This window comes from Lachnoanaerobaculum orale (assembly GCF_003862485.1).
Taxonomy (GTDB): domain Bacteria; phylum Bacillota; class Clostridia; order Lachnospirales; family Lachnospiraceae; genus Lachnoanaerobaculum; species Lachnoanaerobaculum orale.
Genome location: NZ_RRCM01000004.1, coordinates 1 through 41,908 on the forward strand (window position 1 = coordinate 1; position 41,908 = coordinate 41,908).

A 41,908-nucleotide genomic window follows, 5' to 3' on the forward strand; every position below is an offset into this window, starting at 1 on the left:
GCGTTCATCCTGAGCCAGGATCAAACTCTCATATAAAAGTTTAATCTAGCCTGTCGCTAGCTTGCATCTGTTTTCACAGATCTACTGTTTTTTAAAGGTTTTAAATTCTGTTCGAATCTAAACGTTGTTTTTTCTGAAACTTCATCATATTTTTAAAGGTAGCACCATCGTCTCGCCTTGCTCGACGAGGTGTACTATTTTTCTAAACTCGAGCTTCGCTTACGCTTGCTCTCGTTAACAAAAATATGCAAATTTTTCAGGGTTGTGTGTACTGTTTAATCTTAAATTATCATGGTTCATTGTTGCAAAGAATAAACTCATTTCACTTAAGTGCTGTCCTTGACATCAACTCAAGCCGTTCAAGTTTTTGCTTTTCATAAGCAACTTTTATATGTTACCAAACTCTTAAAACTTTGTCAATAACTTTTTAATTATATATTTCAAAAGTTTTGTTTTTGTTTTAAAAATTTGTCTGCCTCAGAGGCAGTGGGTATAATATACACTTAATTCCACTCTATGTCAACAACTTTTTTATATTTTTTTTGACAGATTCCAAACTATATTTTTTCCTGAAATACTCCCTATTTATACTGGAGGCTTTCATCCTTTCATGTTATAATCTTGCACATGAAAGTATTAAATAATGATTTGAAAACTTCCACATTCAAAGGCATTTATGTACTATCAGGTGATGATGAATTTTTAAAGAACAGCTACAAAAAAAGACTTAAAGCAGCTATCGTAGGTGAAGACCAAATGAACTTTGCTTATTTTGAAGGAAAAGGAACAGATGCAGATGCCGTTATCGAATTTGCAAATACACTTCCATTTTTTTCACAATACAGATGTATTCTTATAGAAGGAAGTCAGTGGTTCAAATCCGGCAACGATAAGTTTTTAAACTACATATCAGATAAGCCCGATAGCACGAAAATCATTTTTGTGGAGAATGACTTAGATAAACGTTCTAAGCTGTACAAAAAAATAAAAGAGCTTGGATACATTGCAGAACTGAATCATCCTACCAATGATGAACTGATAAACTGGGCCGGAAATATCATAAATAAATCCGGCAAGAAAATCACCGTTTCAAATATGAACCTGTTCATTGCCAGAGTGGGAAATGATATGGAAAGACTGAAAAGCGAGTTGGGCAAGCTTATCTCCTTTACTCTTGACAAAGATATTATAGAAGAGGAAGATATAAAAGCTATAACAAGCATAAGTCTGACAAACAAAATCTTTGAATTGGTAAAATCCATTACCAATAATAAGATACAGGATGCATTGGATATATATGAAGATTTGGTAGCTTTAAAGGAACCTCCGCTGAAAATAATGATTCTCATCACAAGACAGTTTAACCAACTGTTGCAAATCAAGGAATTGATAGCATCTGGTTTTAACGAAAAGGATATAATCTCAAATATGAAATTAAATCCATATGTGGTCAAAAATCTGATGCGTCAAGCAAGAGGTTTCGATATGGCTATGCTTTTGTCCTATGTAAAAAATGCAATCGAGTTGGAAGAAGCTATAAAACAAGGTAATATTAATGATAAGCTGGCACTTGAGATGCTGATGCTTACACGATAAACACTTATGTGTTTTCAAAAGGAGAGGATTTTTCATGAAACTGTTAGAAGAGCGTATCAAAAAAGATGGTGTTATCAAGGAAGGTAATGTTGTAAAAGTGGATTCTTTTTTAAACCATCAGATGGATGTACAACTCTTTTTAGAGATGGCAAAGGAATTCAAGTCAAAGTTTGCGTCACACAATATAAACAAGATTTTGACAATAGAGTCCTCAGGTATAGGCATCGCAGCCATAGTCGCGCTTGAATTCGGCGTACCGGTAGTATTTGCCAAAAAGTCAAAGTCCATAAATATTGACGGAGATATGTATACGGCAGAGGTAGAAAGCTTCACACATAAGTGCAAGAATCAGGTTATCGTTTCAAAGAAGTTTTTAGGTCCGGAAGACAGGGTACTTATCATTGACGATTTCCTTGCAAACGGCTGTGCACTGCAGGGACTTATTTCAATTGTCAATGAATCAGGTGCAAGTGTGGAAGGCATCGGTATTGCCATTGAAAAAGGTTTCCAAAGCGGCGGTCGTGCCATCAGAAACTTAGGTTTCCATTTGGAATCACTTGCAATAATAGATTCAATGGATGCCGCTACACAAAGTATAGAGTTCAGAGCACAGGAATCCTAATATGAAATATTTTTTTGCATCAGATATTCACGGCTCATCATTCTACACAAAGAAAATTATTGAGAAATATAAAGAAAGCAACGCCTCAAAACTGGTACTGCTTGGAGACTTATTGTACCACGGCCCGAGAAATGACTTGCCTAAAGATTACTGTCCTAAGGAAGTCTTTGCAATGCTGAATGAATATAAAGATAATATCATCGCAGTCAGAGGAAACTGTGATTCGGAAGTTGACCAGATGGTCTTGGATTTTCCAATGCAATCCGACTACTGTATAGGTGTATTTAATGATATCTATTTCTTCATAACACACGGACATATATACGGTGAGGATCATCTGCCACAGCTTGCCAAAGGAAGCGCATTCATATACGGACATGTACATCTTCCGATAGCAAAAAAATCCGGAGATATTTATATATTAAATCCCGGATCCGCATCACTGCCTAAGGAACAAAATCCCAACTCCTATGCAATACTTGATGATGATATTTTTACCATATATGACTTTGACGGCAATGTATTAAAGGAGATAAAGCTTGAGAAAAATATTTGAGTTGTACGCGCCCTGCCACTTCGGACTTGAAGCCGTACTGAAAAAAGAAATCATAGATATAGGCTATGACATAACAAAGGTCGAGGACGGAAGGGTGTACTTTGAAGGAGATGACGAAGCTGTTTCAAGAGCCAATATGTGGCTTAGAACTACCGAAAGAGTAATGATAAATGTTGCACAGTTCAAAGCAACCTCTTTTAGCGAGCTGTTCGACTCTGTCGCAGATATCCCTTGGGAAGAATATATTCCTGTCGACGGGAAGTTCTGGGTCAGCAAAGCCACCTCAGTCAAAAGCAAACTCTTCTCACCTTCAGATATCCAGTCCATCGTAAAGAAAGCTATAGTCGAAAGGCTGAAGCGTATCTACAAAAAAGATTGGTTTGAAGAGACAGGAGCCGAATATCCGCTTCGCGTTTCTATAAACAAAGATATTGTTACTGTCGGACTTGATACCACAGGAGTGTCACTTCACAAAAGAGGCTACAGAACGATGACTGCAAAAGCACCTATCACAGAGACTCTTGCAGCCGCACTCATTCTGCTGACACCGTGGAAAAAAGACAGAATACTAATAGACCCGTTCTGCGGAAGCGGTACATTTGTTATAGAGGCCGCCATGATGGCTGCAAATATCGCACCGGGGCTGAAAAGAGGATTTTTAAGTTGTAAGTGGTCAAACCTTATTTCAAAGGAAGTTTGGGATAATACTTATGAGGAAGCACGTGAAATGGTTGATATCGACACCGATGTTGATATTCAAGGCTATGACATTGATAAAAACATTGTAGAGGCTGCAAGAAGCAATGCCACAAGAGCCGGAGTCATAGATATGCTCCACCTTCAGTGCAGAGACGTTGCAAGTCTCTCCCACCCGAAAAAATACGGTTTTATCATTACAAATCCGCCTTACGGTGAAAGACTTGAAGAAAAGGAAAATCTGCCTGCTATATACAAGGCACTTGGAGAGAGGTATGCAAACCTTGACTCCTGGTCACTTTACCTTATAACCTCATATGACGATGCTTGTAAGTATATAGGCAGAGAGCCTGATAAAAATCGCAAGATTTACAACGGCATGTTGCAAACCAGATTTTATCAATATATGGGACCAAGACCGCCTAAGAAGACAAAATAAAGGTTTTAATGCATATGAAAAAGATTATTTTTGCAACCGGAAATCAGCATAAACTTGAAGAAATCAGAGCTATTTTACCCGGCTTTGATATAATCTCCGCCAAAGAAGCCGGAGTATCACTCGATATTGAAGAGACCGGAACGACATTTAAGGAAAACGCTTATATAAAGGCAAAAGCCATTTGGGACATTACAGGCGGTATAGTAATGTCCGACGACTCCGGACTTGAAGTGGATTATATCGGCGGTGAACCCGGAGTATACTCGTCCAGATATATGGGTGAGGACACCTCATACACTATAAAAAATCAAAATATAATAGACAGATTAAAAAATGCCTCGGGAAATGAAAGAAGTGCAAGGTTTAAAGCCTGTATTTGTGCTATACTTGAAGACGGTACCACATTATTTTGCGAAGGCAGTATGGAAGGTCTGATTGCCACACAAACTTCCGGATCTAACGGCTTCGGCTATGACCCTATACTTTACCTACCTGAATATCAAAAAACAAGTGCCGAGATAAGCCCTGAGGAAAAGAACAAGATAAGCCACAGAGGTAAGGCACTTACAGCAATGAAACAAAAGCTGGGGGAAATTTATGAAAATATTGATTGTTAGTGACACACACAGAGTTGACGACATTTTAAAAAAAGTAATATCAATAGAAAAACCTTTCGACATGTTCATCCATCTTGGTGACGGCGAAGGCAGCGAGACCAAGATAAGCCTTATGCTTGACCCTACATGCGCATGCCTTATGGTACAGGGAAACAATGATTTCTTTTCACAGCTTCCTGTCGAAAAAGAAATCAATATAAAAAATCACAAGGCACTCCTTGTACACGGACACCAGTACGGTGTAAGCATGGACATCTCAATACTCAAAGACGAGGCCATCGCCAGAGGTTGTGACTTTGCAATGTACGGACACACACACAGACCTTACCTAAAGACTATAGACGGAGTGACCGTACTAAACCCGGGTTCACTCGGCTATCCGAGACAGGCAGGCCACATACCTACATATATGGTGATGAATGTAGACGATGACGGCAACTTTGAAATAGAGACCAAAGAAATAATGGGAGCATAATAAAAAAGGGCTACACGCTTTGTGTAAGCCCCCTTTTTATTTTAAGATTTCAAAAATGATTCACTTTATAATTTTCTCTATTCAAGTGTAACAGTTGTAACCACCTTGTTGTTTACTCTGATCTTGTAGTCCTCGCCGTCTCTCTTTGTTCCGCTCTTTAGAACGACTCCGGCATTACTTAACAACTTCACCTGATAGTTTGAATTCGGTGTTGTGATATGCCATGTAGTCTTCTTCTCAGTCTCTTCTACAGAAGATACATATCCGGGCATATTAAGCAGCTCTCCTACAGTTCCCTTAAATACAAGCTGATTGTCATTACTCTTGTCAACTACAACTACTTCATACTTGTCATACTGATCGGCCTTTATATTAAGACCTCCGATATAGAGTTTATCATCTCTTATTCCGTTAAATCCGGCACCTCTGTTGGATCCGGCATCTCTGAAATAGAATGTTCTGTTCTCATCGTCAAGCTTAATACTCTGTTTGCCGTACTTTTGAGAACCGTCCTTACCGTCTCCGAAGTACATCATACGATACTTGCCTGACAAGAATTCACTGTAATGGATCTTACCGATAGACTCTTCTATATTCTCCTGAGTCTCATACGGAATCTTTTTACTGCTCTTTCCGAGGTTATCTACAAACTCTGTAGTAGAATACTTACCGCTTGGCAGCTGCTTCATCTCAAGTAATACAAGACCGGACATCATTCCGCCCTTATCATCAAAAGCATACTTCTTTCCGTTGATTGTCTTTATCTCATTTGCAACCAAATGACCTTTGCCGTCTGCATAGTACCATGCACTGCCGTCCTCTTCCCATTTACCCTTGTTAAGGAAATATCCCGGAATAACCTTGAACCATCCCCTGGTAGACTTTGCACCGTCTTCAGGTGTAGAGAAGTACATAAAACTCTCACTGTACTCCGCTCTCTGTGATTTCGGAACTGCTGTAGAAGGAGTAGCCTCCGTATACCAGCTTGCAATCATTCTACCGTCTTCGTCAAATCCATACTTCTTTCCGTTGATTGTTTTTCCGAGACTCTTTACCTCTTTCTTACCTGAAGCATTGAAATAGAACCATCTTACCTGATCGGTATCCCAGTAATCAATATTCGGTTGTTCTTCCATGGTTCTTGCATTGTCATCATGAACCATAATCTCTCTCCAACCTGTGGTCATTGCACCGTCATTTGCATCACCGAAGTAATACTTTGCATTCCTCCATGCATCCTGGTCTGTAAGTCTCTCGCCCTGTGATACCCATCCGAAAAGCATCTTTCCGTCAACATCAAAAGCATACTTCTTTCCGTTGATGGTCTTTAGAGAAACATCACTTGAAGATGATTCATTTCTCTTATATGCTTTTCCGTTGTCACCGAAATAGTACCACCACTGATCAGGCTCATCCTTGTCGTAATCGTTTGTATTCGGCACCGCAACCCACTGATTTCTTACCATCACGCCGTTTGCATCCACATAGTATGTAGCGTTCCCGTCATCGATAAGAGAATCTTTTGCCATATCTCCCAAGTCATCCAAATAATACCAATAGTCCCCTGATTTTTGCCACTTCTGTGATACTTTCTCCTCGTTTTTGTCATAGTATACCCAAGTACCGTTCTCCTGTTGCCAACCTGTTGCGGCAAAAGATGTCATCGCACCTGCAACACTCATAACACCTACGAGTAATGCCAGCTTTGTCTGCTTCTTCATTATATTCTCCCTGCTAATCTATTTGATATAAGACAGTATGCTAATATACACAACCGCTTTATCTGTACATATTTTATCAGAATAAATCCAAAATATAAAGTATTTATTTGTGTTTTTTATATATATTCATAATCTTTATAAATTTTATACAAGCAAAATTACATAAAATATTTGTATTAAATCTTATCAGAGTCTAATTTTATAGTTTATTTAAAAATTCAATTATAAAACATATGCAATATATCATGGTTAAATTGTGCAAAATAGATTTTAGTTAGCAAATGCTAACTCTCTAATTATACAAACGACTTTCTATAGCTTTTCTTTGTGAATATTAATGCTTATAAACTCTTTTATACACATTAAGAAGAGAGCACCGACCTTTCACATCAATGCTCTCTTCAACATATTCCTGGCTCCAACGGATTAATCCTCTCTTTCTAAATAAACCGGGATTTCTATATCTGATGCCTTTTAAAAATTATAGACATCCTGTATAGTTATTGCTATTCAGTTTTTAATTTATCCTCCTATAAGCTTCCTTTCACTTCTAATACATGGTTGTTATCAATCTATCTACACGGTCTATCTCTCGTACGAATCCCACTTTCTCGTCATAAGACTTATACGAATACTATCCTAACCGATTCTTCAGATAGTAACTTTTAAAGTTTTCAATAATATATTATCTAATTAATCTTCTTATAGGTTCCGGATTAGATCAAAGTCTAATCATTACTTATGTTTTCTTTGGACCGTACCTCCTTTTATATTTTAATTTCCACTTAGCAAATCTGCTGTTTGCTTTCTCCTCGTGGATGCGTTCATCAAACTTTTTAAGAATATATTCTCTTTTGTTTATGTCTACAGTATATCAGATTTTTTCTTCTTGTCAATAGTATTTTTAAAATTTTTATATTAAAATAGTATTTTATTTTATCTATTTTCTCAATTTTATATTTATATCTGTCTCAATTGTATATATTATTTTAATTATCTGAATATTATATGCAATTCAAAAAATACTTTATATAAATCTTCTAACCTGTATATTCAAAAGTGGAATTAAAAAAGGGCCGTTGCATACAACAGCCCAAATCTTGTTTCCCTAAAAATCCTCTTTAATTATCTTCCACACCGCATCTATGCTGTGTCTGTTCTTTACATACTCTGTCGCTTCCATGTGCATATTCTTTAAAGCTTCCTTATCGGTATAGAGTGTGACACATTTTGTTATAAACTCATCAGGCTCATCCGCTATAAGCATCTGATTATATGAATTGTCTATGCCCTCCGCGCCTACACTTGTTGTGACCACCGGGTCGCCGTAGTAGAGAGCCTCTATTACCTTACCCTTGACTCCCGCTCCATACCTTAGAGGTACCACCACAAGTCTTACCTTGGTGTACAGCTCCTTTAACTCCTCTTCACTGACAAAGCCTTTGAAGATGATGCCCTTTGCCTCATTGTGCATTGCTTTGATCTCATCTGTAGCATTGGATCCGACTATATAAAACGGCGCTTTTATCTGTGCGTATATTTCATCCCACATACTCTCAAGGAAGTACTTCAAGGCATCGGCATTCGGCGGATGTGAAAATCCTCCGACAAACAGTACACCCTCTCTGACATCCGGATTGTAATCTATATCCATAAACTTATCAAAGACGTAAGCTGTGATTGCCTTGGCGTTTATCTTCTTGTCAAAGGTATGTATGTAGTCCACCTCAACATTTGACGGATAGTAGCTTATGCTTGCCTTTCTCATAAGGTCAAGTTCCATACTCTTCCAGTATGCACTTGCATTCTTCTTCTCCACATCCCCGGTAAGCTCATACTCACGCCTCTCACGAAGGAAATGCAAATCATGTCCGTAGTATATAACTTTGATATTTGTCTTTTCCCTTATAAAGTCGATATACTTTGTAGCGATATGAGGTCTGTTGAGGTAAGCAATATCAATATTTGACTGATTGTTTTCAATCCACTCAAAGATATTTGTTCTCATCTCATTGCCGTAGAGTACCTCGACTCCCATCTGCTCCAATATGGTGGTGTACGGCTCGGACTTTGCGAAATTGTCAGGTAAGAACTTCACTACATATCCTCTTTCGATGAACATCTTTATATACTGGAATGTAGTCTTTGAGCCTGCATCCTTATCAAATGTAGGCACATAGTGATCCACAAACAGAATAACCTTTTTGCCCCTGCTTCTTTCTCTGGCTCTGAAGGCATTCGGCACACCCACATTGTCATACTGATTTTTGAACTCCTCACTCCACTTTTCCTGAAGCTTTTTGTTGTTCTCCACCTGATATCTCTTAAGTCCAGTACCGTTGACATCGGTACCGTTTGATACACCCTCAAAGTGAATTACTACACTGAGCGGCTGATATACCACTCGTAAGTTTCTCTTTCTTACCTCAAAGGCAAGGTCCGAATCCTCACAGTAAGCAGGCGCGTATCTTGTATCAAATCCGCCTATCTCTTCCCAAAGTTTTCTGCTAAGCATTATCGCGGCACCTGAGATATAGTCCACATCTCTTACATAGTTGTACTCAGGCTTGTTCGGGTCGTCACATCTGCCGTAGTTCCATCCGCTGCCGTCACTCCATATGATGCCTCCCGCCTCCTGAAGTCTGCCGTCAGGATATACAAGCTTGGATCCTACCATACCTATGCTCTTATCTGACTCAAGCAGCTTTATAAGCGGAGGAAGCCAGTTCTTTTCCACTGTAGTATCATTGTTTAAGAAAAAGATGTACTCTCCCCTTGCCTTTTTCGCGGCATTGTTACAATTTTTCAAAAAGCCCTGATTGGTTTCATTTCTTGCAATCACGAGTCCCGATACAAACTTATCTATTTCACTTGTCGCATCGGTTGAAACATCATCCGCAATTATCACTTCATAGCTGTATTCATCAGTATTTTCAAGCAGTGATACCAGACAGGCATAGGTATAATGTATCTGATTGTATACAGGTATGATAATACTTACCTTAGGGTTTTCCACATATGGGAAATTAAGCTTGCCCTTTTCTCTGTATATATCGCCTATCTTAAATTCGCCCTCAATAAGATTCTTGCCTTCAGCGGAATGTGTAAGCTTGAAATATTTTATAGGGTGAGTAATACTCATTATCCTGTAGTTTAACTTCTTTCTCTCGACACTTCCCTTAGGATACTTTTTGTTGTAGATGGTACTAAGCTTTCTTCTGATTCTAAACGGTATAGAGAGGTTGCCGTTATATACATTCAGAGTCTTTGCAAGTTCTTCATTCTCATGCCTTAAATTGTCTATGATTATACCCAGATTATTGACATGATTGTCTGTCAGAGTTCTAAGCCTTGTCATCTCTTTTATAGCCAGTTCTCTGTCCTGATTTATCGCATCAAGCTCTCTTATCTTATTCTTTGCATACGGCAACTCCTTTAGAGCTTCAAGTCCCTCATTCAAGGTATCACGACTTACAGTCTCTACAAAGTAGTTATCAAGGTAAACTTCCTGATAATCTCCGTGCATATACTCTTGGAACTGCCTTTCGATAAAGTCAAGCCCGTCCATATCATCTATCTCAAACTTTAAGAGAAATTCTTCTTCACTTAAGCCAAACTTATCCTTAATCTTCTCTGCATTATTCTGATAGAAGTTATGCAATGCACGATACTTTATAAAGGTCTTTCTGTCATTTATAAAATCCATTGAGCTGTCATATACCCACTCACAGTCAATAGCTGTCAGTTTGTCACCTTCAAAAATAAAGTTGTCAAATATCGCATCAAGGTTCAGCGCATCCTTATCTATTATCTTATCAATATACTCACAAAGCTTCTCAATGAATTTATCAAGGCTATACTCAATACACTCTTCACATACAGCACTTAAAGACTTTCCCTCAATAAACTCAAAGCTTATCTCTCCGGCATTTTTAAATACTCCCTTAAGTACATTTACATTGTCATTTTTGATGAGCTTTGACTTATCATACATACCTAAGATATGCGGAATACCGTCCTTTTTCAGCGCGGATTTTACAACATACTTCTTGTTATCTTTGCGCCTTATTTCAGTCTTTATCTGATATTTTAAAAGTCTTGTTCTGTTGTATTTTATATAGATGCTCTCTTCATCTCCACCTGATACTATGACATATGAGTTTGCAAAGCTGTCAAAATCATTTGACTTTGCCGCTTCACAAAATCTGTCTCCGATATCCTTAAGTGCAAACTTAGGATAATCATATGCCTTTATCTGTGAGAGTTCACCGCCACTAGGCATCTCCTTATCTGAAAAGAGCTTATATACATATCTGTAATTAGGATAAGGATAATATGTATCGCTTTTGCCTATCCAATTTCTTACAGCTTTTACACTTAGTGCATTCTTATCACCAAACTCATCTTCAAAGTAATTAAGTCCATACCTGTTATCAAATACCAGCACAATCTTTTTATCAGGTTTTTTCACGCTCATAAGCTTAGATACCATATCACTGCCGTAGGCAATTACAGTATCAAACTCATTAAAATCTATGTTTTCAAAAGCTTTTATATACTCTATATTGCTTTCAAAAACAGCCTTTATGCTTTCAAGTTTTTCAGGCTCTTCTTCATATACGTATACTTTTGATTTTTTTATCAAATCATCCAGTACGGCTACCTGACTTCCCAGAAACAATGTTCTTCCCTTTATACTAATCCACTCGGTATTTCCAAGTGCCAAAGATGAGAAAAACGACAAGTTACAAAGACCCGGATTTTCCTTCAAAAGCCTGTATTCATCTTTTCCATACTTTTTTGCAAGTTCTAAAAGACCCATTTTCTCTCCCGTTATTTGCTATTTTGAGTAAGCTTTACTTTCGACTCCATATCATATACACCTACAGTGTTCTTGTTTGAGATAACTGTAATGAATGTCACATCGTATAATCTGTGATAAACCACATGTGTACCGTTCTCAAATCCGGTACAGCTCATACTTAGAAGATACTCACCGCCCTGTAAGGTCATCTTCTGCTTAAACTCCACCACCGCATCATCGCCGGGCTTTACAGGTTTTACCTCCACTCCTTCAAACATTGTATTGGTTCCTGTAAGTTCGGTACCCTTTTTATCCTTGATGGTAAATGTGAATATAGGTGACTCGATATTTGCATTAAACTTTATCTTCTCTCTGATTGTAAACTCCTCACCTTTTAGTAAAAGGTTGGTCAGCTCACCCTTTGAGTCCAATATTCCAAGGTCATAAATTTCCGCCCTGCCGTCACCGTACTCTGTCTTATTCGGATTGATTGACATCTTTTCCTTCATAAGTCCGTCATGTTCTTTTACATGTGTCTTGTTGATGTCATTGTTTAATTCCATCATATCCGCAAAATTACTGTCAAGCCTCTTTGCAAGGTCCGCTTCAAGGTCATCCATTCTTCCTGCCAGTATCTTCTTGTACAAATCCACCATCTCTCCGGCAGGTCCTTCCGCCAAGAATTTTCCCTTATTAAGAAGTATTACCTTGTCACAATATTTTATTACACTTCCCATATCATGGGTTACCATAAGTATGGTTGTACCTGTCTTTCTTATCTCTTCCATTCTCCTGTAACACTTGGCCTGGAAGAAAACGTCTCCTACGGAAAGCGCCTCATCCACTATCAATATTTCAGGTTCCACATTGATTGCAAGTGCAAAGGCAAGTCGCACAAACATACCTGATGAATAGGTCTTTACAGGCTGATATACAAAATCGCCTATATCCGCAAACTCAAGTATCTCATCAAGCTTTTCATCCATTTGCGCCTTTGAAAATCCCATCATTGTGCCGTTCATGTAGATATTTTCAATACCTGTGTAGTCCATGTTAAAACCTGCACCAAGCTCAAGAAGTGCTGATATATTGCCGTCCACTTCCACGCTTCCTGTGGTGGGATTTAATACACCTGTTATTATCTTAAGTATGGTGGACTTTCCCGAACCGTTTGTTCCGATAATGCCCACCGTAGAACCCTTCTCTACAGAAAAGGATATTTTATCCAGGGCAAAAAATTCCTTATGATATTTTTTATGTGTAAGGGAAATACTTTCCTTTAACCTGTCTATAGGCTTATCATACAGTCTGTAAATCTTTGTTACATCACAGACATTTATTGCTAAATTGCTCTGCATACTTCTCCTTATAATACATCTGAAAAATGCGGTCTTAACTTATTGAAAAGTCTAAGTCCGATAAATAAAAGTACTATGGTGACCAACCAAAAATATAGTGTAAGTCCCGGTCTTTCAAAAAAGTAGTTGCCTCTTAGGATACTGTCTCTGTAACCCACCACCACATAGTACACAGGATTCAGCTTCATTATCGTCTCCACTTTTGAAGGAAAATAACTGAACATTGTAGGGTCCCACATAATCGGTGTCATCCACATGCCAAACTGCAGTGCGATACCCACTATCTGAGCCATATCCTTAAAGAATACATTGATTGCACAGGTTATATATATAATTGAAAGTGCAAATACCGAAAGGCAGAAGCTGTAGTATATTATTCCTATCCAGCTTGCCATAGGCAGTCTGCCAAATGCCAATGTCATTACAAGCATTATAACCACGAAGATTCCATGTACTATCAGGCATGAAATCACCTTGATTACAGGAAGTATCGACACATTAAATACTACCTTTTTTACCAGATAATTGTATTCCGAAAGTACCGAAGTACCCAAGTTAAGTGACTCCGCAAAGAAAAACCAAGGTACGATTCCCGGTACAAGCCATACTACATAAGGCACTCCCGGCACAGGCGGCACACTTTTAAATCCCATTTGGAAAATCAAAAAGTATATAAGTACCGTTACCACCGGCTGCACAAACATCCATGCCACGCCAAAATAGGACCCGACAAAGCGCTTCCTAAAATCGGCCTTTGCCAAATCCCATATGATATTTCTTGATTTTAATATTTCTCGTATAAGCGATATTATATTCATATCCGTTTCCATTCGTTATTTTATTAGAACTTGAATGTCTCCTTCAGTCCTTTCCACTTTGTATCCTTCTCAGACATGATTAGGTTGAGCCCTTCTATCGGCCAATCTATACCTATATCAGGGTCGTCATACTTAAGTCCGCCCTCATCATTAGGATGGTAGAAGTCGGTACACTTATATGCAAATACCGCCTCATCTGAAAGTACTACAAATCCGTGTGCAAATCCCTTCGGTATATAAAACTGCTTCTTGTTCTCGTCTGAAAGTACTACACCGAAATACTTGCCGTACGTCTTTGAGTCTTTTCTTAAGTCCACAGCCACATCGTATACCTCACCGCTTAGAACTCTTACAAGTTTACCCTGCGGATGTTCCTTTTGAAAATGTAAGCCTCTCAGTACTCCCTTTGAAGACTTTGACTGATTGTCCTGTACAAACTCCATGTCAAGACCGGCCTCTGTAAAATCATTTTTATTATATGTCTCTACAAAGTAACCTCTGTCATCCTTAAACACTGTAGGAGTTATCACACAGAGTCCTTCTATATCACATCTTTCAACTTTGATCTTTCCCATAAATACACCTCGTTATTAGCTTTATTCTGACCTTGATTATACTTCACAGCTGTATATACGTCAAATACGAACGTAAAAGAAGCCACGAGTTATAATCCCGTGACTTCCAAACAATAAATGTTTTATAAAATATTATTTATTCATTGTAGCATCAAAAGCCTCAAGTGCGGCCTTCTGCTCTTTTGTAAGCTTTGTAGGTACAGACACCACCAATGTAATATAGTGGTCACCTCGTACATTCTTATTTCTGAGAGAAGGAACACCCTTGCCCTTTAATCTGACTCTGCTGTCTGTCTGTGTACCTGCTTTAATAGATACGTCCACATCACCGTCCACAGTCTTTACTCTGATACTGCCTCCAAGTGCGGCCTTTGCAAAGCTTATCGGCACTGTGGAATATATATTTGTATCCTGACGCTTGAATATAGGATGAGGGCTTACAATCACCTCTACAAGCAAATCTCCTCTAGGTCCGCCGTTTACTCCCGGCTCACCTCCGCCTGCAACTCTTACAGACATACCGTTGTCAACACCTGCCGGTATATTCACCTCAAATTTCTTCTTGGTCTGAATATAACCGTTTCCGTGACAGTCAGGACATTTATCCTTTATAATCTTTCCGGTGCCGCCGCAGTCAGGACAGGTCTTTACATTCTGCATAGTTCCAAATATTGTCTGCTGCGAATATCTTATCTGTCCCTTACCGTTACACTTCGGACATGTAGTAGGTGAAGTACCCGCCTTGGCACCGCTTCCGTGACAGGTAGCACATTCGTCCTTGTAGTTGACGGTAACATCTCTCTTACATCCGAAAACAGCCTCTTCAAATGTAAGCCTTACCGCAACTTTGACATTGGCACCCTTCATAGGTCCATTTCTTGTGGCCCTGCCTGCGCCGCCGCCACCGAACATTCCTCCAAACAAGTCTCCGAAGATATCGTCACCGCTAAAGTCAAAGCCTGAGAAGCCTCCGAATCCGCCAAAGCCGCCGGCTCCCGCACCTGCTCCACCGTCAAAGGCAGCATGACCGAATTGGTCATACTGTCTTCTCTTTTCAGGATCGCTTAGTACAGCATACGCTTCACCGGCTTCCTTGAACTTTTTCTCAGCTTCGGGATTGTCCGGGTTTGCATCCGGATGATACTTCTTTGCCAGCGCTCTATATGCTTTTTTTATTGCAGAGTCATCAGCGTTTTTGTCAACGCCAAGTACTTCATAGTAATCTCTTTTGCTCTCTGCCATCCTTTGCTCTCCTTATTATACCTCTTTGTAATCAGCATCTATAACGTCGTCATCACTTGATGAGCCTGTTGCCTCTCCGCCTGCCTGTGCAGCACCTTCGGCACCTGTTGCTCCCTGTGCTCCCGACTTCTCATATACCTTTGCAAACAACTTCTGAGCGCTTTCCATAAGCTTTTCCTTGCCTGCCTTGATATCATTTACCTGATCTTCAGTCATTGCATCGATAGGCGCTCTGTTTATAGCTTCTTTAAGTGTGTTAAGATCGGCCTCAACTGCAGCCTTATCACTTGCATCCAAGCTGTCTCCCACTTCCTTAAGCGCATTCTCTGTCTGGAATACCATAGAGTCCGCTTCGTTTCTTGCATCAATGCCTTCTTTTCTCTTCTTATCCTGTGCCTCAAACTCTGCAGCTTCCTTTACAGCCTTATCTATATCGCTCTCAGACATATTTGAACCTGCTGTAATTGTGATATGCTGCTCCTTGCCTGTTCCAAGGTCCTTAGCTGAAACATTAACGATACCGTTTGCATCTATATCAAATGTAACTTCGATCTGTGGAACACCTCTCTTTGCAGGAAGGATTCCGTCAAGTCTGAACTGACCGAGAGTCTTGTTGTCTCTTGCAAACTGTCTCTCACCCTGTACTACGTGGATGTCAACAGCTTCCTGATTATCTGCAGCTGTAGAGAATATCTGGCTCTTCTTTGTAGGTATTGTAGTATTTCTCTCGATAAGCTTTGTAGCTACACCGCCCATTGTCTCGATTGAAAGTGAAAGCGGAGTAACATCAAGAAGCAATACATCTCCTGTACTGTCGTCTCCTCCAAGCTTACCGCCCTGGATACCTGCACCGATTGCAACACCCTCATCAGGGTTGATGCTCTTTGAAGGCTCCTTGCCTGTAAGAGATTTCACCTTCTCCTGTGCATTGATCATTCTTGTAGAACCGCCTACAAGCAATACTTTACCCAGCTCACTTGCTGTGATTCCCGCATCCTTAAGTGCGTTCTGTACAGGAACTGCAGTTCTTTCGATAAGGTCAAGTGTAAGTTCATCAAACTTTGCTCTTGTAAGAGTTATATCAAGGTGCTTAGGTCCCTCAGCTGTTGCTGTGATGAAAGGCAGGTTGATATTTGTAGTTGTTGATGTTGAAAGCTCCTTCTTAGCTTTCTCTGCAGCTTCTTTCAATCTCTGAAGTGCCATCTTATCTGTTGAAAGGTCTACACCCTCAGCCTTCTTAAACTCGCTTACAAGCCAATCTGTAATCTTGTTATCAAAGTCGTCACCGCCAAGATGTGTATCACCGTTTGTAGCCAAAACTTCTATAACACCGTCACCGATCTCAATGATTGAAACATCGAATGTACCGCCTCCAAGGTCGTATACCATAATCTTTTGCTCGGCATCGTTGTCAAGACCGTATGCAAGTGCTGCAGCTGTAGGCTCGTTGATAATTCTCTTTACATCAAGACCTGCAATCTTACCTGCATCCTTTGTAGCCTGACGCTGTGCATCGTTAAAGTATGCCGGAACTGTGATAACGGCCTCTGTAACCTTCTCACCCAAGTAGCTTTCAGCATCAGCCTTAAGCTTTTGAAGAATCATTGCTGAAATCTCCTGTGGTGTATATGACTTACCGTCGATAGTTACCTTATAATCCGTACCCATATGTCTCTTGATTGAAGAGATTGTTCTGTCGGCATTTGTAACCGCCTGACGCTTTGCAGGCTCACCTATAAGTCTCTCACCTGTCTTTGTAAATGCTACAACTGAAGGTGTCGTTCTTGAACCTTCAGAGTTCGGAATAACTACAGGCTTTCCACCCTCCATAACTGCTACACAGCTGTTTGTTGTACCTAAATCTATACCAATAATCTTGCTCATTATAATTTCCTCCAATAATAAAATATTTAATCTATATAAAATATTTAACACCCTTTACAGTGTAAAATATATTGTCAACTTAGTTGGCAACCTTTACCATACTATGTCTAAGAACAGAGTCCTTATACATATATCCCTTTAAAAGTTCCTCTGCAACCACATTCTCACCAAGACTTTCATCTTCAATATGCATCACTGCATTGTGAAAGTTCGGGTCAAATGCCTGCCCTACACAATCAATAGGTTTTACTCCCAAATCCTCAAGAGTCTTTTTTAACTGATTGTATATCATTGTAATTCCGTCTGCGAATGCCTTACCGTCTCCTTCCTTAGGTGCCGCAACCATCGCTCGTTCGAAATTGTCAACTATCGGCAAAATCTTTTCCGCAATACTTCTTGCACCCATATCAAACATGGTCGCTTTTTCCTTCTCGCTTCGCTTTCTGAAATTATCAAACTCCGCCATGCTTCTTTTGAGTCTGTCCGTCAAATCCGCAATGGCAATATCTTTTTTATCCTGCTTTTCTTCAAGATTTTCGTCACTGAAAGCCTCATCCACTTCAGCTTCCATAGCTGCCGCCTTTGCCGCCGCTTCCTCAGGAGTTTCGTCGGCTTCTGTATCAACTTTACTTGCTTCTTCGCCCTCTAAAACTTCCTTGTTTTCTTCCTGTTCTCTTTTAAAATCTTTTTCTTCCACAGCCCTCTCCTTATTCATCATTTTTAAACTGCTCATCCAAAGATGCCATTACAGTCTTTACAGTCTTCAGTACCTTTTCATAGTCCATCCTCTTCGGTCCTACTATACCGATAGTACCTCTAAGTCCTTCGCCTATTTCATAATTGGCTGTAACTACTGAAAGATCTCTCATATCTGAAACCGGTACCTCGTTTCCTATGTAAACTTTGATACCGTCCTTGTCATCGTCACAAACCTTTGCAAGCATCTCCTTCAGCTTATCCTTTTCCTCAAAAGCATCCACAAGCTGACTTGCCTTTTCTCTGTCGGATATTTCAGGATACTTGAAAATATTTGTCGTACCGCTTATATATATCTCCAGATTGTCGGTAGCACTTTCAAACACCGCCGCAACCTCTCTCAAAACCTTATCAACTATATCTCCGTAAACTCCGGCATCCGTTCGTAACTTGTTCATAATGCTTAAGCTTATCTCTTCTACAGTGAGTCCGTTTAGAGAAGTATTTATAAGAAGATTCAAATTTAAAATCTCACTGTCGGATATTTCACTGTCGATATCTATTATCTTATTGTTGATAATATTTCCTTCAGCTACCGTAACAAGCAGAAGCTTAAATCTGTCCATCTTTGAGAGCTGCAAAAACTTTACTTTATTTGAGTGAATAGTAGGTCCTGATATCATTGCGGCATAATTGGTATCTCTTGCAATTATCTTTGCCAACTGCTTTAAGACATTTTCCAATCTGTCCACCTTTTTGAACATCAGATCCTTGAACTCCTCAGTCTCTATCTCCTTTTCTCTCAAGATCTCATCTACATAAAATCTGTATCCCTTATCTGAAGGAATTCGTCCTGCCGAAGTATGCGGCTGTAAAATATAGCCCATCTCTTCAAGGTCGCTCATCTCATTTCTTATAGTAGCGGAACTTAAGTTTAATTCAGGGAGCTTTGAAATAGTTCTTGAACCGACCGGCTCCCCGGTTTCCATATAGTTCTTTATGATAGCTTTTAAAATAATCGCTTTCCTGTCATCTGAATCCATTCGCTCCTCCCTTCTTTGTTTGTTAGCACTCACTTATGTAGAGTGCTAATCTCTATTAGCTACTATATTCTATATATAAGGATTTGTCAACAACTTTTTTCAAAAAAATTTGCATAAAAAAACTCCCAACTTTTTTGAGTTGAGAGTTTTATAAAATATGTAATAAAATCAACCGATTCCGCCGTAGAATGCGCCGGCTATAAGTGCCAGTAATGCAAGTCCTGTATATACATACTTTCCAAGGAAGAACCATATCTCTCCCTTCGGCTTCTTTGCACCGGTATTTACAGCTTCCATTGTATACTTCTTTCCGAATATGAAGAACAACATAACTGAAGCAAGTACCGCACCTATCGGACAGATATATATTGATACCGCATCCATCCAGTTTGAAACAATTCCCTGTATAAGTATTGCAACAACCACTCCGATTACTCCTATAATACCTACAGACTGCAATCTGCCAAGCTTAAACTGCTGCTGCAAGGTAGCTACAGGCGCCTCATATAAGTTGACCAAAGAACTGAGTCCTGCAAATGTAACACATACAAAGAATACTATTCCAACTATCATTCCGCCCGGCATCTGATTCATTATATTTACAAGGTAGATAAACATAAGTCCCGGACCGCCTTCGCTAAGCTCCGCACCTGATGTAGCCATAGCCGGTATAATAACAAGTGCTGCCAAAAGAGCCGCACAGGTATCAAATATAGCTATATTCATTGCTGAGAACGGTACATCCTCTTTCTTACTTAAGTAAGAACCGTAAATAACGGTACCGTTGCCGGCTATAGACAGTGAGAAGAATGCCTGTCCGAATGCAAATATCCAAAGTCTGATATCCTTTAATCCTTCAGGATTTACAGTAAAGATATACTTATATCCGTCAACCGCTCCCGGCTGTATACCTATATAAACGGCCAGACCTATCATCATTACAAAAAGTAGAGGCATCATAAACTTGTTTGCTTTCTCAATACCGTCAGCAACTCCGAATGCCATGATCGCAAAATTGACAATGAGCGCAATTACTATCCAAATATTATTGCCGAAGGCACTTGCTGTTGTACCGAAGGTAGTGCCTATAAGGTCCATATTTGTACCCATTGCAAATACCTTACCTGTAAATGCCATTACAACATATTTGAATATCCATCCGACTACACATGAATATCCGATAGCAAGTGCCAAAGAACCTATAGTAGGTATGATACCGATGCCCTCACCTACTTTTCTACTTTTACCTGCATGTGCCATAGCTGCACCGAAGGCTCCTATAGGACCTTTACCTGTGCTCCTTCCTAGTGCGATTTCCTCAACAACACCTGTACTTCCTATAAGTATAACAAATATGAAGTAAGGAATCAGAAAAGTCATCCCCCCCCAGGCTGACACCAGCACCGGAAATCTCCACAGATTTCCCATACCTACGGCCGAGCCTACACATGCTATAATAAACCCTATTTGTGAGTTAAAACCATCCTGCTTTGCAGGTGTATTATCCAAACCCATAAACTTCCTCCATCTTGTTAAAAAACAAGTCCCCCTTATTGGATAGCAGCCCGACCGCATCGGCCGGACCGCTTTATATCTTATTTATTTTCCCAATATTTGTAGTTTTCCTCATCACACATCTCTTCCTTGGTCGGAGCATAAGGTTCTGCCCAAGCGTGGAAATGTCTCATCGGCAATGTGTGACCGAATGTAATCTTAAGATTCGGGATAGTATCTCTATCCTTGTAAAGCTGTGTCAATGCTGCAATTATATAGTCCATATGCTGTTTGCTGAACTGGCTTCTGTTGATAGCCAAACGAACAACATTACATACCTCTTTTTGCTGCTCAGGAGACTTTAAATCATACTCCATTGAAAAATCTCCAAGCTCTGAACAACGTATACCGTAACGATGAATCATCTCAAGTGAGAGCGCCTGACCTGCAAAGCTTTCATGTCCTCTCTTATAGCCAAAGAACTTGTCAACATCAATATAGACTCCATGTCCGCCGGCCGGCTGTACTACAGGTACACCGTTAGCTGTAAGTCCGTCTGCCAGATACTGGCACTGTCTTACTCTCTCATCCTGATAATCAAATCTTGCCTCTTCATACATTCCCTGGCAAAGCGCCATGATGTCATGTCCTGACATACCGCCGTAAGAATCATTACCGTAAGCCGATATCTGACGAACCTTCAAAAGATGTCCGATATCCGTCTTTACGCTGCCGTCCTCGTTAAACTCGGAGAACTTCTGCCAGAACAGACCCTTGTCACGGAAAGCCAAAACTCCGCCCATATTTGCATGTCCGTTTTTCTTAAGTGAAGCCGAAACAACATCAAAGTAAGAGAACATCTCTTTTGCTATCTCACAGATTGACTTATCTCTATAGCCCTCTTCATTCATCTTGATAAAGTAGCAGTTTTCAGCCCATCTTGCGCCGTCCATAACAAAAGGTATATTGTACTTATGAGCGATCTTTGAAACCTCTCTGATATTGCCCATAGATACGGCCTGTCCGCATACCGAGTTATTGGTTACTGTTGAATATATAAGCGGAACGTTCTCAACACCTACAGCCTCTATAAGCTGATTCAGTTTATCAATATCCATATCTCCCTTGAAAGGATTCTTCTCATACTTTCCGCTCTCAGGTACTTCAAACAAAACTTCCTTATGGAAAAGATTTCTTGGAATATTTCCCATCTGCTTGATATTGCCCTCTGTTGTATCAAAGTGTGCGTTTGACGGAATGGTAAATACCTTACCCGGCCATCTTCTTGCAAACAACGGCTTTAATACGTCAAATAAAAGCGCCTCCGCACAACGTCCCTGCGGAACGATAAATGTATTCGGTCTGGAAAGCTGGTACTTACCGCCGTTGATAAATCCGCCCTCATAGTCAACCAGATACACCTCATTCATCATCTTCTCCACATCATCTTTGTCAACGCCCTCCTTGATGTAGTTGATGAGTCTCTTCTGGTCGTCGCCTCTCTCCCAAACGTCTCTGAATGCATCCAGTAAAACATAGTATCCCTTGTTTCTACCATATGATTCATCGGCAAGGAACATAGCTGACCACTGTGTATCCGTCATTGATGTAGTACCTGAGTCTGAAAGGCAGTCAATATATAAAAGACCTGCCGGGAATGCAAACTCATTGTAATGAGTCATCTCAAGTGCCTTTTTTCTTTGCTCCTGTGTAACTGTAGGAACCTCTCTTACTACATGTGTCCATGACTTCGGTGCCTCCACACCTAACATTTTCTCATACTCCATTTTAATACCTCCAAATATAATTATTTGATACCCCGGTCATCGTAACAAACGACTGGCGGACGGTATTACAGTTTATATAATATAGTAGATAACACTTATTCCTTCTTATTGTATTTTTCATATTGTGTACACATTTTATACAATTTATTTATATTTTTAAGGTTTATTATCTAAATATCCTTATGAGAATAATTTATCACTAATTTTAATTATTGTCAATATTGTTTAATAAAAAGTCTTTGTGAAAGTGTTTTTCGTATATTTCTGTGCAATATGCATTAAAATATGATTTTCTAAATTTTCTCAACAAAAGCAAAAACTTCCTGCTGATAATTTTTTTGAAATATTATTATCTGCATCTTTACAGTAAAACCGATATATTTTTACTTTCAAGCTTTCCTTGAGAATTTTTATGAGAATTTTTAAGCCACTGATTTTTGGCCTTAATTTCTCTTTTCTTTTCTTATTTTAGCTATTTTGTATAATTTTTATTTTTCCTATTATATTCTTTCAAGTTTTGATATAATAAATATAGAGCGTTTCAGTTTGCAATTTATATTTTGCTGACTAAACAAATATATTGGGGGTAAATATGAATGAATTTAATATAGGCAGGTACATTGATATTTCAAACTTTTTAAGTACACTGCTCGGTCCCGACTATGAGATTATAGTATATGATATGAAGCATATATTACACATAGTAAACGGAGAAATAAGCGGGAGAAAATCAGGTGATACTATAAGTCCGGCTATGAAAACCATACTTAATAAAAGTACTTCATCTACTGAAAAGTGGCTTTCAAACTACCGTGCACTGTCAGGTAACGGTAAGATTTTAAGATGTTCCACTTTTTATATAAAGGATACCGATAATAATCTTATAGGTGCATTGAATATAAGTTTTGACGACAACAGGTACAAGGAGCTTTCAAACCTTGTGTTCTCACTCTGTCATCCCGACAACTATGTGAGCAAAAATATATCTATTGAGATAAAGGGAAACTGTGAACAGGAAATCTTCTCAGACAGTATTTCAAATGCTATTGATGAGATACTGCTTCGTATCGACGCTAAACTCCCCTTTAATAAACTTAGCCATATAGAAAAGCTTGATATAATAAAGCAACTTTATCAAAAAGGGATTTTTTCCATGAAGGGGGCTATAAAGACTGTAGGGCACAGACTCTCCTGTTCTCCGGCAAGTATGTACAGATATCTTTGTATAGTAAAGAATCAGAATAAAGTTTAAGAAAGAGTAAACTATATTTAATTAAATTTAATATAAAGTATTGCCTTTATATGCTAGAATAGAATTATGAGTGTGTCTTTTAAGACAAATAGAACTTATAAAAGAAAGGATATTTATGAAGAAACTGATTTTAATGTTATCCATGGTTTTTTCACTCTTTATGAGTATGTCTGTTTTTGCGGCAGGCGACTATTCTATAGGTGGTGCATCATGGGACACCGGAAGCAAGGCACTTGCAACATGGGACGAAGCTGAGGACAAGACCAAGTACAAGGTACAGCTTTTTAAAGGCAATAAAAAGATCGGATCCAACAACAGCACAAGTTCTCCAAAGTATGATTTCACAAAACTTATTATCGACAACGGCGCAGGAAGCTATTCATTCAAGGTATATCCACTAAAGGGCGGCCCTGATATGAGTATTCAGTCTGAAGCTGAGACTTTTGATTCGGACACAATTGCCGAATTTAAGAAGAGCAGAAGCAATACCACATCACTTAACCCGTCAACAAATACATCAAATACTGCCAACACTTCAACAAACAACGGCGGTTGGTATCAATCAAACAACTCATGGTACTACAGAAAACCTGACGGTACACATGCTACAAACTGGTTCATGGTAAACGGTCATTGGTATTATTTTGATGCAAACGGTGTTATGCAGACAGGATGGATTACAGATTCAAAGGGATTCAGATATTACTTAAATCAGCCAAACGGAGATATGCCTGTAGGCTGGGCACTTATCAATAACAAGTGGTACTACTTTGAGGAATCCGGACTTTACAAGAAGGGATGGATAGAGTACAAGGGACTTTGGTACTATCTCGATGCAAACGGAGAAATGGTTACAAATACAACTGTTGACGGATACAATATAAACGCAGACGGCGTTTGGGTTCAGTAAGGAGTAAATATGTTAAAGAAGCATTTATTTTGGGCAGCTGTAGCTGTAGTAGGACTTGTTATGTGTTTTATTACAGGTCATGCTATGGTGGCAGGACATAAGGCGGCAGCAATCGTTGAAGAATAATTTTAAAAAAAGAGCAGTCACTATGCGGTGACTGCCTTTTTTATTTCAAACATAATATTAAACTACATCATTTCATTAACAGGCTCTTTGCGATAAATGCCATACCTCCAAAGATAAGTACAAGCATCACTACCCAATCAAACAGTGACAAGTACTGAATATAAAATCTCGTTGACTGAATAAGACTTGCTATTATGAAGATAACGCTTAGTACCATTGCTATCTTGGATCCCAAGTTCGGCTTGATAAACAGCCATATCAAAGAAAATATAAGTGGCACTATAACAAGCCCTGAGTTAACATTCATGCCCATCATACGAAAGCCGCTGCCCCAAAAGGTACTTGTTACAGTCACCTTCTGCGATAAGAAGAACAAACCTACTACCATCATGATAAGGCCACCCCAGAAGAATAAATAAAAATCGTTTTTTCTACTCATTGTTATATCTCCTCTCTATTATGTTCGCTTTCACGATTACTTTAGTATTATTTTATCACCTTATATGAAATCTTCAATTTAATTTTTATTTAATTTTTATATGAATGTATTATAATACATAATATTTTAATTTCCAATAAATAAAAGATGAATAAAAAAGAGGCGAGTCAGATGACCCGCCTCTACTTGTTTTACTGTCTGTATTATTAGTTTGCAGCCTTGTTCTGCTTTGTCAAAATATTTGTTGTTCCTGCGTCCTTACCTGCGTTGAACTGATCCCATAGAAGATCCATTGAAAGCTGAACGCCCTTGCCCTGGCTTAACTTATCATCGTTGTTTGTTCTCTTCTCTGCTGTACCTGTTGTGAATCTACCCTCTGCGTCAGGGTCCATAGCCAAACCTACAAAGATATCAAGTCTCTGATCTGTAGAAGGAGCACATTTGATAACATTGTTCTCAAGTGCAGCCTTAATATCCTGATCCTCAAGTCCTGACAATCTTACAAAGTCAACCCCTCCGACTGTAAAGAATCTGTCATCGTTAGGTACATTTGCTGCAACGGCCTTTGCAAGTTTGAATACATCCTCATTACCTGACTTTGTAGGCTGATACTGCTCTCTCTGAATATATACCGCAACACCGATCATATCCTTAAGATTGCCGAGGTCCTTCTCCTTCATATCAAGGCCCTTAGCTTCAAACTTAATATTGCTGAGCTTAGCTGCTATATCACCTACATTAACGATATCTGAACGGAATACCTGTGCATATCCCGGATACATATTGTCAACTGTTATCTGAATCTTGCCGCTTGCATCTGTAACGATCTTTCCGTAAGCTTTACCGATATCCTTAGAAAGCTGCTCCTTATCCTTTAACTCTGCATTGAAATCAACATTGTTGTAGCCCTTTGCTCTTTCCTTATACTGCTCAACACTGCCCTTTCTTGCTATAGCGTTGTGATCCTGGTCCGCTCTGATGAAGAACTGGTCGCCTACATATCCTAAATCGCCTACACCGTCTACTATAGACCAGCCTGCACCCTTCATAGTCTCATCTGCATACTGTCCATATAATCCTAAATCTACGAATTTAACTCCGAAATCACCCGTTGTTGCCTTAGTTGTTACATTAAGTGAATCGGTCCAATAAGCATATCCTGTACCTGCCAACACCAATCCTAATGCCATTATACCACCAACTAAAGTATTTCTTCTTGAACGCTTCATATCTTCCTCCTGAATTATAAAATTATGTTGTTAATCATGATATTCAACTTTAAAACTAATCTTAGTTTTCCTCATGAGATTATTCTATCTTATTTAATAAATAATTAAAACATACCCGGGTCATAATCCGACTACCACTAAAGTAGTAGGAGGATTACTACTCGTTGACCTTAATTTCAAAAATATATACATATCTCTTTGCAAATATATATATTTTGCCGTCCTCAGGCAGATTATTCTCTCCATCAACATAAAATATAGGTTCTTTTATCTCATCTGAAAGCTCCAATATATCTGCCATACTCTTTATTTTTATAAACGGTCTTTCTTCAAATGCCGGTAAGGTATCAATACATATCATCCTGCTGCCGTATTTTCTCATAAACTGCATAAGTTTTTTAAGCTTTAATTCTTCTCCCACAGCCTCGACACTGAAGAACCTCACAAATACCAATATCAAAACCGATATGATAAGCAAGAACAGATATAGTGCATACTCTTTAAATCCTGCCTTTGAACTTACTGTAGTCGTTTGCGTTATATCTCCCTTATCAGTACTTACATCATCCTTTTTTATCTGATAGAACTTATCATTTGAAATAGGAATATCCACCTTATAGGAAAATTCCTTTTCCTCACCGTCTATACTGTACTTACCGCTAAAGAGTATATAAAAGTCCTTGTCGGTTTCACCTCCAAGTTTACCCTCTATCTCCTGTGCATAATTTTTGTAAGTCATTCTGTCTATATCAAGGCTCTTGTCTATCTTCACATCGTCGGTCACACTCTCATCTATCTTACCGTCTGCAAGCGGATATACCTTTTCATATATTATGCTCTTTTCATCGCCCTCACCTGCCTGATAGCCCTGTAATACCGCACTTATAGTGTAGTCTCCGGATAAATTGACGGCATTTGTCAAGATAATTTCAGAATTAAAATCAATACTTACAGTATCTGTAATCGCACTCGGATAAACTCTGCCCTCTTCCAAAAAATCTCCGTCAAAGATATCATTCTTTTGCAGATGCACCTTGTAGGATGCCTGAGTGGTAATGTTATAACTGTTTACACTCGTCTCTTTTGTCTGTGTATGCGGTCTGAGCTTTATAAACAGTGCCGCTATGCTTGCTGCCAAAAGTATCAAACCTGTTGCATATAAAAATATCCTTGCCTCTTTTGTCAGTTTAATAAAGTATTTATTTTCAGTGTCGGCTTCTTTGCCTTTTACAACCTTCATTATTTGTCCACAACTCCTTCAGGAATTTTATTCTGTACTCTTAAAAGCAGCCCCGGTAAACCTACCTTCGGAATCACCTTTATAACGACACCTCTTACATCGTTAGGCTCCACCTTTCTCTCATCAACTGCATTATTATTGTCTCCTTTAGTCTGAAAGCTTATATTACCCGCCTTATCCTGTAAAACTTTTTCTATCCTGTGAACTATAGTTATATCATCTCTTTTAAAGCAGATTATCTCACCTTCTCTAAGCGCATTTATCTCTTCTTCTTTGTCTATCTTTTTTATCAGTACCATATCTCCCGGCATTATAAGCGGCTCCATACTTCCTGTAAGTATAGCTTTGGGATAGACAGGGAATACACCCACACAAAACCATACAAATAATGTGGCAAACAAAAGTGATACCAATCCTTTTATATCCGCTTTCCTGTCCTTACTCTCATACCTGTCTCCGGAAAATACATGGTCCACCGCAAACATTGAATATATTATCGGAAATGCAATACCGATAGACCCTTCCAAAAGCCAAGGAAGTTCAGGCAACACCGGAAAACACCTCTGAAAAATCTGTATTATGCTCAAATATATTAAACCCGGTAATACTCCTCCGTAAAATACAAGTAAAGATACCAAGACATTCTTTGTTATTATCGGAAATATCGTCTGTACACTGTATATAAAAATATCTTTTGTACTCTTTGCAGCCGTTAAACCGCCAAAGTTTATTTCTGTAAGACAAAATATAACCGTTATAATAACAATTACCGCTCTTTTATATTTGCAGGTCTTATACGCCGCGGCAAATGAATATTGCCTTATCATCTCTCTTGCCGCAATCTGCGGTAATACTGTAATCATATTAAAAAGTATTCCAAGTACCGATATATCATACGGACTTGAGGCAAGTTTTTTCATAAATACCGCAGGCACAAATTGTATGGCTATAAATATTATACCGCCTGAAATTCCGTACCCTGTCAGGTCCTTATCTCCTTTATGTATAATATAAAGACGCGGCAATATAAAAAATATGATACCTGTAAGTACACACCAATACAGTGACAAGGCTAAAGGCATAGAGCCGAGTCTTCCTTTAATATATGGCAAAGCCGGTATTATAACACATATTAAAAGCAGACTTGCATATATTGCATATCTGTTTTCAGCGCTTAATTTCCTCATTGTTTGTGTCCGCTTCCGCCTTGCTTTCAGTATTATTCTCTGACTTTATTATACTTTCTTTTGTTTCTTCAATACTTGGCTTATTTTGTATGCTTTCTTTGATAGTCTGCTCCTCAGTATTTGCAGTCGATTCTTCCTGTACACTTTCTGAAGATGATTTTTTGCCCTGATCCGGTCTTATAGTGATATCTCCTTTGTCAGCCGGATCAACCTTTTCCTGACCCTTAACATCACCGCTCATCTCTATATCCACATCGTATACAACCGGAATATTTGCCTTTACCTTAAGCTCCGATTTCCAGTATGCAAACGCTGTTATTCCTGATGACATTGCCATAACCGCTACCAAGACGGCTAATACCGTTTTTTTCATATTGCCTCCTATTTTACACTCTTATTTACTTTGGAACCTGCCTGAAATACATCATAAGGAATTTCAAGTGAGTACTTAACCACCACACCGTTTTGTACACCTAAGGTATCATCCCCAAGCTCTTCAAGATTAGCAGCATCTATATCAAGCTTTGTCGGCAAATCCTTGATCATATTTGCACTTTCATCACTAAGCTTTAAATAAATCTGACCTATACTCTCATCCTTATCTTCCTTACTCAAAGTCTCATAAACCTCAAACTGAAGCGGCTGTGTATATAAAGATTCATTTTCTCCAAGCGCATAGCTGACTCCGTTGTATACAAGAACGGCACTGTCCGCCTGTAACTCCACATTCTCTCCCGTCTTTGATAAATCAAGCTTTGTATAATTTAATTTATTTACACTGCTTCCACCCGTAGGCGTTATTTGAAAATCCAATCTCAAAAGCTTGCCATCAAGTAATGCATTGACAGGCAGTCCTTCATCAAAAGATATTTCAAGTTCCTTATCTGTGGGACTAAACTGCGCCGAAACAGGTGTTTCCACATTGCCGTTTGTATCTGTAACACTTGCAGAATACTTCTCACCGCTCTTACCGAATTCCACATCCATAGTACCGCTTGTAAGATTAGCCTGCGCACTGATACTTGAATTCCAGCTTGCATATCCTGTACCTATTGCAACCAATCCGATAAATAAAGCCCCGAAAATACAGGACTTTACTCCAAAAAATTTCTTATGCATATCCACTCTTCTCCTAAAATATATTTTAAAATCTCAAGTTTATCACTTAAGAATTTAATATCGTTTGAAATCTTTCCATATGTTTTTCAACAAATACCAAAACTTCAGTTCTGTTATATATCTCCAACTTGCTGAATATATTTGAAATATGCTTCTTTACCGTACCTTCCGATATCGACAAATTATTTGCAATCTTTGCATTGGAATATCCCTCTCGCAAAAGCAATGCCACTTCAAGTTCTCTTCTTGTCAATGTATCAATCCTTTTATCATCTTCAGAAGTGTTTCCGACATTTGCCATCAAATCTGATGAATAGAACTTTCCTCCTCTGTCCACCACTCTTAAGCTGTACATAATATCATCTATAAAAGCGTCCTTAAGTATATATGCATCTATGCCCATATTCTTGGCTTTTACAAAGTCGCTCTCACTTGACGATGATGTTATAACAAAGGTTTTTATATTTTTGTTCTGACTCTGTATCCACTCCAAAAAGTCAAATCCGCTTTCATTGTGTAAATTCAAATCCACAAACACACTGTCTATTGATTTTTTCTTAGTCAAATCAATAGCCTCTTTTACCGTGCCTGCTTGCACAGTCTCTTCATCCGGTCTGTGCAGTTTTATCACAGATTCCAATCCCTGTCTTGCAATGGGATGGTCATCCAAAACAAGTACCATATATGCCTCCTTATCTCGGTAAACTAAGTCTTACTCTAACCCCGCTTTTGTCACGCTGTGCTATGCTCAAAAATCCTTTAAGCAAAACAGCTATACTTCTCATATTTCTCAATCCGTTGCCTTCATGGAAATCTTTGTCATCCTTGGAAAAGCCCGATCCGTCGTCTTCAACCGTCAGTTCTATGGAATTGTCGGTTAACTTTAATCTGACATCTATATTCCTTGCCTGCCCATGTTTTATAGCATTATTGACCGCCTCACATATCACTCTGTAAAGTGCTATCTTCTGCGCAATAGCTATGTAATCGGCCTGCTCATCCAAGTCAATATCTATACTTACTTCATTTAATCTCTCCACTTCCTCCATATATGCATATGTGGTGTGAATGAAAGTATTCAGATTGTCTTTGAACCTTTTGCCGTAGATACTTTCACGCAACTCAGTCATAGTACTCTCTATGGAAGTCCTGAGTATGTTAATTTCTTCTACATAATTTTCTCTGTTTTTTATCTTACCTTCCAATAAAAGCATTCTACAGGCAATTCCGAAGAGTTTCTGTATTACAGTATCATGAATCTCATTTGCAATACGATTCTGTTCCTCTACCGAAACGAACCGCTCTATCTGAGAATACATATCCAAGTTGTTGAAAACGGTCTTTATAAGATGTAAATAAAAGTCTTTTACTTCCCCTGAAGTGTCCGCCACTCTTCTCACCAGCACACCGCTTATATATGCACTCTCGCCGAAGACAGTCACCTCATAGCTGTCTCCTCCCGAATCCATATAGAATATATCTTTGTTGTCTTCACTTACCGGCTTGCTTACTTTTTCATTCCAATCTCTTATCTTAACTAAAATGTCATCATATGTCCTTTCATCCATACCGTTGCTTTCTATAATTTCAGGCACATCGTCACGCTCAAACTTTATGAGCATAAACTCCGAATACATCTTATTCTTTTTTAATGTCAGAGAAAGCTTTTCCATAATCTTTTTAGGATCCGTCATTGCAAAAAGTCCGAAGCTCTCACTTAACTCAGACAGCATGGTAAATGCATAGTTACTTAGTTCTTTTTCTTTTTGCAGCTCTATATTGAGCCTTTCCGACTTTTCCTTCTGCTCGTCAATACATTTTATATAAATTCGCACAATATAAAACTCACACATCAGCATCATCACTCCCACAACAATGTTGATCTCCTGATATGCAGAATTTTCTATGCTCTTTCCTCCAAAAGCACAAATCCAACACCATATACAGGCTATAAATGTTATAACCAAGTTTTTGTCAAAGGCTACAAGCAAAAGTATGCAGTTCACCTCATACCACAGATACGGGCTGTTGAACCCGCCGCTTAAGAATATGAAGATACCGTATGCGAATACCTCCAAGCCGAACATCACTCTGAAATGTACTATATTTTCACAGACTCTTTTGTACAGCCAGCAGCTAAGCGCACAGGATATGGACATACCTAAAAAGATATATCTGTTTATATCCTCTCCGTTGTAGATTGATACTAAAATGTAAAATACCGTAGATACTACAAATGAGACCACTCTTAACAGTACATTTATATTTATATAGGTGGAACTCTCTCTGTCATCAGTCATATAATCCTTATTTCCAAGCATAAAAGTTTTCAGATAGTTAAATAGTATTTCTATTATACTCTAAAAATTATTTATAACTTAACCATAATCTCAGGTTATAATATTCTAACTTTATTATTATTTATCTATACAATAACTTTTAACTTAATTTTTTATTTTGGATATATAATAGCTTTTACCCAAATATGTAATCAATGTGTCCATAAAACCAGTATACCAAAATTTTATGAAAATGGTTATCTTTCTTTAACACTTATACTATATGTGTTTACAATCATTTATTTTTATATTATTGTATTCTTATATGATTTCCATTGCATAACGACACAGGAGGTTATAATGGCAAATATAATTGACTATATTAAATGGCGTGGGGATTTGTCTTTTGATATCTCTCCTTTTAATGAACTTGATAACGCGGTTTTTTCTTTATTCTCCTATCTTGACTTAAAAGACTTGCAGAGTGAGATAAATTCAACAGGTATTACTATTTCAGATGCCTGCAAATATTTGATTTCTCACGGCTATCATTGCGGTTATATGAGTGACCTGACTACCGACTTTTTAAACTCGCTTGTCGTTTCACAAAGATTTAGTAATGTTATGATCCTTGATTATATAGATCTCTACCATGAGAAAAAATATCAATTTTCTTCAACCGGATTTATGTATAACGACGGCCTGATGTATATTGCATTCAGAGGCACCGATGACAGTGTTGTAGCCTGGAAAGAGGACTTTATGATGAGTTTCTCAGTTATTCCGGCTCAGAAATTTGCACTTGATTTTTTAAAGAAGGTTATTTCACACCACCCGAATACTGACTTCATAGTGGGAGGGCACAGTAAGGGCGGCAATCTTGCAATATACTCCTGTGCAATGTGTGATGAAATATTCAAAGACAGAATCACTGCAATCTATAATAACGACGGCCCCGACCTCTGTGATGAAGTGATAAATACCGATATAATGAATGCTATAAAAGATAAAATAATCAAGATAGTTCCCGAATTTTGTGTGGTAGGTATGATTTTTAACAATACAAAGAATATAAAGGTTGTAAAAGCGGACAATATTGCTTTCTTACAGCATGATATACTCAACTGGAACTGTATAGGAACAAGTTTTGAATATGCCAATGATGTAAATAAGAATGCGGATAAATTCAACAGTTTTGTAGACAGGATTCTGGAAAACACCGACTTGGGAAAACGCAAGGAATATGTGAACAGCTTCTTTGACAAGATAATAGATGCAGGCACGACAAGACTGCCTTGGGGGAAGAATAATCGTAATACTTAAATTAAAAGGGATTTGAATCAATAGACGGTTCAAATCCCTTTTTTTATCAAAAGAGCAGAGGAAACTTTCATTCCTCTGCTCCAAATAAATTTATATTATAGCTCAATATATGCAATATCGAATTATTTTACCCATCTTCCTGAAGCGTCAAGTCTGTAGCCGTCTGCAGTAGTTGTATTGCTTAACATTGCTCCTGACGGACTCATGTAGTACCAATCATTTCCTGATTGTACCCAACCTGTAGCCATAGCACCTGACGGATTCATGTAATACCAGTCGTTTCCTGACTGTACCCAGCCTGTAACCATTGCTCCGCTTGCATTAAAGAAGTACCATACTCCGTTTATCTGTCTCCAGCTCGTAGCAATATATCCCTCTCCGTCAAAGAAATACCATATGCCGTCAACCTGCTTCCATGTATTGGTTACATAACTTCCGTTAGACTCTTTATACTTCCATCCTCTATCGGTATTCTCCCAACCCTGAGATGATGTATTTGCAGATGAACCCATATCTACATAAAAGTAACCTACTCTATTTGCATTTTTTTCATTGAAGTAGCTTCCCTCAAAATCATATGGGAGTGCAGCATTCCTACCTGTATTCTTAGAAAAAGATATTATAACATCCTGTCCGGTATATGCTTTAAATCTGCTTCTTAGTAATATCGGGTCACCAACACTATAATTACTTATTGTAAGCGGTGTATACTCCGTTGACCTTTCCAAATTCAATGTAGGAGCTGAAAAAGCCGAATCTTTGTAGTTAAACATAGCAACATTGTTTTGCTTATTGATTGCTCCCGAAGGATCATAAAAATATGTGTCCACATATTTCGAATCACCTTCATTTATACTTAGAACAGCATCTTTTTTGATAACAGGCATAGTTATCTCTGTTCCAAGCGGTGAAACCCAAGTGTAAGTCCTTCCCGTATCTCCGCTTTTTATTGTGACATCAGGATTGCTTGATGTAAAAGCAAATGCATTAAAGCACATAAGAGCAGAAAAAGCTGCTGTCAATAAAAATAGTTTCTTCATAAATACTCCTTTCAGCCCTACCCGTCTTACTTAACCATACTTATATCTCACTTGGTAACACTAATGAACCGCTAACGAGATATCTACGAAAAAGAAAGGGATATAACTAAAAAATATATTTTCTAGTAGTTTATAAAACTATAGAATACAATTATATACTTTGAACTTTTATTTTGTCCTTACTTACACAATACCAACTTTTCACATATAAAGGACTCCGTTACAATATCTCTCTTCTCAAAACTTTATGCAACAATTATATATATATATATATTGTCAATATTGCATTATCTATCTTAATATAAAATTAAAAATTTTTATATTCTTTGCCTGTATTTTATCCAACATATCTGCAGGTCTTACGCTCCATATTGCCATTCTGCAGCCTTAATTATCATCTGTATGATATGAACTTATTAAGCTCATTTAATAAAATCTCCTTTTAGCACACGAAACAACCGGACTGCCTTGGGGTAAGAATAATCGAAATACTTAAATATAAATGGATTTAAACCAATACACGGTTCAAATCCATTTTTTATACTAACTTTATTTTCCTAAAATATTTTAACTCTCTTACCGGTTATTTCATCTATTTTGTAGAAATAATCCTTTACTATACCTTTCTCATATCCACTGATATCTGCTGTTGGATACAGCTCATTCAGGTGCTTTCTTACTTCCATATCACCTGCGTCAAGCCCTTTAAATTCATGCCTTCTTTTGTCCCACTCTTCATATGTGGTTATTTTCATAAATTCTTCTTTCAAACTCATAATACTTACCTCTATAAATTTTTATATGATATTTTTAATCAATACCATTATAGTAATTCTTTCTCTAAATCAAAGTCCAACCCAATTTCTTCTAAACTTATTTCTCTGACACTAAGTTCCGTCCTTAAAATATCTAATACTTCGTAGTATGCCAATGCTCTTCCATCCCTAAAAACGTCTTCTCTATTGTCCTTTGATTCTTCGACTGCTTCTCTCGCTCTTTCTACTATTCTTCCCACAATATAGGCTATTCCTTCAATGCTGACCTTATCTGCCATATTCACCTCTTTTATTCAAATATCTTTAACAGCTTCTTAATAGTGTACGTACATTCTGCATAGAGAAAAGTTCCTCTTCAGTTCTTACAATAGTAAAAGGATTTCCATCTATTTCGCAATCATATAAATCATCCAATGGTGTTTCGTGCTTTTTACCGATACTGATATTTTCCTTTTTTAAAATGCTTTGTAATTTTATCAGCTCTTCTTCCACCGAAATTCTCTCGTAATTCTGAAAATAAATCCTGTTTTTATCGTTTTTAAGTAAAAATGCTTTCATTATGATATACCACCCTCCGTAAGAATTACTTTACCACCATATTGTCATCCCACTCGACGATTTCAAACATATCAGGAGGATACAAATAATCGTCACCTGAATCATCTATAATTCTATACCAACCACGTTCTATAGATAGAACATCATAAATCTTATTATTTGTTAATACCAAATAATCTGTTTTACCAATCCATTTAACCTTCATTTCTTTATTCAAATCACCCTTTATTTACAAAGCTCACGATCAGGTATATAACCTACCTCCATCTCATTTTTTTCGGATATTCTCCATCTTTTGGTTTAGGGTATAGCTCTGTAAATATTCCTTTTTCGTATCCAATACTATGTGGTAGCTTTGGATATAAACTATCTAAATGATCTATAATCTCTCTGTCTCTAAAATTTAAACTTTTAAATTCCCCTCTCCTTGCATTCCACTCTTCATAGGTTTTCAACTTCATAAACTCATCTCTTAAACTCAAAACACAACTCCTTCAATCAATTTCTTGCTTTGACGGACATATACCTAAAATTTATCATCAACTTAAATTCATTCTGACATTTACATCCATTATATCATCTATTCATAGACTTTCAAACAATGCTTTCTTAACCTTCAACTCGTTCTTTGCTTTGATTACATTTAATAAAAATATATTACTACAGTAATAAGGCTATACAGCTCTACCATATTGATTGTTCATTATTCTAAATAATTAAAACTTTACATAACAAAAAAGACACCTATATCAAGTGTCTCTAAACTTCCATTTTTATAGGAAAGTAAGTCGGAGTTGCACCGGCCTTTTCCCCGTAGGGCTGTATACCTCCTATACGATTACCTTCCGATTGTATTGTCACATATCTTCGGGAATTTGTCAATTAGCCTACACTTGAATCAATTTAGCATGATACCGGATAATTCATTTAAAAGTTGTATTCTCATCAGTTTATGTGATTAAATTTCAATCTTCATATATGCCTCTAGCTGCCAATTCTGCATACCTCCTATCGCTTTCATCCGTATACTCTACAAATCTCTTAGTTCCATGTTCCTTAATAAAATCTCTCCAGTCCGGAAGCACATCTAAAGGTAAATTTATGTATTCTGAATACAGTATTGCCTCTTCCTCTCTATACCATTTTGGCTCTTCTCTCACTTATGCTCATCCTCCTTTAGTAATAAATTAAAAACGGATCTAAACTGTACCGACAGAGGACTTTATTGCTATAAATAATTATATTTCCTCTATTGATTTTATTTCAGATTCGTCTAACTCTATTCCTGCTCGTGCAGCCCTGCTTGGAATTATTCCAATGCTGTCAAAATATGGTTCTCCATTTTCTTCTGCTGTACAAAACATGTCAACATAACCGACTATGATCTCACCGTAGTTGGTCTCAACCCTTACATATTTAAACAAATACTTTTCTAAATCCATTCGTTCCTCCCGGCCGGAACTGCATGAGTTCTCTTCTTTGAATAATGAATAACAAATCCACGGTTGCAAAAAAGTTGCATTATGATTTTTAAAGACCTAATTTTGCCCTAAAGTTGCATTTATTTTTCGCTTACTCTGCTCACTTTTATATACCTTGAAATACACAAAAAAAGGCTCAAAGCCTTGTAAATCAAAGCTTTGAGCCTTTTCACACTGATGAGACACCCGGGACTCGAACCCGGGACAACTTGATTAAAAGTCAAGTGCTCTACCACCTGAGCTAGTATCCCATAAAAGAATAAATGCCTTGAACCGGAATCGAACCAGTGACACGAGGATTTTCAGTCCTCTGCTCTACCAACTGAGCTATCAAGGCATAATTGCGGGGACAGGATTTGAACCTGCGACCTCCGGGTTATGAGCCCGACGAGCTTCCAGACTGCTCTACCCCGCGACAACAATATTCAGAATAAAACTCACTCTTAAAAAGAGTGACTGAATAATGGGGGAAGGTGGATTCGAACCACCGAAAGCAGTGCTAGCAGATTTACAGTCTGTCCCCTTTGGCCTCTCGGGAATTCCCCCATAACTTTATTAAGTTCTTTACCTTTACTCCTAAGAGTAAAAGCCGATAATCGGACTCGAACCGATAACCTGCTGATTACAAATCAGCTGCTCTGCCAATTGAGCCATATCGGCATGTGCAATATATTATCATAAAAGAAATATATTGTCAATACCATCTTTCAAAGAAAGATAAATGGGACCTACAGGGCTCGAACCTGTGACCCTCTGCTTGTAAGGCAGATGCTCTCCCAGCTGAGCTAAGATCCCATATTTAAAACTTAAAGGCTGGAATTCTTTAAGTAACGACCCGAATCGGACTCGAACCGACGACCTCCGCCGTGACAGGGCGGCGCTCTAACCAACTGAGCCATCGGGCCATATTTAAATTAAGAAGAAAATGTATCTTCAAAACTGCCTACCAAGTTCCGAGCTATTATAAATTTTTCCTATCTTTTGGTTAAACCCTCGACCTATTAGTAACCATCAACTCAGTACATTACTGTACTTACATCTTGGCCCTATCTACCTCGTAGTCTTCAAGGGGTCTTACTGTTTTCACATGAGATATCCCATCTTGAGGGGGGCTTCACGCTTAGATGCCTTCAGCGTTTATCCCTTCCCGACATAGCTACCCTGCCATGGAGTTACTCTCCAACAGGTACACCAGCGGTCAGTCCGTCCCGGTCCTCTCGTACTAAGGACGGCTCCTCTCAAATATCTTACGCCCACGCCGGATAGGGACCGAACTGTCTCACGACGTTCTGAACCCAGCTCGCGTACCGCTTTAATGGGCGAACAGCCCAACCCTTGGGACCTGCTACAGCCCCAGGATGCGATGAGCCGACATCGAGGTGCCAAACCACTCCGTCGATGTGAACTCTTGGGAGTGATAAGCCTGTTATCCCCAGGGTAGCTTTTATCCGTTGAGCGATGGCAATCCCACTTTATGCCACCGGATCACTAAGTCCTACTTTCGTACCTGCTCCACCCGTCGGTGTCGCAGTCAAGCTCCCTTCTGCCTTTGCACTCTTTGAATGGTTTCCGACCATTCTGAGGGAACCTTCGAGCGCCTCCGATACTCTTTCGGAGGCGACCGCCCCAGTCAAACTCCCCGTCTGGCATTGTCCCCCGGCCGGATAACGGCCGCAGGTTAGAAATCCAGCAATACAGGGGTGGTATCCCAACGGCGACTCTGCATAAACTGGCGTCCATGCTTCTTAGTCTCCCACCTATCCTGTACGAGTATTACCGAATCCCAGTACCAAACTGGAGTAAAGCTCCATGGGGTCTTTCCGTCCTGGCGCAGGTAACCAGCATCTTCACTGGTACTTCAATTTCACCGGGTGCATTGTTGAGACAGCGCTCAAATCATTACGCCTTTCGTGCGGGTCGGAACTTACCCGACAAGGAATTTCGCTACCTTAGGACCGTTATAGTTACGGCCGCCGTTTACCGGGGCTTCAATTCAAAGCTTCGTTTCCTGACTTCTCCTCTTAACCTTCCGGCACCGGGCAGGCGTCAGCCCATATACTTCACCTTGCGGTTTCGCATAGACCTGTGTTTTTGCTAAACAGTTGCTTGAGCCTTTTTTCTGCGACCACTGTTTCCAGTGGCACCCCTTCTCCCGAAGTTACGGGGTCATTTTGCCGAGTTCCTTAACAATGCTTCTCCCGCCGGCCTTAGGATTCTCTCCTCATCTACCTGTGTCGGTTTGCGGTACGGGTACATATAACACAATAGCGGCTTTTCTTGACGGCTCCCTAACCGACTTCCCTACTAATTTTCGGTACGCATCACGATTTCCCCTTGTATGGTGGGTTTTCCTCCCATACAGGTACTTCGCTTGCCCCGGTTTTTGTCCTCCCGGGTTCGGTTTTAGTCTCCGTGTCCCCACAGTTCTGATTATATGTAGTACAGGAATCTGTACCTGTTATCCATCGACTACGTCTTTCGACCTTGCCTTAGGCCCCGACTTACCCTGAGTAGATCAGCTTTACTCAGGAAACCTTAGATCTACGACCAATAGGATTCTCACCTCTTTCTCGCTACTCATTCCGGCATTCTCTCTTCTTATTACTCCACCATTCCTTTCGGTATGGCTTCTACGCTTCTAAGAATGCTCCTCTACCAATGTATTTCTACATTCCCAGGCTTCGGTGTTGTGTTTAGCCCCGGACATTTTCGGCGCAGGACCTCTCGACTAGTGAGCTGTTACGCACTCTTTTAATGTATGGCTGCTTCTAAGCCAACATCCTAGCTGTCTTCGAAATCCCACATCCTTTTCCACTTAACACACACTTTGGGACCTTAGCCGTAGGTCTGGGCTCTTTCCCTTTTGACTACCCAACTTATCTCGTGCAGTCTGACTCCCGTCAATCATCTAGCCGGCATTCGGAGTTTGATATCTCTTGGTAGGCTTTGACGCCCCCGCAAAAATTCAGTGCTCTACCTCCGGTAGACTAATAACGAGGCTAGTCCTAAAACTATTTCGAGGAGAACCAGCTATCTCCGGGTTCGATTGGAATTTCTCCCCTATCCACACCTCATCGCCACCCTTTTCAACGGATGTGCGTTCGGTCCTCCATTCACTTTTACGCGAACTTCAACCTGGACATGGATAGATCACCCGGTTTCGGGTCTACACATACTGACTAATACCGCCCTATTAAGACTTGGTTTCCCTTCGGCTCCGTATCTTTAATACTTAACCTCGCCTGTACATGTAACTCGCCGGACCGTTCTACAAAAAGTACGCGGTTCACCTTTCGGTGTTCCACAGTTTGTAAACATAGGGTTTCAGGTTCTTTTTCACTCCCCTCCCGGGGTTCTTTTCACCTTTCCTTCACAGTACTATACGCTATCGGTCACTGACTAGTATTTAGCCTTGGGGGGTGGTCCCCCCTGCTTCCCACAAGGTTTCTCGTGTCTCGTGGTACTCCGGATACTGCTAGATTCAATACATTTTCCCTTACACGGCTCTCACGCTCTTTGGCCCGCTTTTCCAAAACGGTTCAGGTAATATATCTTACTCGTATTGCAGTCCTCTACCCCGCAGTGCACGCACCACGGTTTGGGCTCTTACGATTTCGCTCGCCGCTACTTTCGCAATCACTGTTGTTTTCTTTTCCTCCGGCTACTTAGATGTTTCAGTTCACCGGGTTCCCCTCTGTACGTTATGTATTGGCGTACATATACTTGTATTTGATCCAAGTGGGTTTCCCCATTCAGACATCTGCGGATCACTGAATATGTGCTTCTCCCCGCAGCTTTTCGCAGCTTGTCACGTCTTTCTTCGGCTGTCAGTGCCTAGGCATCCACCCTACGCTCTTTATGTTTAACCTCTTAAATCTTTTAGATTTAGTGTTTTGTATGACACTAGCGTGTATCATACACTATGTTTAAAAATTTATTTTTTGTTATTAAATATCAATCACTTTAAAGTAATTGATACCTCGGATGTCTAATTATAAAATATTTATATAATTTCTCGTTTGGTATGCAGTTTTCAAGGTACATTTATAGTTAAAGCTTTCAAGCTTTAACTATGGAGATGGAGAGATTCGAACTCTTGACCCCCTGCTTGCAAGGCAGGTGCTCTCCCAACTGAGCTACACCCCCATAAATTGGCATCCACCTACTCTCCCATACCGTCTCCAGTATAGTACCATCGGCCGACCAGGTCTTAACCATCGTGTTCGGAATGGGAACGGGTGTATCCCCTAGACGCATCGACACCAATAATGTTTGATTTTAGTACCATTTCAATTTAGTACTAAACAGTACTCACAACCCCTACTAAAGCCTTTAATGATGTTCTATCATACTCACTTCGTTCGTATGAAGAACTACTTTTTCACTAGAATTCAAACCTCGCCTTCGGCTCGTTTTCATTAAGTGAAAAATGTATAGAAAGGAGGTGATCCAGCCGCACCTTCCGATACGGCTACCTTGTTACGACTTCACCCCAGTTATCCTCCCTGCCTTCGGCAGCTCCTTCC

The 41,908-nt window shown here is 39.0% G+C and carries 36 protein-coding genes, 8 tRNA genes and 3 rRNA genes (1 of these 47 cut by a window edge); 9 read left to right on the forward strand and 38 right to left on the reverse strand.

The genetic code is table 11. From position 1 onward, the window contains the following. Positions 1-627: 627 nt before the first annotated feature. The 6 genes from holA to EHW90_RS12555 are packed head-to-tail and all read left to right on the forward strand — an operon-like array spanning position 628 to position 5,001. Positions 628-1,596 (forward strand): DNA polymerase III subunit delta, encoded by a 969-nt coding sequence (gene holA / locus EHW90_RS12530; protein WP_124953022.1) that lies wholly within the window; start codon positions 628-630, stop codon positions 1,594-1,596. A gap of 34 nt (positions 1,597-1,630) precedes the next feature. Next, positions 1,631-2,218 carry a xanthine phosphoribosyltransferase gene (locus tag EHW90_RS12535; RefSeq protein ID WP_009446501.1) on the forward strand — a complete coding sequence of 196 codons (588 nt, stop codon included), beginning with the start codon at positions 1,631-1,633 and terminating at the stop codon, positions 2,216-2,218. 1 nt (position 2,219) lies between these two features. Then, positions 2,220-2,774, forward strand: coding sequence for a phosphodiesterase (gene yfcE / locus EHW90_RS12540; RefSeq protein ID WP_124953023.1), 555 nt, complete (start codon positions 2,220-2,222; stop codon positions 2,772-2,774). Next, positions 2,758-3,909, forward strand: coding sequence for a THUMP domain-containing class I SAM-dependent RNA methyltransferase (locus EHW90_RS12545; RefSeq protein WP_124953024.1), 1,152 nt, complete (start codon positions 2,758-2,760; stop codon positions 3,907-3,909). The genes yfcE and EHW90_RS12545 overlap by 17 nt, the downstream gene beginning before the upstream one ends. A gap of 14 nt (positions 3,910-3,923) precedes the next feature. Further along, positions 3,924-4,526: an RdgB/HAM1 family non-canonical purine NTP pyrophosphatase gene (rdgB, locus tag EHW90_RS12550; RefSeq protein ID WP_040458172.1), complete on the forward strand. Its 603-nt coding sequence runs from the start codon at positions 3,924-3,926 to the stop codon at positions 4,524-4,526. Then, the gene (locus tag EHW90_RS12555; RefSeq protein ID WP_124953025.1) at positions 4,507-5,001 is read left to right on the forward strand and encodes a metallophosphoesterase family protein; all 495 of its coding nucleotides are present in this window, start codon (positions 4,507-4,509) and stop codon (positions 4,999-5,001) included. Before rdgB ends, EHW90_RS12555 begins: the two co-directional genes overlap by 20 nt. 77 nt (positions 5,002-5,078) lie before the next feature. Here the strand turns inward: EHW90_RS12555 and EHW90_RS12560 are convergent, their stop codons facing one another. The 11 genes from EHW90_RS12560 to EHW90_RS12610 form a co-directional block, all read right to left on the reverse strand. Next, positions 5,079-6,722 (reverse strand): cell wall-binding protein, encoded by a 1,644-nt coding sequence (locus EHW90_RS12560; protein ID WP_124953026.1) that lies wholly within the window; start codon positions 6,720-6,722, stop codon positions 5,079-5,081. Positions 6,723-7,830: 1,108 nt separating this feature from the next. Further along, positions 7,831-11,544: a glycosyltransferase gene (locus EHW90_RS12565; RefSeq protein WP_124953027.1), complete on the reverse strand. Its 3,714-nt coding sequence runs from the start codon at positions 11,542-11,544 to the stop codon at positions 7,831-7,833. An 11-nt stretch (positions 11,545-11,555) separates the two neighbouring features. Continuing rightward, on the reverse strand, positions 11,556-12,884 hold the full coding sequence (locus EHW90_RS12570; protein ID WP_124953028.1) for an ABC transporter ATP-binding protein: 1,329 nt from the start codon (positions 12,882-12,884) through the stop codon (positions 11,556-11,558). 8 nt (positions 12,885-12,892) lie between these two features. Then, positions 12,893-13,702, reverse strand: a complete 810-nt coding sequence (locus tag EHW90_RS12575; protein ID WP_207667061.1) for an ABC transporter permease — start codon at positions 13,700-13,702, stop codon at positions 12,893-12,895. A 23-nt stretch (positions 13,703-13,725) separates the two neighbouring features. Next, a complete protein-coding gene (gene rfbC / locus EHW90_RS12580) occupies positions 13,726-14,277 on the reverse strand; it encodes a dTDP-4-dehydrorhamnose 3,5-epimerase (RefSeq protein WP_124953030.1) in 552 nt (183 codons plus the stop codon). A gap of 132 nt (positions 14,278-14,409) precedes the next feature. Continuing rightward, complete coding sequence (gene dnaJ, locus EHW90_RS12585) at positions 14,410-15,519, reverse strand: molecular chaperone DnaJ (RefSeq protein WP_124953031.1); 1,110 nt, start codon at positions 15,517-15,519, stop codon at positions 14,410-14,412. Between the two features lie 15 nt (positions 15,520-15,534). Then, complete coding sequence (gene dnaK / locus EHW90_RS12590) at positions 15,535-17,403, reverse strand: molecular chaperone DnaK (RefSeq protein ID WP_124953032.1); 1,869 nt, start codon at positions 17,401-17,403, stop codon at positions 15,535-15,537. A gap of 79 nt (positions 17,404-17,482) precedes the next feature. Then, positions 17,483-18,121, reverse strand: coding sequence for a nucleotide exchange factor GrpE (grpE, locus tag EHW90_RS12595; protein ID WP_408610046.1), 639 nt, complete (start codon positions 18,119-18,121; stop codon positions 17,483-17,485). Continuing rightward, positions 18,111-19,142, reverse strand: a complete 1,032-nt coding sequence (gene hrcA, locus EHW90_RS12600; protein ID WP_124953034.1) for a heat-inducible transcriptional repressor HrcA — start codon at positions 19,140-19,142, stop codon at positions 18,111-18,113. The genes grpE and hrcA overlap by 11 nt, the downstream gene beginning before the upstream one ends. 168 nt (positions 19,143-19,310) lie before the next feature. Continuing rightward, positions 19,311-20,657, reverse strand: a complete 1,347-nt coding sequence (locus tag EHW90_RS12605) for a sodium-dependent transporter (protein WP_124953035.1) — start codon at positions 20,655-20,657, stop codon at positions 19,311-19,313. An 80-nt stretch (positions 20,658-20,737) separates the two neighbouring features. Next, entirely contained in the window at positions 20,738-22,423 is a 1,686-nt protein-coding gene (locus tag EHW90_RS12610) for a tryptophanase (RefSeq protein WP_124953036.1), read from the reverse strand. Positions 22,424-23,015: 592 nt separating this feature from the next. On the opposite strand from EHW90_RS12610, the gene EHW90_RS12615 reads away from it, so the two are divergent. Both EHW90_RS12615 and EHW90_RS12620 read left to right on the forward strand, forming a co-directional pair. Continuing rightward, complete coding sequence (locus tag EHW90_RS12615) at positions 23,016-23,675, forward strand: helix-turn-helix transcriptional regulator (protein WP_124953037.1); 660 nt, start codon at positions 23,016-23,018, stop codon at positions 23,673-23,675. A 115-nt stretch (positions 23,676-23,790) separates the two neighbouring features. Then, positions 23,791-24,585, forward strand: a complete 795-nt coding sequence (locus EHW90_RS12620; protein ID WP_124953038.1) for an N-acetylmuramoyl-L-alanine amidase family protein — start codon at positions 23,791-23,793, stop codon at positions 24,583-24,585. 193 nt (positions 24,586-24,778) lie between these two features. Here the strand turns inward: EHW90_RS12620 and EHW90_RS12625 are convergent, their stop codons facing one another. The 8 genes from EHW90_RS12625 to EHW90_RS12660 form a co-directional block, all read right to left on the reverse strand. Next, positions 24,779-25,150, reverse strand: coding sequence for a hypothetical protein (locus tag EHW90_RS12625; protein ID WP_124953039.1), 372 nt, complete (start codon positions 25,148-25,150; stop codon positions 24,779-24,781). Between the two features lie 206 nt (positions 25,151-25,356). Further along, positions 25,357-26,379, reverse strand: a complete 1,023-nt coding sequence (locus EHW90_RS12630; protein ID WP_124953040.1) for a hypothetical protein — start codon at positions 26,377-26,379, stop codon at positions 25,357-25,359. A gap of 157 nt (positions 26,380-26,536) precedes the next feature. After that, entirely contained in the window at positions 26,537-27,619 is a 1,083-nt protein-coding gene (locus tag EHW90_RS12635; RefSeq protein WP_124953041.1) for a DUF5305 family protein, read from the reverse strand. Beyond that, positions 27,619-28,806, reverse strand: coding sequence for a signal peptidase I (locus tag EHW90_RS12640; protein WP_124953042.1), 1,188 nt, complete (start codon positions 28,804-28,806; stop codon positions 27,619-27,621). Before EHW90_RS12640 ends, EHW90_RS12635 begins: the two co-directional genes overlap by 1 nt. Further along, on the reverse strand, positions 28,787-29,179 hold the full coding sequence (locus EHW90_RS12645) for a hypothetical protein (RefSeq protein WP_124953043.1): 393 nt from the start codon (positions 29,177-29,179) through the stop codon (positions 28,787-28,789). Before EHW90_RS12645 ends, EHW90_RS12640 begins: the two co-directional genes overlap by 20 nt. 8 nt (positions 29,180-29,187) lie before the next feature. After that, the gene (locus EHW90_RS12650; protein ID WP_124953044.1) at positions 29,188-29,925 is read right to left on the reverse strand and encodes a hypothetical protein; all 738 of its coding nucleotides are present in this window, start codon (positions 29,923-29,925) and stop codon (positions 29,188-29,190) included. Positions 29,926-29,971: 46 nt separating this feature from the next. Further along, entirely contained in the window at positions 29,972-30,607 is a 636-nt protein-coding gene (locus EHW90_RS12655; protein WP_124953045.1) for a response regulator transcription factor, read from the reverse strand. Positions 30,608-30,617: 10 nt separating this feature from the next. Continuing rightward, a complete protein-coding gene (locus EHW90_RS12660; protein WP_124953046.1) occupies positions 30,618-32,246 on the reverse strand; it encodes a sensor histidine kinase in 1,629 nt (542 codons plus the stop codon). Positions 32,247-32,564: 318 nt separating this feature from the next. Here EHW90_RS12660 and EHW90_RS12665 point away from each other — a divergent pair, with 318 nt between their 5' ends. Then, on the forward strand, positions 32,565-33,527 hold the full coding sequence (locus tag EHW90_RS12665) for an Mbeg1-like protein (RefSeq protein WP_124953047.1): 963 nt from the start codon (positions 32,565-32,567) through the stop codon (positions 33,525-33,527). A gap of 122 nt (positions 33,528-33,649) precedes the next feature. Here the strand turns inward: EHW90_RS12665 and EHW90_RS12670 are convergent, their stop codons facing one another. The 19 genes from EHW90_RS12670 to EHW90_RS12760 all read right to left on the reverse strand — a co-directional run. Further along, positions 33,650-34,567 carry an N-acetylmuramoyl-L-alanine amidase family protein gene (locus EHW90_RS12670; RefSeq protein ID WP_124953048.1) on the reverse strand — a complete coding sequence of 306 codons (918 nt, stop codon included), beginning with the start codon at positions 34,565-34,567 and terminating at the stop codon, positions 33,650-33,652. Between the two features lie 557 nt (positions 34,568-35,124). After that, the gene (locus EHW90_RS12675; protein ID WP_124953049.1) at positions 35,125-35,343 is read right to left on the reverse strand and encodes a hypothetical protein; all 219 of its coding nucleotides are present in this window, start codon (positions 35,341-35,343) and stop codon (positions 35,125-35,127) included. Between the two features lie 47 nt (positions 35,344-35,390). Then, the gene (locus EHW90_RS12680; protein ID WP_124953050.1) at positions 35,391-35,621 is read right to left on the reverse strand and encodes a transposase; all 231 of its coding nucleotides are present in this window, start codon (positions 35,619-35,621) and stop codon (positions 35,391-35,393) included. 25 nt (positions 35,622-35,646) lie between these two features. After that, positions 35,647-35,901, reverse strand: coding sequence for a hypothetical protein (locus EHW90_RS13360; protein WP_243114022.1), 255 nt, complete (start codon positions 35,899-35,901; stop codon positions 35,647-35,649). A 25-nt stretch (positions 35,902-35,926) separates the two neighbouring features. After that, a complete protein-coding gene (locus EHW90_RS12690; protein ID WP_124953075.1) occupies positions 35,927-36,106 on the reverse strand; it encodes a hypothetical protein in 180 nt (59 codons plus the stop codon). 52 nt (positions 36,107-36,158) lie between these two features. Continuing rightward, positions 36,159-36,383, reverse strand: a complete 225-nt coding sequence (locus EHW90_RS12695; RefSeq protein WP_124953051.1) for a hypothetical protein — start codon at positions 36,381-36,383, stop codon at positions 36,159-36,161. Between the two features lie 483 nt (positions 36,384-36,866). Next, a complete protein-coding gene (locus EHW90_RS12700; protein ID WP_124953052.1) occupies positions 36,867-37,061 on the reverse strand; it encodes a hypothetical protein in 195 nt (64 codons plus the stop codon). A gap of 78 nt (positions 37,062-37,139) precedes the next feature. Further along, the gene (locus EHW90_RS12705) at positions 37,140-37,343 is read right to left on the reverse strand and encodes a hypothetical protein (RefSeq protein WP_124953053.1); all 204 of its coding nucleotides are present in this window, start codon (positions 37,341-37,343) and stop codon (positions 37,140-37,142) included. Between the two features lie 217 nt (positions 37,344-37,560). Beyond that, positions 37,561-37,633 (reverse strand) — tRNA-Lys (locus tag EHW90_RS12710). 13 nt (positions 37,634-37,646) lie between these two features. Further along, positions 37,647-37,719: transfer RNA gene (locus EHW90_RS12715), tRNA-Phe, on the reverse strand. A gap of 4 nt (positions 37,720-37,723) precedes the next feature. Further along, positions 37,724-37,797 (reverse strand) — tRNA-Met (locus EHW90_RS12720). Positions 37,798-37,846: 49 nt separating this feature from the next. Next, positions 37,847-37,928 (reverse strand) — tRNA-Tyr (locus EHW90_RS12725). Between the two features lie 41 nt (positions 37,929-37,969). Further along, positions 37,970-38,042, reverse strand: a tRNA-Thr gene (locus tag EHW90_RS12730). A 62-nt stretch (positions 38,043-38,104) separates the two neighbouring features. Further along, positions 38,105-38,177: transfer RNA gene (locus EHW90_RS12735), tRNA-Val, on the reverse strand. 36 nt (positions 38,178-38,213) lie between these two features. Then, positions 38,214-38,287: transfer RNA gene (locus EHW90_RS12740), tRNA-Asp, on the reverse strand. Between the two features lie 76 nt (positions 38,288-38,363). Continuing rightward, positions 38,364-41,250: ribosomal RNA gene (locus EHW90_RS12745) — 23S ribosomal RNA — on the reverse strand. Positions 41,251-41,455: 205 nt separating this feature from the next. Next, positions 41,456-41,528, reverse strand: a tRNA-Ala gene (locus EHW90_RS12750). Positions 41,529-41,531: 3 nt separating this feature from the next. Next, positions 41,532-41,649, reverse strand: a 5S ribosomal RNA gene (rrf, locus tag EHW90_RS12755). Between the two features lie 170 nt (positions 41,650-41,819). Further along, positions 41,820-41,908 (reverse strand): 16S ribosomal RNA (locus EHW90_RS12760); it runs 1,449 nt beyond the window's last position. The 16S, 23S and 5S rRNA genes sit together here with 8 tRNA genes alongside, the layout of an rRNA operon.

Bases quoted from the DNA above. Each gene is read 5' to 3' on its own strand.
- EHW90_RS12680 (WP_124953050.1), bottom strand. From the start codon at position 35,621: ATGGCAGATAAGGTCAGCATTGAAGGAATAGCCTATATTGTGGGAAGA.
- EHW90_RS12660 (WP_124953046.1), bottom strand. From the start codon at position 32,246: ATGCTTGGAAATAAGGATTATATGACTGATGACAGAGAGAGTTCCACC.
- EHW90_RS12645 (WP_124953043.1), bottom strand. From the start codon at position 29,179: ATGAAAAAAACGGTATTAGCCGTCTTGGTAGCGGTTATGGCAATGTCA.
- EHW90_RS12605 (WP_124953035.1), bottom strand. From the start codon at position 20,657: ATGGGTTTGGATAATACACCTGCAAAGCAGGATGGTTTTAACTCACAA.
- EHW90_RS12665 (WP_124953047.1), top strand. From the start codon at position 32,565: ATGGCAAATATAATTGACTATATTAAATGGCGTGGGGATTTGTCTTTT.
- EHW90_RS12705 (WP_124953053.1), bottom strand. From the start codon at position 37,343: ATGGATTTAGAAAAGTATTTGTTTAAATATGTAAGGGTTGAGACCAAC.
- EHW90_RS12625 (WP_124953039.1), bottom strand. From the start codon at position 25,150: ATGAGTAGAAAAAACGATTTTTATTTATTCTTCTGGGGTGGCCTTATC.
- EHW90_RS12640 (WP_124953042.1), bottom strand. From the start codon at position 28,806: ATGAGGAAATTAAGCGCTGAAAACAGATATGCAATATATGCAAGTCTG.
- dnaK (WP_124953032.1), bottom strand. From the start codon at position 17,403: ATGAGCAAGATTATTGGTATAGATTTAGGTACAACAAACAGCTGTGTA.
- EHW90_RS12535 (WP_009446501.1), top strand. From the start codon at position 1,631: ATGAAACTGTTAGAAGAGCGTATCAAAAAAGATGGTGTTATCAAGGAA.
- EHW90_RS12610 (WP_124953036.1), bottom strand. From the start codon at position 22,423: ATGGAGTATGAGAAAATGTTAGGTGTGGAGGCACCGAAGTCATGGACA.
- EHW90_RS12565 (WP_124953027.1), bottom strand. From the start codon at position 11,544: ATGGGTCTTTTAGAACTTGCAAAAAAGTATGGAAAAGATGAATACAGG.
- EHW90_RS12630 (WP_124953040.1), bottom strand. From the start codon at position 26,379: ATGAAGCGTTCAAGAAGAAATACTTTAGTTGGTGGTATAATGGCATTA.
- hrcA (WP_124953034.1), bottom strand. From the start codon at position 19,142: ATGGATTCAGATGACAGGAAAGCGATTATTTTAAAAGCTATCATAAAG.
- EHW90_RS12620 (WP_124953038.1), top strand. From the start codon at position 23,791: ATGAAGAAACTGATTTTAATGTTATCCATGGTTTTTTCACTCTTTATG.
- EHW90_RS12635 (WP_124953041.1), bottom strand. From the start codon at position 27,619: ATGAAGGTTGTAAAAGGCAAAGAAGCCGACACTGAAAATAAATACTTT.
- dnaJ (WP_124953031.1), bottom strand. From the start codon at position 15,519: ATGGCAGAGAGCAAAAGAGATTACTATGAAGTACTTGGCGTTGACAAA.
- EHW90_RS12560 (WP_124953026.1), bottom strand. From the start codon at position 6,722: ATGAAGAAGCAGACAAAGCTGGCATTACTCGTAGGTGTTATGAGTGTT.
- EHW90_RS12670 (WP_124953048.1), bottom strand. From the start codon at position 34,567: ATGAAGAAACTATTTTTATTGACAGCAGCTTTTTCTGCTCTTATGTGC.
- EHW90_RS12690 (WP_124953075.1), bottom strand. From the start codon at position 36,106: ATGAAGGTTAAATGGATTGGTAAAACAGATTATTTGGTATTAACAAAT.
- EHW90_RS12575 (WP_207667061.1), bottom strand. From the start codon at position 13,702: ATGAATATAATATCGCTTATACGAGAAATATTAAAATCAAGAAATATC.
- holA (WP_124953022.1), top strand. From the start codon at position 628: ATGAAAGTATTAAATAATGATTTGAAAACTTCCACATTCAAAGGCATT.
- EHW90_RS12650 (WP_124953044.1), bottom strand. From the start codon at position 29,925: ATGCATAAGAAATTTTTTGGAGTAAAGTCCTGTATTTTCGGGGCTTTA.
- yfcE (WP_124953023.1), top strand. From the start codon at position 2,220: ATGAAATATTTTTTTGCATCAGATATTCACGGCTCATCATTCTACACA.
- EHW90_RS12655 (WP_124953045.1), bottom strand. From the start codon at position 30,607: ATGGTACTTGTTTTGGATGACCATCCCATTGCAAGACAGGGATTGGAA.
- rfbC (WP_124953030.1), bottom strand. From the start codon at position 14,277: ATGGGAAAGATCAAAGTTGAAAGATGTGATATAGAAGGACTCTGTGTG.
- grpE (WP_408610046.1), bottom strand. From the start codon at position 18,121: ATGATGAATAAGGAGAGGGCTGTGGAAGAAAAAGATTTTAAAAGAGAA.
- EHW90_RS12570 (WP_124953028.1), bottom strand. From the start codon at position 12,884: ATGCAGAGCAATTTAGCAATAAATGTCTGTGATGTAACAAAGATTTAC.
- EHW90_RS12615 (WP_124953037.1), top strand. From the start codon at position 23,016: ATGAATGAATTTAATATAGGCAGGTACATTGATATTTCAAACTTTTTA.
- rdgB (WP_040458172.1), top strand. From the start codon at position 3,924: ATGAAAAAGATTATTTTTGCAACCGGAAATCAGCATAAACTTGAAGAA.
- EHW90_RS12555 (WP_124953025.1), top strand. From the start codon at position 4,507: ATGAAAATATTGATTGTTAGTGACACACACAGAGTTGACGACATTTTA.
- EHW90_RS12675 (WP_124953049.1), bottom strand. From the start codon at position 35,343: ATGAGTTTGAAAGAAGAATTTATGAAAATAACCACATATGAAGAGTGG.
- EHW90_RS13360 (WP_243114022.1), bottom strand. From the start codon at position 35,901: ATGAAAGCATTTTTACTTAAAAACGATAAAAACAGGATTTATTTTCAG.